General features: G+C 69.4%; 39 protein-coding genes (1 of these 39 cut by a window edge). 25 read left to right on the top strand and 14 right to left on the bottom strand.

Annotation, left to right across the window (positions count from 1 at the left end; genetic code table 11):
- The 7 genes from gltB to ACX9TP_RS22580 form a co-directional block, all read left to right on the top strand.
- Nucleotides 1-960, top strand: the 3' end of a protein-coding gene (gene gltB, locus ACX9TP_RS22610; protein ID WP_482981805.1) for a glutamate synthase large subunit. Its footprint begins 3,612 nt before the window's first position; only the last 960 of its 4,572 coding nucleotides appear in the window; its start codon lies off the left edge, out of view; the stop codon is at nucleotides 958-960.
- A 2-nt stretch (nucleotides 961-962) separates the two neighbouring features.
- Nucleotides 963-2,423: a glutamate synthase subunit beta gene (locus ACX9TP_RS22605; RefSeq protein ID WP_482981804.1), complete on the top strand. Its 1,461-nt coding sequence runs from the start codon at nucleotides 963-965 to the stop codon at nucleotides 2,421-2,423.
- Nucleotides 2,424-2,850: 427 nt separating this feature from the next.
- A complete protein-coding gene (locus ACX9TP_RS22600) occupies nucleotides 2,851-5,247 on the top strand; it encodes an NACHT domain-containing protein (RefSeq protein WP_482981803.1) in 2,397 nt (798 codons plus the stop codon).
- Nucleotides 5,248-5,343: 96 nt separating this feature from the next.
- Nucleotides 5,344-8,190, top strand: a complete 2,847-nt coding sequence (locus ACX9TP_RS22595) for an ELWxxDGT repeat protein (protein ID WP_482981802.1) — start codon at nucleotides 5,344-5,346, stop codon at nucleotides 8,188-8,190.
- Between the two features lie 81 nt (nucleotides 8,191-8,271).
- Nucleotides 8,272-8,688: a nucleoside diphosphate kinase regulator gene (gene rnk, locus ACX9TP_RS22590; RefSeq protein WP_482981801.1), complete on the top strand. Its 417-nt coding sequence runs from the start codon at nucleotides 8,272-8,274 to the stop codon at nucleotides 8,686-8,688.
- A 115-nt stretch (nucleotides 8,689-8,803) separates the two neighbouring features.
- The gene (locus tag ACX9TP_RS22585) at nucleotides 8,804-9,610 is read left to right on the top strand and encodes an aldo/keto reductase (RefSeq protein ID WP_482981800.1); all 807 of its coding nucleotides are present in this window, start codon (nucleotides 8,804-8,806) and stop codon (nucleotides 9,608-9,610) included.
- A 108-nt stretch (nucleotides 9,611-9,718) separates the two neighbouring features.
- On the top strand, nucleotides 9,719-10,594 hold the full coding sequence (locus tag ACX9TP_RS22580; RefSeq protein WP_482981799.1) for a hypothetical protein: 876 nt from the start codon (nucleotides 9,719-9,721) through the stop codon (nucleotides 10,592-10,594).
- A gap of 173 nt (nucleotides 10,595-10,767) precedes the next feature.
- Here the strand turns inward: ACX9TP_RS22580 and ACX9TP_RS22575 are convergent, their stop codons facing one another.
- Together ACX9TP_RS22575 and ACX9TP_RS22570 are read right to left on the bottom strand one after the other, a co-directional pair.
- On the bottom strand, nucleotides 10,768-12,570 hold the full coding sequence (locus tag ACX9TP_RS22575; protein WP_482981798.1) for a choice-of-anchor C family protein: 1,803 nt from the start codon (nucleotides 12,568-12,570) through the stop codon (nucleotides 10,768-10,770).
- A gap of 158 nt (nucleotides 12,571-12,728) precedes the next feature.
- Nucleotides 12,729-16,184 carry a protein kinase domain-containing protein gene (locus tag ACX9TP_RS22570; protein ID WP_482981797.1) on the bottom strand — a complete coding sequence of 1,152 codons (3,456 nt, stop codon included), beginning with the start codon at nucleotides 16,182-16,184 and terminating at the stop codon, nucleotides 12,729-12,731.
- Between the two features lie 198 nt (nucleotides 16,185-16,382).
- On the opposite strand from ACX9TP_RS22570, the gene ACX9TP_RS22565 reads away from it, so the two are divergent.
- The 5 genes from ACX9TP_RS22565 to ACX9TP_RS22545 all read left to right on the top strand — a co-directional run bounded on the left by ACX9TP_RS22565 (nucleotide 16,383) and on the right by ACX9TP_RS22545 (nucleotide 22,379).
- Nucleotides 16,383-18,143: a sigma-54-dependent transcriptional regulator gene (locus ACX9TP_RS22565; protein ID WP_482981796.1), complete on the top strand. Its 1,761-nt coding sequence runs from the start codon at nucleotides 16,383-16,385 to the stop codon at nucleotides 18,141-18,143.
- A 111-nt stretch (nucleotides 18,144-18,254) separates the two neighbouring features.
- Nucleotides 18,255-19,694, top strand: coding sequence for a serine/threonine protein kinase (locus ACX9TP_RS22560; protein WP_482981795.1), 1,440 nt, complete (start codon nucleotides 18,255-18,257; stop codon nucleotides 19,692-19,694).
- 200 nt (nucleotides 19,695-19,894) lie between these two features.
- The gene (locus ACX9TP_RS22555) at nucleotides 19,895-20,647 is read left to right on the top strand and encodes an SDR family NAD(P)-dependent oxidoreductase (protein WP_482981794.1); all 753 of its coding nucleotides are present in this window, start codon (nucleotides 19,895-19,897) and stop codon (nucleotides 20,645-20,647) included.
- Between the two features lie 156 nt (nucleotides 20,648-20,803).
- Nucleotides 20,804-21,223: a translation initiation factor gene (locus ACX9TP_RS22550; protein ID WP_482981793.1), complete on the top strand. Its 420-nt coding sequence runs from the start codon at nucleotides 20,804-20,806 to the stop codon at nucleotides 21,221-21,223.
- Between the two features lie 196 nt (nucleotides 21,224-21,419).
- On the top strand, nucleotides 21,420-22,379 hold the full coding sequence (locus ACX9TP_RS22545) for a DUF808 domain-containing protein (RefSeq protein WP_482981792.1): 960 nt from the start codon (nucleotides 21,420-21,422) through the stop codon (nucleotides 22,377-22,379).
- A 21-nt stretch (nucleotides 22,380-22,400) separates the two neighbouring features.
- On the opposite strand, the gene ACX9TP_RS22540 is transcribed toward ACX9TP_RS22545, so the two are convergent.
- Entirely contained in the window at nucleotides 22,401-23,198 is a 798-nt protein-coding gene (locus tag ACX9TP_RS22540; RefSeq protein ID WP_482981791.1) for a sulfotransferase domain-containing protein, read from the bottom strand.
- Between the two features lie 481 nt (nucleotides 23,199-23,679).
- Between ACX9TP_RS22540 and ACX9TP_RS22535 the strand changes: the two genes are divergently transcribed.
- Both ACX9TP_RS22535 and ACX9TP_RS22530 read left to right on the top strand, forming a co-directional pair.
- The gene (locus ACX9TP_RS22535; RefSeq protein WP_482981790.1) at nucleotides 23,680-24,771 is read left to right on the top strand and encodes a saccharopine dehydrogenase NADP-binding domain-containing protein; all 1,092 of its coding nucleotides are present in this window, start codon (nucleotides 23,680-23,682) and stop codon (nucleotides 24,769-24,771) included.
- Nucleotides 24,771-25,442, top strand: coding sequence for a TetR/AcrR family transcriptional regulator (locus ACX9TP_RS22530; RefSeq protein ID WP_482981789.1), 672 nt, complete (start codon nucleotides 24,771-24,773; stop codon nucleotides 25,440-25,442). The genes ACX9TP_RS22535 and ACX9TP_RS22530 overlap by 1 nt, the downstream gene beginning before the upstream one ends.
- Here ACX9TP_RS22530 and ACX9TP_RS22525 read toward each other — a convergent pair.
- Together ACX9TP_RS22525 and ACX9TP_RS22520 are read right to left on the bottom strand one after the other, a co-directional pair.
- Nucleotides 25,439-26,701, bottom strand: a complete 1,263-nt coding sequence (locus ACX9TP_RS22525) for a hypothetical protein (RefSeq protein ID WP_482981788.1) — start codon at nucleotides 26,699-26,701, stop codon at nucleotides 25,439-25,441. The two genes, ACX9TP_RS22530 and ACX9TP_RS22525, sit on opposite strands and share 4 nt — an antisense overlap.
- Before the next feature lie 18 nt (nucleotides 26,702-26,719).
- Nucleotides 26,720-27,367 carry a hypothetical protein gene (locus tag ACX9TP_RS22520; RefSeq protein WP_482981787.1) on the bottom strand — a complete coding sequence of 216 codons (648 nt, stop codon included), beginning with the start codon at nucleotides 27,365-27,367 and terminating at the stop codon, nucleotides 26,720-26,722.
- Between the two features lie 361 nt (nucleotides 27,368-27,728).
- Between ACX9TP_RS22520 and ACX9TP_RS22515 the strand changes: the two genes are divergently transcribed.
- Complete coding sequence (locus tag ACX9TP_RS22515) at nucleotides 27,729-28,838, top strand: WD40 repeat domain-containing protein (RefSeq protein ID WP_482981786.1); 1,110 nt, start codon at nucleotides 27,729-27,731, stop codon at nucleotides 28,836-28,838.
- A 33-nt stretch (nucleotides 28,839-28,871) separates the two neighbouring features.
- On the opposite strand, the gene ACX9TP_RS22510 is transcribed toward ACX9TP_RS22515, so the two are convergent.
- A complete protein-coding gene (locus ACX9TP_RS22510; protein ID WP_482981785.1) occupies nucleotides 28,872-29,525 on the bottom strand; it encodes a glutathione S-transferase family protein in 654 nt (217 codons plus the stop codon).
- A gap of 165 nt (nucleotides 29,526-29,690) precedes the next feature.
- Here ACX9TP_RS22510 and ACX9TP_RS22505 point away from each other — a divergent pair, with 165 nt between their 5' ends.
- The 4 genes from ACX9TP_RS22505 (at nucleotide 29,691) to ACX9TP_RS22490 (ending at nucleotide 36,367) form a co-directional block, all read left to right on the top strand.
- Nucleotides 29,691-30,353 carry an RNA polymerase sigma factor gene (locus ACX9TP_RS22505; protein ID WP_482981784.1) on the top strand — a complete coding sequence of 221 codons (663 nt, stop codon included), beginning with the start codon at nucleotides 29,691-29,693 and terminating at the stop codon, nucleotides 30,351-30,353.
- Complete coding sequence (locus tag ACX9TP_RS22500; RefSeq protein WP_482981783.1) at nucleotides 30,350-31,378, top strand: hypothetical protein; 1,029 nt, start codon at nucleotides 30,350-30,352, stop codon at nucleotides 31,376-31,378. The genes ACX9TP_RS22505 and ACX9TP_RS22500 overlap by 4 nt, the downstream gene beginning before the upstream one ends.
- A complete protein-coding gene (locus ACX9TP_RS22495; protein WP_482981782.1) occupies nucleotides 31,375-34,116 on the top strand; it encodes a CHAT domain-containing protein in 2,742 nt (913 codons plus the stop codon). The genes ACX9TP_RS22500 and ACX9TP_RS22495 overlap by 4 nt, the downstream gene beginning before the upstream one ends.
- A gap of 73 nt (nucleotides 34,117-34,189) precedes the next feature.
- Entirely contained in the window at nucleotides 34,190-36,367 is a 2,178-nt protein-coding gene (locus ACX9TP_RS22490) for a S8/S53 family peptidase (protein ID WP_482981781.1), read from the top strand.
- 126 nt (nucleotides 36,368-36,493) lie between these two features.
- Here ACX9TP_RS22490 and ACX9TP_RS22485 read toward each other — a convergent pair whose 3' ends face one another.
- Both ACX9TP_RS22485 and ACX9TP_RS22480 read right to left on the bottom strand, forming a co-directional pair.
- Nucleotides 36,494-37,612 carry a S1 family peptidase gene (locus ACX9TP_RS22485; RefSeq protein ID WP_482981780.1) on the bottom strand — a complete coding sequence of 373 codons (1,119 nt, stop codon included), beginning with the start codon at nucleotides 37,610-37,612 and terminating at the stop codon, nucleotides 36,494-36,496.
- Entirely contained in the window at nucleotides 37,602-41,684 is a 4,083-nt protein-coding gene (locus ACX9TP_RS22480) for a HEAT repeat domain-containing protein (protein WP_482981779.1), read from the bottom strand. Before ACX9TP_RS22480 ends, ACX9TP_RS22485 begins: the two co-directional genes overlap by 11 nt.
- A gap of 418 nt (nucleotides 41,685-42,102) precedes the next feature.
- Between ACX9TP_RS22480 and ACX9TP_RS22475 the strand changes: the two genes are divergently transcribed.
- Complete coding sequence (locus tag ACX9TP_RS22475) at nucleotides 42,103-42,564, top strand: hypothetical protein (protein WP_482981778.1); 462 nt, start codon at nucleotides 42,103-42,105, stop codon at nucleotides 42,562-42,564.
- Nucleotides 42,565-42,628: 64 nt separating this feature from the next.
- Here ACX9TP_RS22475 and ACX9TP_RS22470 read toward each other — a convergent pair whose 3' ends face one another.
- The 4 genes from ACX9TP_RS22470 to ACX9TP_RS22455 form a co-directional block, all read right to left on the bottom strand.
- Nucleotides 42,629-43,933: a dipeptidase gene (locus ACX9TP_RS22470; RefSeq protein ID WP_482981777.1), complete on the bottom strand. Its 1,305-nt coding sequence runs from the start codon at nucleotides 43,931-43,933 to the stop codon at nucleotides 42,629-42,631.
- A 118-nt stretch (nucleotides 43,934-44,051) separates the two neighbouring features.
- Complete coding sequence (locus ACX9TP_RS22465) at nucleotides 44,052-45,110, bottom strand: hypothetical protein (protein ID WP_482981776.1); 1,059 nt, start codon at nucleotides 45,108-45,110, stop codon at nucleotides 44,052-44,054.
- Between the two features lie 223 nt (nucleotides 45,111-45,333).
- The gene (locus tag ACX9TP_RS22460; protein ID WP_482981775.1) at nucleotides 45,334-45,918 is read right to left on the bottom strand and encodes a YdeI/OmpD-associated family protein; all 585 of its coding nucleotides are present in this window, start codon (nucleotides 45,916-45,918) and stop codon (nucleotides 45,334-45,336) included.
- Between the two features lie 31 nt (nucleotides 45,919-45,949).
- Nucleotides 45,950-47,626, bottom strand: coding sequence for a sensor histidine kinase (locus ACX9TP_RS22455; RefSeq protein WP_482981774.1), 1,677 nt, complete (start codon nucleotides 47,624-47,626; stop codon nucleotides 45,950-45,952).
- A gap of 335 nt (nucleotides 47,627-47,961) precedes the next feature.
- On the opposite strand from ACX9TP_RS22455, the gene ACX9TP_RS22450 reads away from it, so the two are divergent.
- From ACX9TP_RS22450 to ACX9TP_RS22435, 4 genes are all read left to right on the top strand, one after another.
- On the top strand, nucleotides 47,962-48,795 hold the full coding sequence (locus tag ACX9TP_RS22450; RefSeq protein ID WP_482981773.1) for an MBL fold metallo-hydrolase: 834 nt from the start codon (nucleotides 47,962-47,964) through the stop codon (nucleotides 48,793-48,795).
- 14 nt (nucleotides 48,796-48,809) lie between these two features.
- A complete protein-coding gene (locus tag ACX9TP_RS22445) occupies nucleotides 48,810-50,414 on the top strand; it encodes a sigma-54-dependent Fis family transcriptional regulator (protein ID WP_482981772.1) in 1,605 nt (534 codons plus the stop codon).
- 161 nt (nucleotides 50,415-50,575) lie between these two features.
- Nucleotides 50,576-52,936, top strand: a complete 2,361-nt coding sequence (locus ACX9TP_RS22440; RefSeq protein WP_482981771.1) for a hypothetical protein — start codon at nucleotides 50,576-50,578, stop codon at nucleotides 52,934-52,936.
- An 88-nt stretch (nucleotides 52,937-53,024) separates the two neighbouring features.
- Nucleotides 53,025-54,023 carry an Rpn family recombination-promoting nuclease/putative transposase gene (locus ACX9TP_RS22435; protein WP_482981770.1) on the top strand — a complete coding sequence of 333 codons (999 nt, stop codon included), beginning with the start codon at nucleotides 53,025-53,027 and terminating at the stop codon, nucleotides 54,021-54,023.
- A gap of 21 nt (nucleotides 54,024-54,044) precedes the next feature.
- Here the strand turns inward: ACX9TP_RS22435 and ACX9TP_RS22430 are convergent, their stop codons facing one another.
- Nucleotides 54,045-54,977: a hypothetical protein gene (locus ACX9TP_RS22430; protein WP_482981769.1), complete on the bottom strand. Its 933-nt coding sequence runs from the start codon at nucleotides 54,975-54,977 to the stop codon at nucleotides 54,045-54,047.
- Nucleotides 54,978-55,500: 523 nt separating this feature from the next.
- Between ACX9TP_RS22430 and ACX9TP_RS22425 the strand changes: the two genes are divergently transcribed.
- Nucleotides 55,501-56,160 carry an outer membrane beta-barrel protein gene (locus ACX9TP_RS22425; protein WP_482981768.1) on the top strand — a complete coding sequence of 220 codons (660 nt, stop codon included), beginning with the start codon at nucleotides 55,501-55,503 and terminating at the stop codon, nucleotides 56,158-56,160.
- A 12-nt stretch (nucleotides 56,161-56,172) separates the two neighbouring features.
- Here the strand turns inward: ACX9TP_RS22425 and ACX9TP_RS22420 are convergent, their stop codons facing one another.
- On the bottom strand, nucleotides 56,173-57,651 hold the full coding sequence (locus ACX9TP_RS22420) for an ELWxxDGT repeat protein (protein ID WP_482981767.1): 1,479 nt from the start codon (nucleotides 57,649-57,651) through the stop codon (nucleotides 56,173-56,175).
- Nucleotides 57,652-57,671 lie beyond the last annotated feature (20 nt).

The following is a 57,671-nucleotide window of genomic DNA, read 5'->3' as shown; positions in this document are numbered from 1 at the left end:
TGGAAGGCGAAGCGGGTGGACCTGTCCGCGCTGCTGGCGGCGCCCGCGGCTCCGGCCAGCGAGCCCCGGCACTGCAAGGTGCCTCGGGTGAAGGACGTGTCGGACCACCTGGACCACACGCTGCTCGCGGCCGCGAGCCACGTGCTGGATGGCGGGCCGCCGCTCCTCTTGACGCAGCCGGTGAGCAACACGCACCGCGCGGTGGGGGCCATGCTGTCGGGCGAGCTTGCCCGGCGGCACGGGGGTCGGGGCCTGCCAGACGGGCGCATCCACGTGAAGATGAAGGGCTCGGCGGGACAGAGCTTCGGCGCGTTCCTGGTGGCCGGGGTGACGCTGGAACTGGAGGGCGATGCCAACGACTACGTCGGCAAGGGCCTGTCCGGCGGGCGCATCATCGTCTACCCACCGCAGGCCAGCCGCTTCGTGGCGGAGGACAACGTGCTGGTGGGCAACACCGCGCTGTACGGCGCCACCGGCGGCGAGGTGTACCTGCGGGGGCTCGCGGGTGAGCGCTTCGCGGTGCGCAACAGCGGCGCGCAGGCGGTGGTGGAGGGCGTGGGCGACCACGGCTGCGAGTACATGACGGGCGGCGTGGTGGTGGTGCTCGGCGCCACCGGACGCAACTTCGCGGCGGGCATGAGCGGTGGCACGGCGTACGTGCTGGACACGGAGCTGTCCTTCCGCGAGCGGTGCAACCTGGAGATGGTGGAGCTGGAGTCGCTGGTGGACGAGTCGGAAATCTGGCTCGTGCACGGCATGGTGGAGCGGCACCTGCGCCACACGGGCAGCGCGCTGGCGAAGCGGGTGCTGGACAACTGGGAGCTGATGGTGCCGCGGTTCGTGAAGGTGATGCCCACGGACTACAAGCGCGTGCTCCAGGCACGGCGCGCGGCGCGGAAGCCCATCGAGGCCATCGCGGAGCAGCTTCAGCAGACGGCCGGCGCTGGCGGGAGGGCCTGACCATGGGAAAGCCGACGGGATTCATGGAGTGGCCCCGCGTCCATGCGCACAAGCGGGAGAAGCAGGAGCGGCTCGGGGACTGGAAGGAGTTCGCGCTGCCGCTGGCGCCCGAGGAGGCGAAGCGCCAGGCGGGCCGGTGCATGGACTGTGGAGTGCCCTTCTGCCACCAGGGCTGCCCGCTGGGGAACCTCATCCCCGACTTCAACGAGGCCGTGTACCGGGGGCGCTGGCGTGAGGCGTACGAGCTGCTCAGCCGCACCAACGGCTTTCCGGAGCTGACGGGGCGGCTGTGCCCCGCGCCGTGCGAGGCGGCGTGCGTGCTGGCAATTGACCGGGACGCGGTGACGATTGAGCAGCTGGAGAAGGAGATTTCGGAGCGGGCCTTCGCGGAGGGCTGGGTGAAGCCGAGGCCGCCGGCGCGGCGCACGGGGCGCAGCGTGGGCGTGGTGGGCTCGGGGCCCGCGGGCCTGGCGGCGGCGGCGCAGCTCAACGCGGCGGGACACACCGTCACAGTGTACGAGCGGGACTCGCGGCCCGGTGGGCTGCTGCGCTACGGCATCCCCGACTTCAAGCTGGAGAAGTGGGTGTTGGATCGGCGGCTGGCGGTGATGGAGGCGGAGGGCATCACCTTCGTCAACGGCGTGGATGTCGGTGGGGCGCCAGGCTTCCGCGAGCTGCGCTCGAAGCACGACGCGCTGGTGCTGGCGATGGGCGCGCGGCGGCCGAGGGAGCTGGAAGTGCCGGGGCGCGAGCTGTCCGGCGTGGTGCAGGCGATGGAGTTCCTGGAGCACCAGAACCGGCTCGTGGCGGGACACGGCGAGAAGGACGCGCGGCTGGACGCGGCGGGCCGGCGGGTGGTGATTCTGGGCGGCGGTGACACGGGCTCGGACTGCCTGGGCACCGCGCTGCGGCAGGGGGCGAAGAGCGTGGTGCAGGTGGAGCTGTTGCCGGCGCCGCCCCAGGTGCGCGCGGCGGGCAATCCGTGGCCGAAGTGGCCGGTGGTGTTCCGCACCTCGTCGAGCCAGGAGGAAGGTGGCGAGCGCGCCTTCGCGCTGCTGACGAAGCGGCTGAGCGGGACGGACGGACGTGTGCAGACGCTGCACGCGGTGCAGGTGGAGCTGCACCGGGAGCCCGGAGCACTGCCGCGCATGGTGGAGGTGGCCGGCTCGGAGACGACGCTCGACGTGGACCTGCTGGTGCTGGCCATGGGCTTCACGGGGCCGGAGCCGGGGCGGCTGTCGGAGGAGCTGGGCGTGAAGCTCACACCACGAGGCACCGTGCAGGTGGACGCGCGCTTCGCGACGACAGCCGACGGCGTGTTCTGCGCGGGAGATGCCAGCCGGGGCGCGAGCCTCATCGTCTGGGCGCTTTCCGATGGTCGCGAGGCGGCGAAGTCGGTGGATGCGTACCTCGCGGGTGGGCGCTCGGCATTGCCCACCAAGGGCGCGGACTGCGCGTTCTGATGGGCGGTTGTTGGGGACCGCGCTTCTTCGAGCTCCGGACGATAAAGGCCTCTAAGCCCTCGTGATTTCGCCCCCTTGCTGGGGGCCTGCATCTTTGGGCGCCGCTTGGGGAGACCTCCGTCCTGCGAGCGATGTCGTCCTCCGGCGGCTGGAGCCGCTGAGGTGTCAGCCGCTTCGCTCCCCTGGTCAATGAGCACTTCCGGGCCCATTCCTCTGCCGAAGGGCGGCCGACGGCCCACGAGCGAAGCCTCCCTGGGCGCCTCCCGCGTGTGTCTACTGGAGCAAAGGACAGTGCCCCAAGGTCTCACAGCTTGTCCGCCGGATTCCGCATATTCAACCACGAGCCCCTCATGAGGGGAGTGGACTGCGATCAGCCAATATCGAGGCTGCGCATGGAACCAACCCAAGCGCCAATCCCAACGTTCCAATGAACCCAGACCCCTCCTTCCCGCTTTACTACACACAAATAGCCAATCTACGCAAAGAATCCAACGCACAAAAACGAGGATACCAGTTCGAGCAACTCATCAGGGAAATACTCCCCTGGACGAATCGTCCCCCCATACCAATCAGTGGCGAGTCCGAACAGCTTGACGCCTTCTTCGAATGGAGTGGCTGGCACTTCATCGTCGAGTCAAAAGCGAAGCGGGACCCGATCAAGAGAGGCTCTCACGACTGGGAAGACTTTGCGCTCAAAATCAGGAAGCGGCACGGGCAATGTTTCGGACTCTTCTGCTCCTTGAATGAAGTAGATCAGAGCATCTACGAAGACGCCAGGGAGCTCATCCGGGGGGCCATGATCACCATCGTAATCGCCGGTAACGACTGGGACGATCTGAGCCGACTGAAGATTCCCCTGCCGGACTATTTGAGATACATGGTCTTCCACGCAAAGGCCAAACGCATCTCTCATCCAAAATCTTTCAAAGACGTCCGGGACTGGTGTTACGACAGGGCCCTTAGCGAAAAGCAACTGGACTCCGCTTGTCGCAAGGCATCGGCAACCTTCCTGCGAAGGCATCGCCTGACTGAGCATCAAAAGATATATATCGACCGAGGAATCGACGAAAACATCACCCAAATCGCCAACACACTGCGCCCATCGAAGCTTGCAAACATACAGAAAGAGCATCTTCGCGGCACCCACGCATATACGACCAGCCGTGAACCACCCAAGCAACTGCTCGTAATCAGGGATCTTTCCGGCTCAGGCAAGACGACGCTGTCCGTCCAGATAGCGCTGACTCGAGACAAGTTTTTTGGAGTAGCACGCGCCGCCGCCGAACAAGGCGTGGAGTGCCTGGAAGAAACCCTCTCTGAACTGGGAAGCAGCTTCGGACTGCCGCATTTCTGTGCCACAGACAGACCGTTTATCTACACGATAGATTCACTAGACGAAGCGGCGTTTATTCCGAACAAGAGACAAGACATCAGGGCCGTCATCAAGTCTCTCGACCGCCTCAACTCAGTCGCCAGGGCCCAGGACCTGATAAGCTTCCCTATCGCAATCATCTTCACGGTCCGAGAGGATTACTGGCGAGACTGGGAGTACCTGTTCGAGGGCAACAGCACAGCCACCTTCAAGAAAACATTTTCATACTTCAGTATTGAAGAAACACTCCTGGCAATAAGAAAATACGAAGAGGCCTACGAGTACACACTGACAGACAGTCTCGATCCAGACACAATCCAACTGCTCTCCCACCCATTCAATCTTTTCATACTATCCGAATCGAACAAGTATAGGGGCGCCGTCAGCAGTGGAGACATCCTGCATGAGAACATGCTGGGACTCTATTTCGAACGGAAGAAGGAAGACCTGCTCAAGCGTCCCATTCCCGGATTCGACCCGCGCCTGCTCATGAAGGTGCTCTCGGAATTGGCACTGGCCGCCTCCATCAAAGGTACCAACTCGCTCTCCCGACAAGAGGCCGAGTCCATCATCAAGAAGAAGTTCAGAAGCCTTTCTGACCACGCCGATGCAGTCATCCACTTCATCACCGCAGAGCAGTTACTCACCAGGGACAGCGAATTCTCAGGCACTCTTCATTTCAGGCACATCCGGTTCATGGAGTACCTGCTGGCCTACTATGCGGCAGAGAAACTGGACCACACTGGTGACGCAAAGGAGTTCAACAAGCTCACAAGCAGGCTTGCGGCAGGGGGATTCATCTCCATCTACAGAATCCACGACTTCGTGCGCCACATTTGTCAGACGCAATTTCCCCAAACCCACAAGCTCCTCCAGTCAATATACTCCACCTCCAGAACCTACGTAAGGAAGCTCATAGTCACACAAAGAAGCAAGCTCTCCTTCGGGGACTCAACCTCGGAACTGGACATTGAAGTAATCACAAAAGGCATCGACAAATCGGATCCGCACCTTTGCTGGGACGGGTTCTTCGTCATCGCCGCCAAGCCTAACTCCCAAGCCCCTGCGAGGATCAAGCAACTGTTCGAGATCGCCTGGGATGCCAATTACGGAAAAGCGGATCGCTTCAAGCTAATAGACAAAATGGCTCATCGAGGACTGCTCTTCGAAGAGTGTGTCATCAGTCGCTTGCTTCGGAGCAACGAGCCGCGTGACTGGTACTCCTACATTGACGGTATTGTAACTGGGTCCCTGTACCGAGAATTCAGGGACACGGTCGACGCTTTGGGGCTCCCCCGTCTCTTGAACCAAATTCAAGGAAAATCTGGAGAGGAGTGGAGGAGAATCGCATCGACAGTTCAAGGAATCATGGAGGGGAAGACATACGAAGCGGGCAGCCTGTGCCCCCTGGGCACGCCCACGCCGCCAACAGACTCCACTTCTGGATGTTAGGCCCTCCCCGGAGGACGGCTTAGCTGTGCATAGGGGGAAGACCAGCTTTGGCGCCCCACCCGCGTGCGTTCCCCGGCGCGAAGGACGGTGCCCCCAATGGCCTCGCAGCCTGTCCGGCCGACTCTCCTCCTGCTGTGCATGGCGGGAGCCATCGCCTGTGATGGCTCCCTCCCCACCCCGCTCTCGAACGACGACCTGGCGCATGAGGTCTCCGCGCTCCTGTCCGGACGTGCTTTCGCCGTGGACGACATCGCCGGAGGCCGGCTCAGCGGCGCGCCCTACGCGCTGACGGACGCCGCCGGCACGCTCCTCTTCGGCGCCACGGACCTGTCCCGGGGCACGGAGCTCTGGAAGAGCGACGGCACGGACTCCGGCACCTTCCTGGTCAAGGACATCCGTCCCGGTCCCCTCGGCTCGGACCCTCACGACCTGACCCCCGTCAACAGCACCCTCTTCTTCATCGCCAACGACGGCGAGCACGGCGATGAGCTGTGGCGCAGCAATGGCAAGCCGTCCGGGACGTCGCTCGTCGTGGACCTGCGCCCGGGCTCCGCCAGCGCCGGCCTTCGGGACCTCACCGTCCTGGGCAACTCCCTCTACTTCGTCGCCAATGACGGCGTCTCGGGCGTCGAGCTGTGGCGCACCGACGGCACGGCCGCGGGCACCCGGCTCGTGAAGGACCTCTCGCCCGGTGGCTCGGGCTCGTACCCGGCCCACCTCACCGCGTCGGCGGGACGGCTCTACTTCTTCGTCGACCGCACCCTCTGGAAGAGCGACGGCACCCCCGAGGGCACCCTCCCCGTCCGCCAGCTGGAGGCCCCTCCCGGGGTCATCGTCCGGCCTCGGGGACTCACGAGTGTGACGGGACAGCTCTTCTTCTTCGTCCAGCTCGACGGCAATGACGACGATGGTGCCCCGCTCATCGCGCCCCCTCTGACGCTGTGGAAGAGCGACGGCACCGCGAGCGGCACAGTCCAGCTCGCGAACATCGGGCGCCCCAGGCTCGACAGCGACCCGCGCCCCACCTGCGCCCGGGGACTCCTCTTCTTCGTCACCAGCACCCCGGAGGGCGGTGACGAGCTGTGGCGCAGCGACGGCACCGCCGACGGCACGTCCCGCGTCGCGGACATCGCTCCCGGCCCGGTCAGCTCCAACCCCAGGGAGCTGACCGCGCTGGGCAACCTCCTCTTCTTCTCCGCCTGGTCTCCAGCGCACGGCGACGAGCTGTGGCGCAGCGACGGCACGCCCGGCGGCACCGTGCTCGTGAAGGACATCACCCCCGGGCCGGAGGGCTCGGCGCTCGCGTCCCTCCGTGCACAGCAGGGCCGGCTCTACTTCTCCGCGCGCGAGCCCGGAAAGGGGCACGAGCCGTGGACGAGCCTCGGCACCCTCGCCAGCACCTCGCGCATCCGCGACATCGCGGGCGGGGCCCTCTCCTCGTCGGCGCGCGACTTCACGGCCAGCGGCTCGCGGCTGTTCTTCACGGCGCACCACCGCGACTCCGGTGCCGAGCTGTGGGCCATCGGCCTCTCGGATGACATCGGCCAGGTCCCCACCGGCCTGCGCCTCGCGGGCGGCTCCGGTACGACACGCGAGAGTGACGACACCTCGCCGGCCCCGCTGTTGGACCCGGACGCCGCCCGCCTGGTGCAGGACCTCCGCCCGGGCGCATTGCCGCCGTCCACCTCGTCGTGGACCGCCATGGGCGGAGCCCTCTTCTTCGACTCGGACGACGGCAGCCTCGGCGCCGAGCCGTGGCGGACCGATGGCACCCCGGAAGGAACGTTCCTTCTCCTGGACCTCCGCCCGGGCCCCCAGGGCTCGGCACCTTCCCATTTCTTCGTGCTCGGCACCCACGCCTTCTTCTTCGCGGACGACGGCATCGTGGGCCGCGAGCTGTGGCGCACCGACGGGACTCGCGAGGGCACCGTCCTCGTGAAGGACATCCACCCGGGCCCCGCGGGCAGCGCGGCCTTCGGCTTCCCGGTGGTGCTGGGCGGCGTCGCGTACTTCACCGCCACCGACGGCCTCCACGGCGAGGAGCTCTGGCGCACGGACGGCACCGCCGGGGGCACCGTCCTCGTGAAGGACCTCCGCCCGGGCCCACAAGGCAGCTCGAGCGGCACCCTGCTGGCCGCGGGAGACCGCCTGTACTTCACCGGCTTCTTCGCGGACGAGGGCTGGGAGCTGGGCGTCAGCGACGGCACCGCCGAGGGCACCCGGCTCGTGAAGGACCTGGTGCCAGGACCTGACGGCTCCTTCCCCCGAAGCCTCACCGCCCTGGGGACGCGCGTCGTCTTCGCGGCCGGGGACCTGGAGCACGGCAGCGAGCCCTGGGTCAGCGATGGCACCGAGGCCGGCACCGTGCTGCTGCGCGACATCCACCCCGGCCAGGGCGGCTCCGTCCCGGATGGCTTCACCGTGGCAGGGGGCCGCGTCTTCTTCGCGGCCACGGACCCGGTGAGTGGCCGCGAGCCCTGGCTCAGTGACGGCACCTGCGACGGCACCGCGCTCGTGGCGGACGTGTGGCCCGGCCCGGAAGGCTCGTACCCCGGCTGGTTCGGAGCCCTGGGGAGCATCGCCCTCTTCAGCGCCGATGACGGCGTGCACGGTCAGGAGCCCTGGCGCTCGGATGGGACGGCGGACGGCACGGCCCTGGTGCGGGACATCCGCCCCGGCCCGGGGCACTCGGAGCCCCGGTGGATGACGGACTCCGGCGGCGTCGCCCTCCTGCACGCGGACGACGGGGAGCACGGCGCGGAGCTGTGGCGGACCGATGGCACGTGGCCCGGAACGCAGCTGCGGCAGGAGCTGGCACCGGGACGGCTGGGCTCGCTGCCCTACTTCTTCACGCGCGCCGGCCCCCACGTCTTCTTCCTCGCCGATGACGGCGCGCACGGCATCGAGTGGTGGGTTCTCGACGAACCCGAGGGCGGCGGATGACGGCGAGTCCGCGGGAATAGACCCGGGCCCCAACCGTTATGCGGGGTTCAACCCCACTTCCACCCAAGGGAGCCTGGAGCCATGAACCCCGAGCAGTCCCTCATCGTGACCGAGACCGACCTGGAGCGCCTGCGCCACGTCATCGACCACCATGGAGGTGGCCGGATGGCCGAGCTCGCGGAGATGCTCGACCTGGAGCTGTCCCGGGCCCGGGTGGTGGCCTCTGAGGCCGTGCCGGCGGACGTGGTGACGATGAACAGCACCGTCGTCTTCGAGGACGAGCAGACGGGAGAGCGCCGCGAGGTGACGCTCGTCTACCCGCGTGACGCCCGCAGTGACGACGGCCGCATCTCCGTCCTCGCGCCCGTCGGCAGTGCGCTCATCGGCCTCTCGGTGGGGCAGTCCATCTCGTGGCCCATGCCGGGCGGCCGCACGAAGCGCCTGCGCGTCGTCGCGGTGCCCTACCAGCCCGAGGCCGCGGGGCACTACCACCTCTGACGGGACTGCCCGTCGCCAGGCCCGGACCCGACATGTGGGCCGGGCCATGTCGCGGCCATCGACGCACAGGTCACCACGAAACAGGCATACGATGGCCCTCGCCCGGGGGGGCCTCATGACGACCGCCGCCGCAGTCACCTCGCAGGACTTCACGCACCGCCACGTTCCCGTCTTCGACAGGCCCGTGCATCGGCTGGGACTGGCCGCCAACTACGGCATCGACGAGGCCGGCATGCGCGCCGCCTTCGAGCGGGGCCTCAACTACGTCTACTGGACGCCCACCGCGCGGAAGATGACGCGCGTGCTCCGCGAGTCCCTCAAGCCCCACCGCGAGCGCTTCGTCGTCGCCGCCTGCACCACCCTGGCCTGGTTCCCGGGACAGGTGCGCCGGAGCTGCGAGCGCGCCCTCAAGGTGCTCGGCACCGACTACCTGGACCTCTTCCAGCTCTCCTGGCTCGGCACCACCAGCGCGTGGACTCCGGGCACGGTGGACGTGCTGATGAAGCTCAAGGAGGAAGGCAAGGTCCGCGCCCTGGGCGTCTCCATCCATGACCGCGTTCGCGCCGGACGGCTGGCGGAGGACTCGCCGCTCGACCTGCTGATGATTCGCTACAACGCCGCCCACCCCGGCGCCGAGCGCGACATCTTCCCGCACCTCGCCCGCCGCAGGCCCGCCCTCATCGCGTACACCGCCACCAGCTGGCGCCGCCTCCTCAAGCGCCCGCGCGACTGGGACGGACCCGTCCCCACCGCCGGAGACTGCTACCGCTTCTGCCTGTCCAACGAGCACGTGGACGTGGTCCTCACCGGGCCCGCCAACACCGCCCAGCTCGACGACAACCTCGCCGCCCTGGAGCGCGGTCCCATGTCCGCGCAGGAGCTCCAGTGGATGCGCGACTTCGGCCGCGTCGTCCACGGCTGATACGCAATCCGGGCGCGACGTCCGACCGGAATCAACTTTTACCGCCTCCCGGACGATAATGACTGGGAGTCCAGGCCACTGCACGCCGTGCACAGGGGGAGTTGCCACATGTCGAAGATCTCCAGGAACCCATCGCCGCAGTCCCCTCCCACTCCGAGCGAGCCGAAGACCGCGGCCCCCGAGAAGAACGCCGTCGCGGCGGCCGTGAGCACTCCGCGCTCCGCGGCCCCGAAGACCTTCGACGGGTTCGACGCTCCGAAGGCGTCGTCGCGGCAGACGGTGGCCCTGGACGTGCCCTCGCGCCAGCAGGTGGGGGGTGTCCCCGGCGTTGCCACGGTGACGGGCCCCGGTGAGGACGGGAAGATGACCGTGCGCGTGGAGACGAACCTGCACACCATCTATCCCCTGGGACTGCCGGCGCGCGGCTACATCGAGATTCGCGTGACGCCGCTGGACCTCGACATTCCGCCGGACCAACTGCAGGCGGAGATGGACCGCGCGATGGGCGAGAAGCAGGCCGACGACGCGAATACCTACGGCGCGGACCTCGCGGCCCATGGCCATGCGTCGCTCGAGGAGTGGTCTCGCGACGCGGGCTACTACGGCTCGCCGTCGCACATCGCCTGGGCCGAGGCCGCCAGCGCCCGCTCCGGCGGGCAGATTCCGGCCGAGTACTGGATGCGCTTCGACCCGTTCGGCGGCACCGCCGGCAACGGCCCGCACATCCTCCCGTCGGGTGAGTACCCCGGAGCCCTGAGCCGCATCGCCATGGCGCACGACACGGACTGGGACCTGGGCCGCTACTTCGGCGCGGGCCCGCTGGCGTCGCTGCAGGGCCAGCCCAATCCGGAGAAGCTGGGCACCGTCGGGCTCGTCCCGGGCCAGGGCGTGGACCTCTACTCCCTGGGCCACGCGGACTGGCAGGTGACCTACGGCAGCGAGGTCATCCTCCCCGGCGGCCCGCCTCCGTCGCAGATTGCCTGAGCCGCGCGTAGAAGAAGCGCGGCCATGCACCCGCGCCGGCGTGACATCGACGAAGCCCTCCTCGACCTGCGCACCCGCGTCCCCGGTGGGAAGACTGAACGCCCGGGGCCAGCTCCGAAGACAGGGGGGCCTCGGGGCCGTGAGCGTCAGCCCCGGGCCGTTCTCCAGTCCTCCTACTGGTACCAGACCGAGACGTGGTCGATCGCGGGCCCCGAGCTGCCCTCCGTCAGGCTCTCGAAGGTCAGGTCGGTCGCGCTCGTGGTCGCGGTGAAGTTGAACGTCATGGACACCCAGCCCATGCTGGATGGGTTCCTGCCGCTGGTATTGAAGGTGTAGTCCTGCGGCGGGAGACTCCCGGCCGTCACCCTCAGGTTCATGACGCCTGAGGTGTTCGGATTGCCGGCCAGGGCGAAGCTCACCTTGTACTTCCCGCCCGGAATCGTCTTGAGCACCTGGCGGATCGCCCCCTTCTCGCCTCCACACAGGTCGAGCGCATAATTGCCATTGGGCATGTTCCAGATGTTCCGATGGTAGATGTCCACCGATTTGAGCACCGTCCAACCGGGGAGGGTGGTCGAATCCATCCCACTCACGGTCTGGAACTGGTTCGTGGAGGGGCCCGTCTCGAACGAGCCGTTCGTGAGCTGGGGCACGGGGCAGCTCATCGAGAACACCTTGGTGGTCCGCGCGCCCAGGGCGTCCTTCACCGTCGCGGTGACGGTCGCCGGGGCACAGGGGTGGGTGTCGGAGGCCTTGGGCGGTGCCGTCCACACCACCTCGCTGCCAGAGCCGAGGGGACTGGGGACCCCCAGGGTGCCAGAGCTGGCGCTCCACTCAAACGTCAGCTGCTCGCTCGCGGAGTTCGGGTCCGACGCATGGACGCGGAAGACCACCTGCACCTCGGGGGCGAACTCGCCCGAGCCCTGGAAGGCGCTGGTCACCACCGGCGCGAGGTTCGGCGCGACGCCCCTGGACAGCTGGAGGGAGAGCTTGCCCTCTCCACTGCCACCCCGGCCATCGCTGACCGTCACGCGCAGGAGGCACTGCGTGCCGTCCGGCGCGCTCGCGGGCGCGGTCCACACCGGATTCCTGGCGGTGGCGCTGGGGCTGAAGGAGCCGGTGCACACCCCGCCCCCGTCGCTCCACTGGTAGCTCTGCGTGTCCCCATCGTCGTCCGTGGAGGTGACATCCAGCGCCGTGGACAGCCCGCTGGGATTGGCCGTCACCCGGGTGACCACCGGCGCGTTGTTGAAGCCCAGGTCGAGGCTCGCGGCCCCCCTCGCGAAGGACGCAGCCACCTGGATGAGGAGGGAGACGGTGCGCGAGCCACCCCGGTTGTCGTTGACCGTCACCGACACGGGGTAATCCCCTTCGGCGAGCGGCGCCGTCCACTCGGTGCTGGTGGCGTTTGCCTGGCTGAACGTCCCCGCGCTGGCGCTCCAGGCGTAGGTCAGGGGGTCCCCGTCCACGTCGGCGGCGCTGACCGACAGGGAGACCTTCGTGCCTGGCGTCACCTCGGTCGCCGAGGCCGACAGCGCCGTCACGGAGGGCGCGGTGTTCTCGAACGGGTCCGGCGCCTGGGCCTGCTGCAGCAGGATGACCGCCGCCGCAATCCCATCCGCGGTGATGGTGGCGGGGCTGGAGGTTCCCGTGTAGAGCACCGTGCCGGTGCCGTCGAAGGCGTCGGCCTTGAAGAGCCGGCCGTCTCCCACGGGGATGTTGCTGATGATGCCGGTCCACTTCCCGCCCGACTTCACCAGGTCATGCTGGATGTCTGAGGTGATATCGGGGCCGGTGACCGTCACCCGCATCCGGGCCACGTCATTGGCCGACAGCGCTTGCGTCGACACGCTGAGCGCCGCCTCGCCCATGTCGCTCGGGGCATCGGCGGGGGCTGGGCCGCAATGGAAGGAGACCATCGCGGCCGACAGCAGGGAAAGACATACGGTGATGGGAAGGGCTCGGGTGTGACTCATGCCGGTGTACCTCGTCTGCCAGGGGTTGCGGGCAGGGGCATGAGCAATCAACAGGCCAGCACGGGCCACGCAGGTGCTTCGAGGGGCGTCCTCCCGGAGGGGCCCGCGGGCTGCGTCAGCAGGTGACGAACCCGCGTCAGGGAGTGAAGCAGACGTCCCTACGGGGACAGCGCGGCTTCGGCGCGGGACAGCTCCACGGGCGTCTCGAGCCGCTGGAAGAGCTCGCGGGCGCGCACGAGGTGGGCCTCGCGCTCGGGTGCCGCCGTGGGTAGATGCCGCCCCAGCTCGAGCCGGGCCCTGCCTTCTTCGTAAGGCATTGCCAGTTCCACGGCGCGCGCCACGCAGCGCCGCCAGCCCCGCAGCGCCGCCTCCTCGCGCCCCGAGAGCCAGGCCTCCTGCCCGTCGCAGAGCAGGGAGAATGGCTCCGCGAAGGGGAAGGCCCGGGCGAAGGCCCGCAGGAGCGCGCAGGCCTGCCTCGCGGCCGGCTCCACCGCCCGGGCGCCCGGCCCCCGCTCCCACTCCGTCAGGTACGTCTCGGCGACCAGGGCGACTCCGCCAACGATGAGGGCATTCACGGGCCGCATGCCCTTCATCAGCGCCGAGCCCCTGGCGGCCACGTCGAGCGCCCGCTCCCGCTGCCCGCTTTGCAGCAGCGCCAGGGCCAACGCGCCGTAGAGCAGGAGCTTCTCCGTGGCGCTCGCATGGGACTCGAACCAGGGCAGCACCTGCTCCACCTCGCTCAGCGCCTGCTGCGTATGGCCCAGCCGCACGAGGCAGCGCGCCCGCAGCATCGGTCCCCAGTAGGCGCTCTGCACCGCGTTGCGCTTGCGCGCGGAGTGCTCGAGCTCATGCGAGATTTCGACCCCCCGGCGGAAGCTGCCCTGGTAGTAGAGGGAGTTCGCCAGCATGCTGCAGCCCTGCTCGAACTGGCGGAAATCCCGGGCGGCCCGGGCCAGCTCCCGGGCCTGTTCCACCCAGCCCGCCACCTCCCGCCACCGGGCCTGGGTGATGCCACAAATCACGCGACGCACCAGCACGTAGACCCGACTGTCCGTGCTCCGCACCTGCTCGGCCGTGCGCATGGCCCGCTCGCACCAGCGGTCCACCAGCGGCCGCAGGACGGGGCGCGTGTTCAGGACCGTCGCCATCAAGGCATAGGCACGCGACAGGTCATGCGAGGCTCCCGCGGGCTCCAGCACGTTGACCTGCCGGAGCGTCGACCAGATGGCGCGCAGGCCATCCTGCTGGAAGAAGTAGGCCTCGTTGAGCCGCGCCGTCAGGTGCCCGGCCTCGAGGCGCACCTCGCGCCGCTCGGCGGAGTGCTCCTCGAAGACCTCGGGAACGACGGATTGAGACAGCCGCACGAGCAGCTCCCGCGCGAGCCCCAGGCGCCAACCCGCGGGGCTCCCGGGGAGCGGCCACCCCAGGTTCTCCAGGGCCTGCCCGGCATGCGCGACGCATGAGGCAATGTCCCCGATGAGGTAGAAGGTCTCCGCCAGCCGCCCCTCCAGATGGCCCACCTGGAGCGGCGGTGCGGCCCGGGCCCGGGCAATCTCCAGCGCCCGCTGGAAGTACGGGAGGGCCGCATGGCAGGCATAGACAGACATGGCCTGCTCCGCTGCCCTTTGCGCGAAGTGTGCCTCCCGTTCCGTGTCACCCGCCTGGCCCCAGTGCCAGGTGAGCGCCGCCAGCCACTCGGGCGCCTGGGGGTGCGCCGCTTCAATGGCCAGCGCGGCCTGGCGGTGCAGCTCCCGCGCCTTCTCCGGTGACAGGCTGGCCAGGGTGCCCTCACGCAGCTTGTCGTGGGCGAACCGCCACCGCCTGTCCGCGAAGTCCAGCACCGCGGCGCCCGCACAGTCCTCCAGCCACTGCTCCACGTCCAACCCGGGTGCGCTGGCCCGCAGCACCTCCAGGTCCAGGTGGCGGCCCACCACCGCGGCCAGTTGCAAGAGCCCGCGCGCCGACTCCGGCACCTTGTCCAGCCGCCGCTGGATGAGCTGCCGCACCCCTCCTGCGAAGACGCGCTCCGGCAGGGGCGCGGCCCCAATCCGGTCCAGTTGCCCCGCCTCCTCCGCCAGCGTGCGCACCACCTCCACCAGGAAGAAGGGGTTGCCCTCCGTCTCACGCTGGAGCAGCTCCAGCACCCGCGGCGCCCGGCCCGCCTCCCCAATCATCGACTCGCTCAGCCGCGCCATCTCCTCCGCGCCGAGCCTCGGCACTTCCATCACCCGCATGGCGGGCAGCTCCTGGGGCAGTCCGGGCCGCTCGTCATTGCGGTACGTGGCCACCACCAGCAGCGGCAGCGCTCGCGCTCGCGCGGACAGCCGCGCCAGCAACCGCGTGCCCTCCGCCTGTCCCCAGTGCTGGTCCTCCAGCATCAACACCGTGGGCTGGCCAATGCGCTCGAAGAGCGCCTCCACCACGCCCAGCAGGCGCTCCTCGGCCATGTCACCGGCGAGCGGCGGCGCTTCCGGCACGTGCCGCAGCAGCAGTGACTCCAGGTGGGGCACCAGGGACTTGAGCACACTGGCCTCGAAGTCACTCGGCGCGGCCAGCAGCGCCAGCCAGCGCAGCACCGGCCGGAAGTCCTCATACGGGCTGCCTCCGCTGTCGATGGCCTGGCCCCGCAGCACCACCGCCCCCCTCACCAGCGCCAGCGTGCGCAGCTCCTCCACCAGCCGCGACTTGCCCACCCCACTCTCGCCCCCCACCAGCCACCCCTCGCCCTGCCCCGCCAACGCCCGCTCCAGCGCCTGCTCCAGCTCCTCGCGCTCGCGCCTCCTGCCCACGAAGCGGGCCGCCCGCAGGTAGCTCTCACGCGTGGCCCGGGTCTCGAGCTGCCCCGGGAGGCCGGCGCTCTCGCGCAAGTCCCCGAGCACGTCCTCGGCGCGCTGATAGCGCTCACGCCGGTCCGCCGCCAGCAGCCGTTGGAGGATGGCCCCCACGCGCGGCTCCAGCCGGGCCCCGGCCATCATGCGCTGCGCCATCACTCCCACGCCGTACAGGTCCGAGGCCTCCGAGGCCGGCTCCCCCTGGTAGAGCTCGGGCGCGATGTAGCCCGGAGTGCCCGCGGCTCCGCGCAGATCGCCCTGCACGCGAGCCATGGCCAGGCCGAAGTCCAGCACCTTCACCTGCCCGTCCACCACCAGCACGTTGCCCGGCTTCAGGTCCCGGTGGATGAGGCCCCGGCGGTGCATGTACGCGAGGGCCCGCAGCAGCTGCACCAGCAGCTCCAGCTGCACGCGGGCCGGTTGGCCGCGTCCTGCCTCCACCAGCGTCTTCGCCCCCGCCAGCAGCTCCATGGTGAGGTAGGGACGCAGCTCCTCGTCGAACCCGTAGTCCAACACGTGGATGACGTGCGGGTGGCGCAGTGAGGTGAGCGCCTCGAACTCATTGGCCAGGTCCCGCGCCAGCTCACGCGAGAGGGTCTGCGTGGTGGACTCGGGCGAGAGCTCCTGGCGCGAGCTCCCCAGCGAGCGGTGCAGTCGCTTGAGGGCAATGGTCCCACCCAGCCTGTCCAGGGCGCTGTACACGGTGCCCATGCCCCCGCGGCCGACGACGTCCAGGAGCTGGTAGCGACGGCCCACCACGACGTCGTGCGCACTGCCGCCCATGGCCTCTACCCTTCCGGTTGCGTGCCGCATACGTCTCCCACGTCAGGCGCCCTGCTTCGGGCCTGGGGTCTTCTCATCCCGGGATGCACCGTTAAGATGGGGGGCGCCAATCTACTGGGACGCTCACCCGCGCGCATCCGCGCGCCGCCCCCTCCCAGGTCCCTTCCCGTGGCAGGCCCACCCCCCAGGAGCAAGCTCATGCAGGAACCGGCCAGCCGGCTCATGGCCATTCTGATGGAGGCGGGGAGCTTCGACGAGGCGGCCAGCGCCACGCTGCGCCTCATGCTCGAGCAGGCAGAGCAGGCGCTCACCGCCAGCCGCTACGCGGGGCAGGGCCGCATCATCCGGGGGATGATCCACCTGCGGCCGGAGGAGGGCTACCGGAGCCTGGCGGTGCTGGAAGCGGGCCCGGCGGAGCCGCCCGCCACGACGGAGGTAAAGGCAGACACCACGGCGGGCATGGCCCAGCCCCTGCTGGCCTCGGCGACGGCGTGGCAACTGGTGGTGGAGCATCGCTGTGCCATCTCCATCGACGTGACGCTGGGCCTGCTCACGCCGCACCTCGCTGGCGCGGCGCCGCTCAGTGAGTCCGAGCTGGGCCGGACCTTCAACAGCGCGGAGAGCCAGCAACGCCTCCTCGGCCGGCAGGTCACACACGTGGGCGTGCTGCCACTGCTGGGGCCGGGCCGGATGCTGCATGGAATGATTTCACTGGAGGCGGAGTGCCCGGCGGCCACGGGCCAGGAGTTCATCTGGCGGGCGTGCGGCGAGCGACTCCAACTGCTGGCCAACCAGGCCACTCCCTACGTCACCGCGCTGCCGCCGCGCCCGAGCCGGCAGGAGGGGGATGGGTACCTGCCCGTGGTGGGCGCCGCGCTGGCGAGCCTGCTGCCCGCGCTCAAGGTCTTTGCCCGGCAGGAGGAGACGCTGCTGCTCTCGGGGCCCACGGGCGTGGGCAAGTCCCGGCTGGCGCGCTGGTGCCATGAGCAGTCCGCTCGCCAGCGCGAGCCTTTCGAGGTGTTGGACCTGATGACGGTGCCCGAAGACCTGCAGATGGCCGAGCTGTTCGGCTGGAAGAAGGGCGCCTTCACGGGAGCGGTGCGTGACAACGCGGGGGCGGTGGCACGCGCCAGGGGCGGCACGCTCTTCATCGACGAGATAGACAAGCTCTCGCTCAAGGCGCAGGCGGGGCTGCTGCACGTGCTGGAGGAGCGCACCTACCGCGTGCTGGGAGAGGACGGCGGGGAGCGGCGGGCGGATGTGCGCTTCATCATCGGCACCAATGCCAACCTCCAGGCCTCCGTGAGCGCGGGGCGCTTCCGGGAGGACCTCTACTACCGCATCAAGGTCCTGCCCATCTCGCTGCCTCCGCTCAAGGACCGGCGGGACGAGATTGCCCGCTGGGCGCAGTACATGGCCGACCGCCGCCATCGCGAGCGCTACCCGGAGGGCCAGGTCCGCCTGACGGGCGCCGCGGAGCAGCTCCTCACCGCCCAGCCCTGGCCGGGCAACCTGAGGCAGTTGGACAACATCGTCCGCCGCGCCTACGCGTTCTCCCTGGTGGAGTATGGAGAGGCGACCCGGACGCTCACCCTGGAGGTCCAGCACTTCGAGCAGTCCCTGCGCTACGAGTCGGACCCGGCGGCCCAGCCACTCACGGAGGTGCTGAGCACGGCGGCCGGAGCCTTCGTCAGCGCGGCGCAGGCCCGCGGGCCCGGTGCGCTCGACCTGGAGCTCGCCGACGGCTTCCGGGGGCTCGTCCTCGCGGTGGCCACGCGGCGGCTCGGCCGGGACGAGGCCTTCCGCCTCTTCGGGCGTGGGAGCCTCATCAAGAGCCGCAACCACTACCGCATGCTCCGCCGGGAGCTGGAGCGGCTCGAGACCCTCTACAAGGCCCTGGGCCATGCGGGCTCTCCCTTCTCGGACCTGCTGGAGGGCGGCGCCGACCCGGAGGCATGAGCACTGAAGCACGCAGCGGGGCCGCCCCCCGGGCTCCATTGCACTGACACGTGCCAACGCAGGGAGTAGGCTCGTGGCGAGCACACCCCTTACCTCCTCGCGGGGCATTCCATGGAGCCTGGCCACCTCAATCCGGCATGCCTGCCCCCGGGCACGAGAGTGGGGCCGTGGCGCGTACTGGAGCGGCGGGGCTGGGGAGCCTACGGCGCCGTCTACCGCGCCTTCGGGGTGGCGGCAGGCGTCTCCGGGCCCGTGGCGCTCAAGCTGGCCCTGTACCCCGGAGATGAGCGCTTCGCGCGAGAGGCGGAGCTGCTCTCCCGCATCCACCACCCGAGCGTCCCGCGCCATGTGGGCCGGGGGAGCTGGCTGCAGCCGGGGGGCTTCCTCCCCCACCCCTACCTCGCAATGGAATGGGTGGAGGGCGTGTCCCTGTACGAATGGGCGCTCGTGAATCGCCCCAGCTCCCGGCAGGTGCTCCACGTCCTCGCCAGTCTCGCGCGGGCGCTGGCGGCCACACACGCCGCGGCGGGCGTCCACCGGGACGTGAAGGGAGACAACGTGCTCGTGCGCGCCGCGGACGGACAGGTCTTCCTGACCGACTTCGGCTCCGGACACTTCGTGGGCGCCGCCACCCTGACGTCGCCACCGTTTCCTCCCGGCACGTCGCACTACCGTTCGCCGGAGGCCTGGCGCTCCGTGCGGCTCCCCTTCGACGCGTCGACCACACCCTATGCGCCCGGGCCGGCGGATGACGTCTTCGCACTGGGGATGACGGCCTACCGGCTGGTGATGGACGACTACCCTCCCACGCCGGCCCCGATGGACGAGCAATCCCATATCTGGAGCCTGGAGGGGCCAGGCCCGCGACCTCCACGCGAGGTCAACGTCCGCTGCTGTGAGGAGCTGAGTGGGCTCGTGTCCCGGATGCTCTCCGTGCGCCCCGAAGCGCGTGGCAGTGCGCGCGAGCTGGCCGAGGCGCTGGAACAGGCCGCGCGGAAGGCGGGACCGGCGGCGGACGTGCCCCTCTTCGCCCGGGAGCAATCCCGACCCGTGAAATCAGGGGGTGCCTCCCGACACGTCATGCCTCACGCGGATGGGCGCTCCCGGTGGTCCTCGCTGATGGCCGCCAGCGTGGGAGGAGCCGTGGCGCTTGGCGCCGTGTGGCTGCTGAGCGCGCATCCTGGAAACGAGGCCGCGCATGAAGACGCGTCAGTGAGCGAGGCTGAGAAGGATGGTGGCACCGTGGCCGTCGGAGACACCGCGCTGACGGCTCCGGTGACTCCTCGGGCTCCGTCCGCGTGGTCGGCCATCAGTGTGGATATCCCTCCCAAGCCGCTTCCAGGACAGACGCGGCCCGATGCTGCTGGCCGCTGTCCTCGCAGGCCGCAGATTCACATCAATGGTGGGTGCTGGGTGAAGGTGGCCTTGAGCGCGAAGGACTGTGACGAGGACTATTACGTGTACAAAGGCGCGTGTTACGGCCCCGTCTTCCCACCGAAGCGCCCGTCCACCTCAAGGCCCGCGGAGCAATCCGAGCATGACGCCCCATAGGCCCGGGGTAGCATCACGGCGCTTCGTTGACGAAGAAGCCCGGCAATCCCTCACGGACACCTGGCTTCCCACATCGAAGGTGACCTGAACCGAGGCCATGAAGGGCCTGACAGCTCTTCTGCCAGGGGAGCCAGCGAGGACATCGGTCCCTCTCCGATGTTCATGACCAGGCCCTCACGTGGGCTCAGGTACAATGAGACATGCCCCAGTTCACCCATCGAACCGCGCTCGTGACGGGTGCTGCTTCCGGCATCGGGTTGGCAGTGGCGCAGCATCTTGCCGCCGAGGGCGCCGCGCGGCTGATCCTGGTCGACCTCGCTCCCAGGGCATTGGAGGCGGTGGCGCTTCCGTGTGTGGTCGACCGGGCGGTGGGGGACGTGCGGGACGAGGCGTTCTGGGAGGGGCTGGCGCCGAAGCTGGCAGGGCTCGACCACGCTGTCGTCAATGCCGGTGTCGCGGGAGCGGCGTCCATCGTCGACCATGGCTTCGACGAGTGGCGGCGCATCCTGTCCGTCAATCTGGATGGCGCGTTCCTGACGCTGCGCGCGGCGATGCGCGCGATGCGGGGGCGCGGTGGCTCCATCGTCGCGACGGCCTCCGCAGCGGGTGTGAAGCCCGAGCCCGGTGTCGCCGCGTATGGCGCGTCGAAGGCCGCGCTGATCCACCTGGTGAAGGTGGCCGCGAAGGAGGGCGCGGCCGACCGCATCCGCGTCAATGCGATTGCACCCGCGGGTGTCGAGACGCCGGTATGGGATGCGGTCCCCATGTTCGCCGAGCGGGCGGCACAGGTCGGGCGCGACGCGGCCTTCGCCGAGCTGGCGGCCATGGCGACGCCGCTGGGTCGCTATGCCAGGCCCGAGGAGATCGCGCGGCAGATTGGCTTCCTGCTGTCAGACGACTGCGCGCTGATGACGGGCGCGACGTTGCTGAGCGACGGCGGCTACACGCTGTGAGCGCGAACAGGCTCGGGAGCACTCGCGCGCCGCCGCGGTGGCCAGGCTCCAGGCGCAGCGCCACGGGCGCGGCCAGCTCGAACTGCGTCGTGGAAGACGCGGCCATGAGCCCTCGGGTCGAGCAGGGAGCGAATCTCTGGCACACTCACGCAAAGGATGGCACGCAACACACGCAAGGGTCCTCCGGAGCCGAAGCCCACGGACACTCCACCTGGGAAGTCCTCCACGGGCAGCTTCAACTCCCCGTTCGCCGCGCTCGCGAAGCTTCGCGAGGCGCTCCCGAGCAAGACACCCCAGGTTCGCGCGGAGGACTTCCCCGCGCAGCCTCCTCCTGACGGCCCCGAACGAGCGAGGGTGCGGCTTGCGCGGCGCGAGCGCGACGGCGCCGAGGTGACCCGGGTGGAGGAGCTGGGGCTGCCCCCCGAGGCGCTCGAGGCCTGGTGCCAGGCGCTGCAACGCGGCCTTGCCTGCCGCGGCGTCGTGGAGGGCGAGGCCCTGGTGCTGGAGGGAGACCAGCGCCGCTCCGTGCCGGACCTCCTCCTGCGCCGGGGCGTGCGGCGAGTCTCCCAGGGCTGAGGGCCCGGCCCACGGGGGCCTGTGCTGGCGTCCAGCTCCAGCCATTCCGCTCAACAGGCTTTCCATTCGCCCCAGGCGTCCTTATCAGGGGAGCGGGGGCGTGCCCTGGTCGCCGAGCCGAGGTATACCCACCCACCTGCCGGGACCGGGTGCACCCGGGTTCGGCGGAGACGACCCATTTCAGAGGAAGACGCTCGTGGCCGGAAGTAGCCTGTTTGCCCTGATTGATGACATCGCCAGCCTTCTGGACGACGTCGCGGCCATGACCAAGGTCGCGACCAAGAAGACCGCTGGCGTCCTGGGTGACGACCTCGCGCTGAACGCGCAGCAGGTCACCGGCATCTCGGCCGATCGCGAGCTGCCCGTGGTCTGGGCGGTCGCCAAGGGCTCACTGGTCAACAAGGCCATCCTGGTCCCCGCCGCGCTGGCCATCAGCGCGCTGATTCCCTGGGCCATCATCCCCCTGCTGATGCTGGGCGGCGCCTTCCTCTGCTACGAGGGCGTCGAGAAGCTGGCCCACAAGCTGCTGCACAGCAAGGACGAGGACGAGGCCCACCATGGTGAGCTCGTCAAGGCTGTCGCCGACCCCGCGGTGGACATCGTCGCCTTCGAGAAGGAGAAGATCAAAGGCGCGGTCCGGACCGACTTCGTGCTGTCCGCGGAGATCATCGTCATCTCGCTCGGCACCGTCGCCGCCGCGTCCTTCGGGCAGCGGGTCGCCGTCCTGGTCGGCATCTCCCTCATCATGACGGTCGGCGTCTACGGCCTGGTCGGCGGCATCGTCAAACTCGACGACGCGGGGCTCCTCCTCACTTCGAAGACGGGCACGGGGGGCTTCCGCGGCTTCCAGCGTGCGCTGGGCCGGGGGCTCCTGGTCGGCGCTCCGTATCTGATGAAGACGCTCTCGGTGGCCGGCACGGTCGCCATGTTCATGGTCGGCGGCGGCATCCTCACCCACGGCATCCCCCCCGTGCACCACTTCAGCGAGAGCGTCGCGCACAGCGCGGGCACCGTGTCGGGCATCGGTGGCGTGCTGGCGGCCATCATCCCCACGCTGATCGACACGGTGTTCGGCATCCTCGCCGGCATCGTCATCCTGCTGATCGTGACGGGCGTGACGCGCGTTGTCCGCTCGGCGCGCCCGAAGGCCCGGTAGTCCTCCGCGACAGCTCGGGCCTCACATCTCCGTCTCACCCAGGCCGAGCTTCTTGCGCAGAGGGCCCATGCGCTCGCCCAGCGCGGCCTGGACCTCGGGCGTCAGCACCGCGCGGCCGTCGCCCACCACGCCCTTGCGGATGAAGCCTGGCCTGGAGGCGCTCGGGTCGAACAGGGGCACTCGCACGTCAAAACGGCCATCGTGCTGCTTCATGTAGGCGAAGCTGCACTTCTCCAGGATGGCGCCCATGCGGTCCTCTTCGAGGGTGACGCCCAGAAAGCGCGCCACCTTCCGGATGCTGCCCTCCAGGTCCGCGGCCAGGTCCTCGTAACGCAGGTGGAGGACGTTCGGGTCCGCGCGGTGCGGCCACCAGGACTCCAGGTGCCAGAACCACCGCTTCAGCATGAAGTCCCGGCGGATGAAGGGGACGTCGAGCTTGTGCCGGTAGCCCGTCTCCAGGCAGACGTGGTTGTGGACCGAGACCAGCGAGTCCGCCGCGTTGCGGGTGACGTAGATGATGCGGCTGTCCGGGGGCGGAGCCACCAGCCAGTAGGGCATGTGCGTCTTCAGGATGCGGGGTGAAGGCAGCGCGTCCAGCACGCGCTCCGCGAAGCCCCGGAACATCAGTTGCTCCAGGTAGGGGGACACCTGGGAGATGTGCTCGAACTCGCCCCTGCCGCCAGTGAGGACCTGGTGGACGATCTGCTGCATCCACGTCGTGCCCGTCTTCGGCGCGGTGGCCACGTAGATGTCTCCGGGCCGCGGCTTGAGCAGCGCGTAGCGCAGCTGGAACCACCGCAGCACAACGGTCGCCAGCATCGTGGGAATGCTGAGGAGGTTCACGAGGCCGAGCAGGCCGCCCAGCACCCCGCGGATGGCGCGCTGCCGAAAGGACGCGTCAGGCCCATGCCGTGCCCTCCCCTGCGGGCCTGCGGGAGGCTGCGCTTCCGGCGCCCCCTGTGGCGCGCGCAGGGCGTTGACTTCCTTGTCTGTCATGTGGCGCAACCCCAGTCGTTTCGCGGGCCGCGCCCGCCAACCACTCAAATGGCTTTCAGGAGACCCTCGACGCGCGGCGCATAGTAGAGGCTGAAGAGTGCCGCGACCAGCAGTCACGGGCCTCTCCCGCAAAGGCATTCGCCGGATGCGCGGCGCTTCGGGCGCCCTCCCCCTTGACCACGGCCGTGCCAGCGCCGGGGCGTTCCAGGGGGCTTTGGTCGATTGTCGTGAAAATATAGGTCAGATGACCTAAATAGTCCGCAATGCGGCGCGGATGGACCGTGCGCGGGCAGCGGAGCGAGCCATGGAGTCCGAGGGCAGTGTCGTGCTGGTGGGCGGTTACGGCGTGGTGGGCATGCGGCTCGCGGAGTTGCTGCGGGAGCGGCATCCGGGCCTTCCGTTGGTCATCGCCGGACGCCGGCGGGAGCCCGCGGAGGCGCTGGCCCGGCGGCTGGGGAATGCGGAAGCGGCGGTGGTGGACGTGGCGGCCCCTGCCCCACTGGCGGCCCTGCCCGGCCGGCCCCGGGCGGTGGTGTCGCTGGTCAATGACCCGGACGACGCGGTGCTGCGCGCGGCGGTGCGACAGGGGCTGGCGGTGCTGGACATCACCCGCTGGACGTCTCGGGTGAAGACGGCGGTGCTGCGGCTGTCGGGGACACCCATGCGGGCGCCCGTCCTGCTCAGCTCCGCGTGGATGGCGGGACTGGTGCCCAGGCTGGTCGCGGGCGTGGCGGAGCGCGTGGGCGGAATCGAGCGGGTCGACGTGGGCATCCGCTTCGCCATGGCGGACCAGGCCGGCCCGGACTCGCTGGAGTACATGGACCGGCTGGGATTGACCTTCGAAGTCACCGAGGAGGGCAAGGAGCGGCGGGTGCTGCCGCTGACGGACGGCCGGCGGGTGACGCTCTCGGATGGGCGTGCCACGCGCGTCTTCCGGCTCGACACGCCCGAGCAGGCCACCCTGCCGCTGGTGCTGGGGGCGCGCACGGTGTCGACGCGGCTGGGGTTCGACTCGGGCACCGTCACCTGGCTGCTCGCGGCGCTCCAGCGACTCGGGCTGCTCCGGTTGCTCCAGCATCCCCGGCTGACGCCCATGCGGCGCGCGCTGATGGCCAGCAGCGGCACGGGGGGCGAGGCAGCGTGGGTGGCGGACGTGGAGGGCGCGCGGGGCGCGCTGCGCATCGAGGTGGTGGACCCGAAGGGACAGGCACACCTCACGGCCGCGGGCGCGCTGGTGGGGGTGGAGCGGCTGCTCGGGCTGGATGGCGCGCCGCCCCCCGCCGCGGGCGTGTGGTTCCCCGAGCACGACGCGCGCCCCGAGCAGGCGCTGGCGGCCCTGCGCGCGTGCGGCGTGCAGGTGCGGTTCGAGGAGCACCTGCGGCAGGAGGCGGCCTGATGGCACGCGCCCCCCGGCGGAAGCTCCCCTCCGCGAAGCCCCGTGAGGGCACGGCGGTGCATGCCAAGGGAACCGGGCGCGTGGAGTCCATCCTCGATGCGGCCACCGACACGCTGGTCGAGGACGGACACGCGGGCCTCACACTGCGCAGGGTGGCCCAGCGGGCGGGGCTCAGCGTGGGCAACCTCCAGTACTACTTCCCCGCGAAGCAGGACGTGGTGCGGGCCCTGCTCGCGCGCTACCTGGAGGTGGCCAGCCAGCGCGTGCGCTCGCGGGTGGACGAAGGAGGCAGTGCGCCCGTGGAGCGGCTCCGCCGCGCGCTGGAGGCGCTGCTGGAGGACCAGGAGTCGCCGCGTCACTGCCAGCTCTTCGCGGAGCTGTGGGCGCTCGCCGCGCGGGACGCGATGGTCTCCGACGCGCTCGCCGTCTTCTACGCGGGCTTCCGGGCGGGAATCGTGGAGTTGCTGCGGGAGCTCACGCCCGGGCTCGCCCCCTCGCGCCTGGAGCGCCGCGCGGCGCTGGTGGTCGCCTTCCTGGAGGGACTGTCCCTCTTCAGGGGAGGAGGAGCGCTCCGCGCGGCCTCGGTGCCGGGGCTGGAGCAGGAGCTGCGCGCCGTGCTGGAGGAAGCCCTGGAAGGCGTCCCCCACGCCGGCGCGCGGCCCAGGGACTAGTTCGTGTCCTGCGTCCCCATGCAGTTGTGGCCCAGGATGGTCTGGCGGGTCTCGTCGAGGTTCGACCACCAGGCCTGGCTGTTGATGTGGTAGTCCCACAGGTTCACGCCATCCGCGTCGCTCTCCCGGTCCTCGCGGTTGGCCGTGCCGTTCGGGAAGACGCCCCACCGCAGCGCGATGTCGAGGGTGCTCGAGTTCTTCTGGTCGTCCTGTCCCGCGGGTGCCACGGCCAGCTCGTTGTCGGAGTCGTCCAGGTCCCAGAAGGACTTCACCACCTGGGCCTCGAGGCCCTTGTTGTCGGTGCACACCGGCGCGATGGGCTCCGCCTCCACGAAGTCGCTTCCGAAGCGGCTGGGCGCGGAGGCCGGGTTCTCCGGGTCCCAGAGCGAGGCGATGGCCACGTACCCCGCCCAGCCCTCGGAAGTGGCACACGACTCGTGCTCCGTGAGCTCCAGGGAGTGGCCGGAGCCATTGAGGGAGCAGTCGTTCGTCAGGTTGTCCTCGTCGAACTGCTGCATCTGCAGCACGTGTCCGAGCTCATGCGCCGCCGACTGGGCCTGGTCGCCGCGCGTCCCCCCCACCTGGTACTTGTTCTGGTTGTGGGCCGCGCTGCCCGACTCCGGCCAGACCATGTCGATGTCCTCGGCCTCGAGGATGCTGGAGTAGACCTGGAGCATGTGCTGGGAGCTGTCGAGCGACATCGCCCGCCCGCCCCGCTCCGTGGTGCTGTCGGTCGTCACCAGCAGATACCCGGGCTGGTTGCACGCCGCGCCACTCTGGCAGTTGGAGACCGCGTTCGGACGCCACGTCACACCGCCGTAGCGGTTGTTGGCCAGGTCCCGCGCCACGACCTTGGGACCGCCGGCCGTGCCACGGACCTCCGACTTCCAGACGACGTACGGGTCCGGATGCGTCTCTCCCTTGAAGTAGCTCTCGCCCTCCCACTCGAAGGTGGCGCAGCCCCCCGTCGGATTCACCAGGATCCACGTGCCGATGTACTCGTCGTCGCTCGTGTCGTCCTTGTCCCAGATTTCCACCAGCGCGCCCACCGGATGGGTGTAGTCGCCGTCCGGCTGCGTCGTGAAGTTGTGGAACTCCTGGTGGCAGGCGCGCTTCGCGCCCGGGTCGGACGGCGTCGGGCAATCGATGCGCTCGTCCTTGAGAAGCAGCTCGAAGCAATAGGTCCGCGTCGCGGCGGAGGCGGCAGGGGCCAGCAGGCTCACGGCCAGCGCGGCGGTCAGGCACAGGGGCGTCTTCATGATGGGATTCTCCGGGGCCTACTGGCCCTGCTCGCTGTTGTCGGGGGTGCTGTAGGCCGTGCCACTCTCCACGAGCGGCAGCAGGTTCGTCGGGATGACGGACTGCCTCGCCGCGAGGACGCCGGGATGGGCAGGCTCGACAGTCCCCAGCTTGTTCTTCCGCTGCGACGCGGGGTCGACCAGCGCGGAGTACGAAGCGAGCGTCAGGCGCTGGGCCACGCCATTGATGACGCGGAAGTAGACGGTGCGCCGCTCGCGGAACGGCGCCCGGCTTCGCGCCCCCGTCGCCGGGACGTGGCTCACTTCGAGCCAGCGGCTGTACACCCCGTCCGGCAACGCCGGCGCCCCTTCCGGACGCGGGGGAGCGTCGACAAAGAAGCGTCCTTGCGCGTCCGTCTGGAGCGCGAGCTGCGCCACCACCGGGACGCCCTGCACCGCCGAAGCGCCGGCATCGACGAGCGTTCCCGCGATGCGGTTGTAGACGGTGGTGACCGTCACGGTGCTGGGGGCCACGCGGAGCGCGAGCCCGAAGCGAAAGCTGCTCCCGTCGTCGACGATTTCTGCGAGCGAGGAGGGGTCCGTGGCAAGCGCCAGCTTCGGAACGAGGAACGCGAGTGTGACAGCCCACAGCAACGCGCCGGGCACGCGCTTTCGATGCAATGACATGTGAAGGCTCCGTGGTCGCCTCACCGGGACGGTGAGCGCGAACACAGGGCTATTCGCGACGCCGGAATTGAATCTGACAGCGGTCGTGAAGATGCGTCGGCGTCAGGGCGCGAACCCGTGTCCTGAAAGTCCGCGCCATGGCAGGCTTGCATCGGAAAAGGGGGACGGGTCCATGGACACGCTTGCCTGCGGCCACACCGCGCCCATCGCAGGGCATTTCTGTACACATCTCCTGGCGGACGAGGACGCGGATTATCACGTCCGCTTCACGGGTCGGGGGACCGACCACGAACTGCTTTGTGCCGCCTGTGCCAGGGCCCCGACGCCGAACGAGGCACTCCGCGCTGTCTGTGGCGACTGCATGCGGGGGCGACTGGACCAGGTTCTCAGTTCGCTCGGCGTCATGGGCCGGCCGGAGGTGCGCTCCCGTCAGACGGCGCTCCGGTTCGAGCACCGGGAACACACCTTCCCCGGGCTGGCTGGCACCGCGCTCCGTGCGCTCACCCCCTTTGGAGATCAGCCCCGCTCGAGCTGGCTCGCGGTGGACGCGAGGGGCGGGCTCCTTCGCATCGACCTCGACGATGGCGCGCTCACCCACCTCGGCTCGGTGGGCGCGGAGGACCTCCAGCTCTCGAAGCCACTCGCGCTGCACGCCTCACCCTGTGGGCGCTTCGCCGCCGTGGTGAACGTATCCGGCCAGAAGGGCGTCGTCGTGGACCTGGAGTCTGGCGCGCTGACGATGAAGCTCGACCGTGGCACCTACCGCGTAGAGCACTGCGTGTTCTCCGTGGCTTTCTTCAGGAGCGGGGCGAGGACACTCCTCGTGCACGCGACGGGCTGGAACCGGCTCGACGTGTCGGACCCCGCCACGGGCGAGCTGCTGACACCCCGAGACCTCCCAACACGGTGGGGCCAGGGCGAGCCGAGACCCGCGCACTACCTCGACTACTTCCACTGCGGTCTGACGCTTTCTCCGGATGGGGCGTGGCTGGTGGACGACGGGTGGGTGTGGCACCCGATGGGCATGCTGAAGAGCTTCTCGCTGCGCCGGTGGCTGCAAGAGAACGTGTGGGAGTCCGAGGACGGGCCCTCCGTGAAGGAGCTCCGCACCTGTGATGCCCACTGGGACGGCCCGAGGTGCTTCGTGGGAGAGCGCACCCTGGCGGTCTGGGGCTTCGGCGGCGACGCGTCCTATCTGCTCGACGCGGTGATGCTTTACGACGTGGAGAGCAGAGCGCTGCTCCGCTGGTTCCCGGGCCCCCCGCGCGGCGAGCTCAACAGGGATGGTGACTTCCTGCTCGTGAGCGCGAAGGACCACGGCACGTCCGTGTGGGACCTGGAGACGGGCGAGCGGCTCCACCAGGACTCGGACCTGCTACCCGCTGCCTGGCACCCGGCGGCGAGGCGCTTCCTGACGGTCCTCGGCGATGGCGTGCTGCGTGAGAGTGAGCTGGGTGGCGCGCCGGAGTAGGTCCGGCGCTTTCGAAGCCGGGGCAGACCGCAATCAGCCGGTCGTTGGCTTGCCGGTGTAGACCGCCAGTTGAGCGGCGAAGGCCCGCTTGTAGGCGGGCCGCGCTTCGCCGCGGGCGACATAAGCAGCCAGGTTCGGGTATTCGTCCAGCAAGCCCGATGCTCTCAACCTGAGCAGCACCGACACCATCAGAAGGTCGCCCGCGATGAACGCTCCATCGAGCCAGTCAGCATCACCCAGGCGAATGGAAAGTGGGCTCAGCCTGCTGCGAACGCGATCCTTCACCAGAGGAAGGCGCTCCGCGCTCCAGGGCTTGTCGCTTTCGAGCAGCTTCGCGTTCGCAAGCTCGAGGATGGGCGGTTCCACGGAGTTGAGCGCGGCGAACATCCAGGTGATCGCGCGCGCCCGGGCATTGACCTCATCTGGCAGCAAGCCTGCATGTCGCTCGGCGATGTGAAAGACGATTGCCCCTGTCTCGAACAGCGTGAGGTCGCCTTCCTCATAGGTCGGAATCTGGCCGAAAGGATGAAGCGCCAGATGCGCGGGCTCCTTCATCGCACCAAACGAAACAAGGCGAACCTGGTAGGGCTGGCCCACTTCCTCGAGCGCCCAGCGAACGCGCGTATCACGCGCCAGTCCCTTGCCGCCATCGGGTGAGTGTTCAAAGGCGGTAATGGTGATGGTCATCGAGACGCTCCTCCTTGGCGAACATCCTCGGCTGATGGCGGAAGCCATCCGTTCCAGGCTTCTTCGCGCGCCGACGCCTCCTCCACAAGCTCGAACCCAGGGAGGACGCCCCCGGCACGGCGGGTGGACACCCGCGCGGCGGCACCTCTAGAGTCCTCCGCCTTCATGACGCGCAGCGTGACGGAGGGAACCGCGGAGCTGGTGGAGCGAGCGCTCGCCCGGGATGGCGAGGCGCTGCGCGCATTGGTGGATGCGCTCACCCCGGTCATCCAGGCCCGCGTGGCGCGAGCCCTGCTGCGCCGGGCCGCGTCCGCGAGCGGCCGGAACATCCGCCAGGAGGTGGCGGACCTGACGCAGGACGTGTTCGCCGTCCTCTTCGCCGAGCAGGGCAAGGCGCTGCGGACGTGGAAGCCCGAGCGAGGCCTGTCACTGACCAACTTCGTCGGCTTCGTCGCCGAGCGGCAGGTGGCCTCCATCCTCCGGACGACGCGCCGCAGCCCCTGGACGGAGGACCCCACGTTGATGGAGGAGCTCGACACCCCCGAGGACTCCCCGAGCGTGGAGCTGCGACTGGAATCCCAGCAGATGCTGGAGGCCCTCCTGGACCGCCTGCGCGAGGAGCTCAGCCCGCTGGGCCTCTCCCTCTTCGAGCTCATCTTCATCCAACAGCGCACGGTGCCCGAGGTCTGCGAGCAGATGGGGATGAGCCGGGAGGCCGTCTACGCCTGGCAGAGCCGGCTGGGAAAGCTGAGCCGCAGGCTCGGCGCGGAACTCTTGTCAGATTCACAAGCCGCGCCGCGAATACGCAAAGCGAGTGACACTCCATGAGCGACAAACTTCTCCTCGAGCTGGGCCGCGTGGCGCGGGAGCGCCAGCGTGCCGAGTCGCGCGACGAGCGCTGGGAGTCACTCACGGAAGGGACGCTCTCGGAGGACGAGCTGCGGGAATTGGAGCGGCTTGCCGCGGAGGACCCCTCCGCCGCGGAGGCCTTCGAGGCCTTCCGTCCGCTGCATGCTGCCGCGCGGGAGCACATCGCGGCGCGCCTGGAGCGGGAGCTCGCGGAGGAGCCCGCCCGGGAAGCATTGCCTCCCGCCCAGGAAGCACCACCTTCCGTCCGGGCGGCACCGGCTCCTGCCCCAGAAGCACCTCCTTCCGTCCGGGCAGCACCGGCTCCCGCCCCGGAAGCACCTCCTTTCATCCGGGCAGCACCGGCTCCTGCCCCAGAAGCGCCGCCATCCGTCCGGGCAGCACCAGCTCCTGCCCCGGAAGCGTCGCCTTCCGTCCGGGTGGCACCGGCTCCTGCCCCGGAAGCGCCGCCTTCCGTCCGGGAAGCACCTCCCGCCCGCAAGCACCGCTGGAGGAGGCTCGCGCCGGCGCTGGGGGCCGTGGCCGCCGCCGCCGCAGTCCTTCTGCTCGTCCTCCCCAGGGAGGCGCCACCGCTGCCGGGCTACACCCTGTCCATCTCCAGCGAGCAGGCGGTGCGCGCGGGAGCACCGGAGCCGGAGGTGCCGCGCCTGGGTCCCGGCTCGCGGCTCGACGTCCTCGTGCGCCCGGAGCAGGCGGTGGAGGGGCCCGTCGAGGTGCGCGCCTTCCTCCTGCGACCGGGCGAGGCACGGGCCTGGACACCGCCCCTGGAGCGCTCCGCGGACGGCGCGGTGCGCATCCAGGGTCCAGTGGAAGCGCTGCTCTCCCTCCCACCGGGCGAGTGGACCCTGGCCATCGCCGTGGGGCGCCCCGGGACGCTCCCGGACGCACCGGGCGAGGTGCTCGCCCGGGTCGAGGAGGGCCGCGCGCCAGAGGCGGGCACCTGGCGGCTGCTCACCCGGAAGTTCCTGCTCGTGGACCGCCCGTGAGACGTGCCTCGCTGCTGCTGGCCCTGGCGCTCGTGCTCACCAGCGGGGCCTGCCAGTGCCAGCGCCAGGCGCCCGCCGCGACTCCCCCACCCTCGCCATCGCTGCGCGTCGGATTCGCCGGCTGCGCCGCCGTCCTGGGGGGACCGGTGTGTGAGCTCCCCGGGGACCGCCGCCTGCGGCTCTGGGTGGAGCTCCCCGCGCGGGTGGCAATGACTGTCTCGGCGGGTGGGGCCCGGCTTCCCGTGGAGGAGCGGGAGGCAGCGGGCGGGCGCGCCTGCACCTTCGTGGTTCCAGCTGGAGCCACGGAGGTGGTGCTGGAGGCGGCGCTGCCCGGCGGCCCGGCGATGTGGCGACTGCCCGTGCGGGAGACGGAGCCCGTGCCCCTGCTCCAGCGCGCGACGGCGCTGCGCTCGGAGGGGAAGCCCGAAGACGCGGCGCGCCTGCTGCGCGAGGAGGCCCCGGCGCTTCCGGACGTCGCTCGCGCGCGGGCGAAGAGCATCCTGGCCCGTGTCGAGCTGTCACTGGGCCACTCCGATGAGGCGGTGGCACTGCTCAGGGAAACGCTGACGCTGCACCGCCACGCGCGGCGCATCTCGGACGAGACCAGCGACGCGATGGTCCTCACCTATACGCTCATCCACCACGGGCGCCGCTTCACCGAGGCGCGTGAGGTGCTCGGAGCGCTGGGCCCCCTGGAGGCAAGTCATCCCGAGGGGAGCGCCCACTTCGCCTATCACGAGGGGCTGCTGGCCCTCGAGTCGGGGGACCCCGGCACCGGGCTCCGGCACTTCACCGAGGCGGCGCTGCTCGCGGAGCGGCTGGGCATCGTTCGCCTGCAGCGGGCGGTGCGGCAGGTGCTGGCGACGACGCTCCAGTCCCTGGGCCGCGACGCCGAGTCCCTCGCGCTGCTGGAAGTGCTGCGGGCGGAGACAGGGGCCTCCGACTGTGAGCGGGCGGATCTGCTCACCAACATCGGCTGGGGGCTGCTGCTCGCGCGGGAGTCCGGTGGCCCGCCCCGGGGTGAGCCGGTGCCCCCGCTGGAGGAGGCACTCGCGCTCTACCGCGGGGTGTGTGCCAGTCCCGATGACGAGGCCAATGTCCTGGTGAACCTGGCGCTGGCGGAGCTGCATGCGGGGCGCGCCGGGGCCGCGGCGGCCCGGCTGCGGGAGGCCCGCCGCGCGCGCCCCGAGCCGGGAGCTCGCCTCGCCCTGTGGTGGCTGGACCTGGAGGGGCGCATCCTCCTGGAGGCCGGGCACGCGCGCCAGGCGCGGCACCTCTTCGCGCGACTGGCCGAGCTGGCCGAGGCGTCGGCCTCACCCGAAGCCCGCTGGCGCGCGGCGTTCGGCCGGGCCCGGGCCGCGGAGCAGCTCGGTGACGTGCGCGCGGCGCTCGAGACGTATGCCCAGGCCGAGGACCTGCTGGACGGCGAGGCCCTGCGGGTGCCGCTCATGGAGGGCCGGCACGTGTTCCTGCGCGAGCGCGAGCGCGGCAGCCGCGCGTACGTGGCGCTTGCGGTGAAGGCGGGACAGACGGCGGAGGCCCTGGAGGTGGCCCGGCGCGCGCGGGCCCGGGTGCTCGAGGCCGTGCGGCTGACCGACAGGGTGACGCACCTGCCGGCGGCAGCGCGCGCCCGATGGGACGCGGCCCTCTCCGCCTACCGCCAGGAGCGCGAGGCGCTGGATGAAGAGGCCGCGCGGGACTGGCGGCTGGCCGCGGCCCGGCTCGCGGAGGTCCGCCAGGCCCGACGGCTGCGCGAGGAGCGGCTGCGGGCGCTGCTGGAGGAGGCGTTCTCCCTCCTGGCGCCGGCCTCCGCGGGCAGCCCCACCCGCAACGTGCGCGCCCGCCCCGGCCCCGGTGAGCTCTGGCTCGTCTACGCCCCGGCACCGCGTGGCTGGGTCGGCTTCGCGGCCGACGAGCGCCACGTAACGGCCCGCTTCCTCGAGCCCCTCGCTCCCGGCGCTACTCCCGCGACGCTGGCCGCCACCCTGCTGGAGCCCTTTCACGAGGAGCTTGCCTCCGCCAGGCGCGTCACCCTGGTCCCCTACGGCATGCTTCGCACCGTGGACTTCCACGCCCTGCCCTTCCAGGGCGACGCCCTGGTCGCGGGGCGTCCCGTGGCCTACGCGCTGGACGTGGCGAGCCCGGCGCCGGACGGGGCCGAAGCCCGGGAGCGCACCGCGCTCATCGTCGCGGACCCCGAGGGCAACCTCCCCCAGGCGCGGGAGGAGGCACGGCGCGTCCACGAGGCGCTGAGCGAGGACTGGCGGGTCCAGGTGCTGTCGGGCTCCGCCGCGACGGGCTCCGGGGTTCGCGCCGCACTCGAGGGCGCGGAGCTCTTCCACTACGCGGGACATGGGCGCTTCGCGGGGCTCGGCGGGTGGGAGAGCACGCTGCCCCTCCACGAGGGGCGGCTGATGGTGGGGGACGTGCTGGCCCTGCGCCGCGTGCCCGCCTGGGTGGTGCTCTCCGGCTGCGAGACGGTGCGCGCGGCCCAGGACTCCCCGGTGGAGGGCCTGGGGCTGGCGCAGGCCTTCCTCGCCGCTGGCGCCCGGGGGGCCGTGGCCGCATGGCGCGAGGTGGACGACACACACGCCATGGAGCTGATGCGGGCGCTCTACCGCCATGGCGGCCCCCGCACCTCCACCGAGCTGCCGGACGCGCTCCGCCGCGCCCAGCTCGAGCTTCGCGCCAGCCGGCCGGAGGCGGACTGGGCCGCCTTCCGCGCACTCGTTCCATAGCCGCACCCCATCGGGAGACACTCACATGAAGCCCGTCCGCTTTCTGGTTGCCGGCATCCTGGCGTTCGCAGTCATGGCCTGTTCACCCTCGGGAGCAGCGCTCGAAGAAGGAGGGAGCCCGGCCCTGGCGCGGCGGGAGCTCGGTCTGGACGCCGGCGCGCCGCCGTGCCCCATCGATGGAGGCACCTGCGTCCCCGTGTCGCCGCCCATCACCCAGGAGGCGGCCTGCCCGAGCAACCGCTGGATTGCCGTCCTGGCGGATGGCGTCGACAGCTGTCCGCAGGGTCCTTCCGGCCTGGGAGGCCAGTGGGTCGGGGCACGGCTGTTCGAGGCCACGCGGGGCACGTGGTACCTGCCCCCCGGGCTCGCGCCCTTCTGTTCGTACGACTGGGCGACGTCGGGGGGAGGCCTCCCCTCGCAGCAGGCGGTGGCGATGCTGAGCTCGGGCCTGGGCGCGCGGGCTGTCCGGCTCGACCGCGACTGTCAGGTGGTGGCCCCCCTGGGCTCGAGTGCCACCGTGAAGGCCGCGTGGCAGACGCTGCACAAGGACTTCCATGCGCAGACGGGACAGGTCGCGCTCCTCCCTCCGGGCGGAGCGCTTCCGCCCGCCGAGGTGCGTGTCGCGATGGTGGACTCCGCGCCGCACGGCTACAGCGACGGCGAGGCGGTGGAGGACCGGCTCGGTCATGGTCATGCGATGGGCCGCGTCGTGCGTGAGCTGGGCTGTCCGGACGGAAGCCCGGTGTGCATTGCCCAGGTGGCCAACCACCTGGCGCTCCCCCAGGTGACGCCGAACGTGAGGGACCTGGCGCATGGGGGCTACTTCGGGGAGCAGACGCAGCTGGCGCGGTCCATCCACGCCGCGGTGACGGAGTGGCGTGGCCACAACGCGGGGCAGGTCCCCCCGGGGGAGACGGCGACGCCCCAGCCGCGCCTGGTCGTCAACCTCAGCCTCGCGTGGGACGGGCGCTATGGCGGCGCGTACAGCGGCAACCTGGTGGAGCAGCTGCCGGCGCCGGTGCGCGCGGTCCACGCCGCCATCACCCATGCCGTCTGCCGCGGGGCCGTGGTCATCGCGGCGGCGGGGAATGACCCTGGCGGACCGGACGCCGTCCAAGGCGCCATGTTCCCCGCGTACTGGGAACAGAAGCCGGCACCCGGGTTCGCGCAATGCGAGCCCCTCGAGGGCCAGGGCTACTCGTGGCCGGGAGCGTACCCTCCGTTTCCGCCCGCCGGAGTGACTGTCTACCGGCCCCTGGTCTACGCGGTGGGCGGAGTGCGGGCGGACGACGCACCGCTGGCGAGCACCCGCCCCGGGGGACGCCCTCGCCTGGCGGCACCCGGCGCGCACGCGCTGGCGACCGACATCGACGCGTCCGGCAAGCTCGTACCCACGGACATCCTCACGGGAACGTCCGTGTCCACGGCGGTGGTGTCCGGACTGGTCGCCACCGTCTGGGGCTACCGGCCCGAGCTGTCCGGGCCCGAGCTGATGGAGGGGGTCCGTCAGGCCTCGGTCGACCTGGGCACGCCCGCGGACTTCTGCCTGGGCGGGGCCCCCTGCCCGTGGGCCGCCACGGACGCGCGCCGCCGCATCCGCCGCGTCTCGCTCTGCCAGGCACTGACGAGCGCCTGTGCGGGAGGGCTGGGGCGCTGTCCGCCTTCCTCGCAGCTCCCCGTGTGCACCCCGCGTCCGGCATATGGCTCGCCGCTGCCGTCACTGGACGCGAGCGCCTGGAGCTCCATCGAGTCCAAGCTCACCCGCACCATCAACGGCTCGACGCTGAACGTGGCGTTGCCGCCGCTGCCCGTGTGCCGCCAGAGCGCGCTGCGCTCCAGCGCCTGGTACTACGACGAGACGGTCTGCCCCTTCCGCCAGTACCCAGGCATCCCGCTCCGGCCCTGGACGAACCCGCAGCCGAGCAAGAATCCCTGCACCTGCTGCCTGCTCGAGGTCGACCCCGAGGAGTTCCCCGCCCCCACCGCGACGCTCCACATCAGCATCGACAGCGAGTATTCGTCACGCAGCCTGGACTCGCCCACCCTGCTGCTGAACGGCAGGTTCGAGGTGGACCTCTCCGGCCTGCTGGAGCTCGAGGGGCAGAGCACCCTCACCGCGGGTGACGAGGTCAAGGTGTTCGACATTCCCATCGACCCGGCCTGGCTGCCCATCGAAAGCGCGGTGCTCACGCTGCACGGTGAGGAGCTGGGCATCTCGTACTCCACGTCCAGCGAGCTGCTCCTGCAATAGCGCGCGGAGGGCCGGGAGGAGAGAGGCTCTCCCTATGGACGAAACCCGATGACCCGCTTGCGGATGGCGCCGGTAAGCAGAGGTACCGGCAGTCGCGCCGGAGGCGAGGACTTGGCCCCATGCGCTTCACTCCACGAACGCGACGCCCGCGAGGACAGGATCGTGGCGGAGTTGCCACAGCGGCACGCCACCATTGGCCTCGAAAAGCGTGCCCATGACGGTCTGCCCTCCCACGGACAGCTGCTGCTCAGGCAGCGGCCACCCACCGAAGTGCAGCGCCAGGACCACACCGGACTCAAGATCAAAGATACAGGAGCCAGAGCTTCCCGAGAGTGTCGACGCATCATGAAGTACGACACTAACGTCGGAACTCGTCCACGGCCTTCGCTCGACGGCGCGAATATAGCCAGGGGAAAATCGCTTGATGCCGAACTCACTGCCAAAGCCAAACAGCCTTGGCAACGGATCCCGCCGCGAGTCAAAGCTCGGGTATCCAAGGACACCAATCGCACGCCCGGTCATTGGCTCTGGGCCTACTTGACTGACACTTAGTGCTGGAGGGACCTCATCGCCGTTTGCCAGGCGCTCACTCTTGAGCCCGAGGATTGCCAAGTCATGACTCGGATGAAGCTCGTAGGTCTCCACGGCGACCCAGGCATTGTCCCGCCCCGCCACCATCCTGCCGAAGTCGCTGCACAACTCCAATCCGTGGATGCTGCGCCAGCCTTGCGCAAGGGCCTCTCGCACGACATGCGCGTTGGTCATGACGAACCGCCGCCCATTACCATCCTGCCCTGCGACGAAACCAGTCCCCACCTGGAACGAAACACTCCTCGTGATGCCTAGATCGATCCGACACACAGAGCGTGCCAGCGTCCGCGCCACGTCCCTGGAGAGCGCTGTCCACGGACCCTGGGCGGGGGGCCTGAACTCGTCGTCATTCAGGATGAACGCGGGACGGAGCAACCACTCCAGGGTGCCCAGAGCGATGATGCCCTCGGGCATTCCAGCGACTCTTGCCGGATTGTCGAGGGCCTCGACGGCCAGTTGGGCTCGGCCAAGCCTTCGCTGGAATTCCTCCTGTAACGACACGATGCCTTGCACCTGCCCATCGGCCCCTAGCTCGTATGTGCGGCACCGCTCGACCAACTCAAGAAGATACTCCTGCGGGTCACCAGCGTCTGCGGGGACCAGGGCCTTGAGATACTCTAAAGCCTGTGACACGTGCTGATCATCACGCCACATATGATTCCTTCTCCAGGCGGCTTGCTGCGCGCACGGCCGCAGCGCGAACGCGCTCTTGAGGGTCGCTGATGGAAAGTTTGCGAAGCCACTCAAGGGCTTTCTCGGAATGGAGCATTCCAAGAGAATGCGCCACAGCTTCGCGGACCATCGGGTCCTGGTCTTCGAGCACACGGCCTATTGCAGGCAATGCATTGGGACTGCCCGAGACACCTAGAATGACTGTCGCGGCCCTTCGGCTGCTCGGGCCGCCGGTCTCCAACAACTTGCTGGCGGCCTCCACCGGGAATGAAACTCCCCTTTTCGCGGCCAAGCTGATCGACCAGGTAAGCAGGCCGTCACCTGCGGTTTGTTGATCCAGGCGCAAGAGGTTGCGCAACATCTCGTCATCAACATGGGGAGCGACATGCTCCTCGAGGAACTCGTGCTGGTGGGACGGTTTCTTGTTCGAAAGGGTCAACACGAGTACGAGGGCCAACTTCCATGGCCCCATGTCATCTTCGCCAAGAAGCTTGACGACCGGGCAGTCCGCTCCACATTCGTGATCTGCCGCCAGAGCCAGATACGCTGCGGCCCGTCGCACGGCCGCCTCGGCGTCTCCGAATGCGACCTCGACCAACTTCCCGCTCAGGTCAGGGATACCGTTACCCAAACAGGTGCGAATTGCGGTGGCCACCGCAATCTCACGCATAGACGGCTCTTTCTTGGCGAGCAAGAGCAGAGCCCTGAGCGCCGACGGAGTGGCGATTCGCGCCAGCGTCCTCGCAGCCGAACGGCGAACGTCATAGTGCGAATCCTGAAGCGCACGCCGGAGCTTGTCGATCGCACCGTCTGCATGAAGAACGTCCAGTACCTTCGCGATGCTCGCGCGAGTTCGCCAGTTTCCATCCTTTAGCCAACCTGCCACCTGCCTTTTCGACACCGCGACAGGAAGCCCCAGCGCCGCATTGGTTGCTGCGGCGCTCAGCCCGGGGGCTTCGATGTATTGGGCCACACTGATCAGGTCCTGAGTCACCGGGTCCGGTTCCTTGCCTGGCTGCCTCAGTGCATGCACAGCCAGAAGGCTCTGCTTTCTGAGCTCAGAATATTTACCCGTGCGCGCAGTGGTGACGAGCATCTCCTCCACGCCTGGGGTACCGAGCTTTCCAAGGGTGTGAGCCGCCGCTGCCGCAATCCCAGGCTGCGAGTGGCCGAGAAGACGAAGCAGCGTTGGTGTGAAAGGGGCCAGCTTGGGCGCCATGGCTGCTGGCATCCGCCCCAGTGCCTCGATCGCCAGTTGCTTTACTTCACTCTCGCGGGCCTCGAGTAGCGCGCTCAGTTGTTCGAGGTCTGGCAGGAACTCGTAGTCGATCGCAGCTCGAAGTGCGAGCACGCCAAGTCGCCACTCCGAGCGGGCAATGGCACGGGCGAGCAGCCGCGTGAGGTACTGGTTGGCACCCGCTGGGAAGCCCTGATCCCACTGCTCTTTTGCCACCGAGAGCACGAGCTCTGGAGAGGGATCGCCGATAAGTGAATCGAACAAGGCCTCCACATCGCTGTGACGGAACCTAGCCAGGGTATGGATGGCCTCCTGGCGCAGCGGCCCCTCCTTGGCGGCGGCGACGAGGATGGAGATGATCCTTGGCTCAGCTCCCTCGACCTGGGCTTCCGCAAGGGCGATTGCCGCTTCCACTCTCACCGAGAGATCAGGGTCGGACAGCACTCCCCGTAATGATTCGTGAGCCTCGGCTCCCATCCGCCTCAGAGCCTTGACTACAACCAGGCGTACCGAAGTACGCGGGTCGCTCAACGCCATACGCAGGATACCAACCGCATCCGCGCCGCCATACTCGGCAAGCGTATTGGCCGCAAGTTCACGGGTGCGGCCTTCAGGGTGTGTAAGTGAGGACGAGAGTCCCTTGAGTACCTCCGGTGTAAGCCCTACTGTCTTGAGGAGTTGGAGGGACTGGTTCCGGACGTCATCGTTCACATCACTCAGTCCCTCGAGGATGAGCGACAGGGCCCTGGGATCATTCAGCTCGCCTCGAATGAACCCGATGATGTCGCGCGACTCCAGAGCTCCGAACGAAACCGAATGGCGGTAAAGAAGCTCCCGGTCGAGTCGCCGAGCCCCGCGTCCCGCGAGCTTGAACTCACCGACGAAGCGGGCCGTGTCTAGGATGGTCGCTACGAAGTGCGGAATCTCAGGACCTAGCGGCAGATCGGGATTTTGGAGCCAATCCGAGATGGAAAGCCCGTGCATCAGCACTTCGCCCGTCTGAAGGCGCGCCCGGCCGAAATCCCTCACCAGCCGATGCATTGCCCAACGCTCGCCATTGGACTTCTCCACACGTCCGAGCACATGGACGGCTCGCAATTCCGCATAGGCCGCAGAAAACTCTTCTTCTGAATGCCTCAGATAGGAAGCACCCTCATTGATGTTGATATCTTCGTACTGCGCTTCCAACAACTCGCGGATTTCAAGACGGCTGCGCTTGGTCCCAGAAAAGCTGATCCGGAGCAGCTCTCTGTGCGCCGGCACGGGAGCAAACAGCGACGCTCGCCGCCACAAGGTACGAGACGCATCATTTCGCAACGCATCCCATGTCAATTGCAGGCAAGAATCGACCGTCTGGTGAGCGCGAACGGCCCGGTCTGGACTGAGAGTATTGACTTGGTACCTGTCGAGGCGCTCCATATAGGCTCGCGCGGACAACTCCCGGTGCTGGATGTTCCAAGCAGCAACTTCGAGCGCGAGCGCATGGCCTTCGAGACGCGCCACGAGACGGGGCAGTTCTGGATCGGCCTTCAGCCAGGGAACTGTCTTCAGCAGCAGGTCCGTCGCGGACGATGGCGGCAGCACCATCAACTCCTGATGGAGAAACGACGCATCGCCAAACATCCGGGTACGGGTTGTGACGACCAAAGGAATGCTAGGCGGAATCAGGTGCGCAACCGGAGCCCACTCCTGTGCATTGTCGAGCACGATCAGCGCCCGGTACCGAAGGCGCAGCTCGGCGGAAATGCGCGCGACACTCTCGGCGCCATCGACCTTGGACACCTTGATGCCCAGCGTCCCCGCGACGCGCTCCCACTGGGACAACAATGGCCCTGTCGCGTCGAGCCAGATGAACAGGTCGAAAGCCGCCCGCATCTGGGGATGATGGAGCAACTGGAGGATGAGCTCCGTCTTGCCAATTCCCCCCAAGCCTTCCACCGCTGCCGTGACGGCAATGGGGCGCTTGCGGTCCAAGAGCGTGGTGAGGAGCCAGTCGATCTCCGCCTCGCGGCCAACGAAGTGCACTGAGGGCCGGAACGGAATGTTGACGTACTGTGGCTCGAGTGTCCTGGCAAAGGCTTCCGTGAGAGCCTGCTCTGCGGCAGGGAACTCGGTGATGGTGCAGAGATAGTCCCCTCCATCGACGATGATGGAAAGCGGGGTCTGCCTCCACGAGGAAAAGACGTCCGTCACATACGATGCAAGGGCGCCGGCGCGCACCCGGTTCGTGTGGCCACGGGCCTTTCCCTCAATGCCCTTGAGCACGTGGTGCGAAAACACACCGAGCGCCTTCTGCTCGGAGCCCGCTTCGTCGCTCCTCTTGGTCTCCCAGCCTAACTGGTGCGCCGCACAGCCCATTAGGATCGCGCGGCCCCACTTGCCCGCGAGGCTCTGGATGACAGGCTGGGCTGCGGCCGGAGTCACCGGAACTGCGGACATGGCCGCACCGGCGTGACAGCAGTCGAAGATCGCCACGACCTCCCTGGCGGGACTGCTGGCAATTCGCTGGAGCACGGCAGCCATTTCGACGCCCTCGTCGAATGGCTCGGCGTCGGTCGTCGCGAAGAACCCGATGGTGCCATTGAGACACCCGTGCCCGTAGAAGTAGAGCAACAGCTCGCCATGGCTGTCGAACAACTCGCTCAGCTTTCGGTTGAAGGCCGCCTTCTTCACCTCGCCCGTAAGAACCTGTACGTCATAGCGCCCCGATGTCTTGAGGCACTCCGTCAGTCTCTTGACGAGTACCCGGCTACCAACGAGCGGCTCGAGAAACCCGCCCATGTAGTTTGGCGCGACGATGAGGGCCCTTCGGCTCATGGCGGCATATGCTACCGTCTTGACTTGTCCTCCTACAACGCGGGTACCTCTCCACCTCCCAGACGATGAACGGCGACAGAGCGTGGGATTAGCGAGTGCGGTGTCACCCTTCTGGCCGTCTTTCGCGGCCGCGTAGCGCGGGTAGCGGCGGCGGTTGGCTCACCCCTCATACACGGGCCCCTTCACGCGCATCCATTGCCCTACGGGAGGAGGATGTCATCCATCTCGGCGATGCGAGATCGGGTACCAGCGCCCCTCCTGGGAGGGTACCGTCTTGGAGAGCATCTCCAGGAGCCTATCTCGGTAGAGAAGAAGCCTACCCACCTGCTGCGTTCTGCGAGGAGGAGGGTAGGCGTATGGGCTGGTGAATAGGGACGACGGGGGAAGGATGCTGGACCAGCTGTGAGCGAAGCTGGAGGTGCCACTGCCGCCGCTGCCCGTGTGCCGCCAGAGCGCGCTGCGCTCCAGCGCCTGGTACTACGACGAGACGGTCTGCCCCTTCCGCCAGTACCCAGGCATCCCGCTCCGGCCCTGGACGAACCCGCAGCCGAGCAAGAATCCCTGCACCTGCTGCCTGCTCGAGGTCGACCCCGAGGAGTTCCCCGCCCCCACCGCGACGCTCCACATCAGCATCGACAGCGAGTATTCGTCACGCAGCCTGGACTCGCCCACCCTGCTGCTGAACGGCAGGTTCGAGGTGGACCTCTCCGGCCTGCTGGAGCTCGAGGGGCAGAGCACCCTCACCGCGGGTGACGAGGTCAAGGTGTTCGACATTCCCATCGACCCGGCCTGGCTGCCCATCGAAAGCGCGGTGCTCACGCTGCGCGGTGAGGAGCTGGGCATCTCGTACTCCACGTCCAGCGAGCTGCTCCTGCAATAGCGCGCGGAGGGGCCACTTCGCGCGCCTCGTCAAAGGCGGGCTCCGCCGGCCGGTAGGCTCACTCCTACTTGCCGGCTCCGGCCACGGGCTTCTCCGCCTCGGCGGGCGGATCCTCCGCGAGCCGCTCCTTCTGCAGGCGCTTTGACGTGGCCTCCGCCTGGCGCATCACCCGCAGCAGGTTCTTCCCGGCCACCTTGCGCACGTCCTCATCCGAGTAGCCGCGGCGCAGCAACTCCGCGAGCAGCGCGGGGTAGGTCTCCACGCCCTCGAGTCCCTGGATGGTCGTGGAGATGCCGTCGAAGTCCGAGCCCAGCCCCACCGCGTCGATGCCGGCGAGCTTGCGCACGTGGTCGATGTGGTCCGCCACCTGGGCCAGCGTCGCGCGGGGCGCGGGGTTCGCCGCCCGCCACGCCTCGAAGGCGGCCTTCCCTGCCTCGGGGTTGCCGGGATGCAGCGCCTTGAAGCGCTCGCCGGCGGCGCTCTCCTCGGCGTAGTGCTTGCGCACCTCATCGGAGATGAAGCCGGGGACGAACGTCACCATCACCAGACCGCCATTCTTCGGCAGCCGCCGCAACACCTCGTCCGGGACGTTGCGCGGGTGCGGGTCGAGTGCGAATGCCGAGGAGTGGGAGAAGATGACGGGCGCCTGCGAGAGGTCCAGCACCGCATTCATCGTGCGCGCCGACACGTGCGAGAGGTCCACCAGCATCCCCATCCGGTTCATCTCCCGCACCACCGCGCGGCCCTGCTCGGTGAGGGGGGTGGCCATGGGCGCGTCGGTGGCGGACTCCGCCCAGGGCACGTTCTTGGAGTGCGTGAGGGTGAGGTAGCGCGCGCCAGCGCGGTGCATCTGGCGCAGCACCGCCAGCGAGCCGCCGATGGAGTGCCCTCCCTCCATGCCGATGAGCGAGGCGACGCGGCCCGCACGGTGCGCGCGCTCCACGTCGTCCGCCGTCAACGCGAGCGAGAGCTGCTGCGGGTAGCGCTCCACGAGCCGGTGCACCACGTCGATCTGCTCGAGCGTGGCCTGGATGGCCGCACCGCTCTCCAGGTCCGCCGGGACGTAGACACTCCAGAACACGCCCCCCACCCCACCCTCGCGCAGGCGGCGCAGGTCGGTGTGCAGCGGCGGTTCGAGCTTGCGGCCATCCTGAGCGAGGTCGAGCGCGGCGAGCCGATTGCCCACGCGCTCGCGAAACTGCCACGGCAGGTCGTTGTGCCCATCGATGAGGGGCACCTGGCGCAGCAGCCCGCGGGCACGCTCCAGGCGCGCGGCGTCCTCACGCGCGGGCTGGGCGTGGGCCAGCGCGGAGACGAGGCCGAGCGCGGTGCACAGCGAGAGGGACAGGGCGGAGCGCAGGGGAGACATGAGGGCCGTCCGGGAAGCGAGGGGGCCCCGAGTGTAGGCCACCTCGCCGGGGCAGGCGCACCTTCATGTCGTGCGAAGCCGAACGGGCCTCCCGGAGAGGGGCCTGGCGGGCGTGTCGCTACTCGAAGAGGGAGAGCTGCCCCAGCGAGCGCAACTCTCCCGCCGTATCCCGCGGGGTTGCCCGCACACGGACCTGCGACACCGGTGTCGTGCCCGTGAGGTCCACTTCCATGAAGGGCTGCACGCCGGCGCCGCCGAGCAGGTTGGCCAGGGGCACCCACTGGGTGCCGTCGGCGCTCCCCTCCAGCACCAGCTCGTTCAGGGTGCCCGACACCCCGAAGTTGCGCAGCACGGCCTTGCGCGGCACCACGGACCGCGCGAGCTGCACTGCGACCTCCCGGACTCCCGACTGGAAGAGCACGAGCCCACCGAGGTCACCGCTGGTGATGCGGCAGGGCGCCTCGGCATTCAGGTAGGTGCACGGCGCGCCACGGCTCGCCGGGACGAGGGCGCGGCGAGGCAGGGCCACGTCATCGCTGGAGTAGGCGAGGCCCACCGTCACGTCCCCCACCTTCACATTGCGCTCGGCGTTGACGGAGGCCTCGAGCCCCTCCGCGTCCTCGAGGACGTAGTCGCTCAGGCGGACCGGCGCGGAGGCCTCGAGCACCTGCCAGGCCTCCCTGGCGCTCGACGCGCGGATGTAGAGCACGTGCTCGTCGTTCCCGGCGCTGTGGGTGGCGGACAGGGGCCGGAAGCCCACGCTCACCCCCTGCGCCTCCGCGGTGGCCGTCAGCGAGCCGGTCCACTCCTGCAAGGCGGGCAGCGCCACCTCCGACTCCTGGATGAGGAAGTACGCCGAGACGCTCCTTCCCTGCGAATGCGCGGGCGAGCGGGCGACGAAGCAGCGCGCGATGCTCCCGTTGCGGGTGTCCGCCCCCAGCAGGTCGAGCTCGAAGGTGCCATCGGCTCGGGTCTTCACCGACTTCCAGCTCGACGAGAAGGCCGCGAAGGCGCAAGAGGAGTTCTCGCTGCGGTAGAGCTTCAGCAGCGCATCCGAGAGCGGCGCGCCGGCCTCGTCAACGAGTCGCCCACTCAGGACGATGTCCTGGTCCGCCTCCACCTTGCTCCCGGTGCAGCCGCCCAGCATCACCAGCCCACCCAGTGTCAACGTGCGCATCCGTCGCATGAAAACCTCCTTCGTTCGTGAGCCCCGCTGCCAGTGCAAGACTGGTGCAGAGCCCTGCTTCCCTCGGAGGACGTGAGCCCGGGCCCGTCCGTTCCTGACAGGGTCGTCATGGCGCGTCCCCTACGCGGGTGCCACCGCCACTTCGCAGCGCCGCCGGGGAACGACCGCCCACGACCGGGCCCCGGGCCTGCCCACCCGGACGAGCACCTTCAATTCACGAGGCGCCGCGTGCTTCGAGCAGGGTCATGGCCTTGCGGAGCTGGGCGGTGCGGGCCTTCGCGGTGCGGGCGGTGACGAGTTTAAAGATGACCGCGTACTGCTGCGTCTTGCCAAGCGCGTCGAACGCCCGCGCCGCGCGCGGGCTCGCCGCCAGGGCGTGGGCGAGGTCGGGTGGGATGGTGGCGTTGCGTTGCGACTCGTAGGCGGCGGCCCACCGCCCGTCGGCCTTGGCGGCCTCGACCTCGGCCTGGCCGGACGGTCGCATCCGCCCTGCCGCGGTCAGCTCCTCGACCTTGGCCACATTGACTTGCGACCAGAGGCTGCGGGGCCGGCGGGGCACGTACTTCTGCAGGTAGTAGACCTTGTCGTAGGCCTTGCGCTGGCCGGAGATCCAGCCGTAGCAGAGGCCGACGTCGACCGCCTCGTCGTCGGTCAGCGACGGGACGCCCGACCCCTTCTTCGCGAGCTTCAGCCACACCCCGGCTCGCAGGTCGACATGCGCATCCAGCCAGGCCTCGAACTCCGCGGCGTCACGGAAGGCGATGACCGCGGCCTCATCGACGGCAGGCTTCTTCGACACCCGTGACTCCTCCGGTGGCATGTCGAGGACTCTATATCCCGCCTGGGGCTTCCAATTCCGGCTGGAGCGCCACCTCCGGCTGGGCCTCGCGGAGCTCGGGGAGTCTGACGGTGAAGGTGGTGCCCTTGTCGACCTCGCTCCGCACCTCGATGTGCCCTCCGTGCTGTTCCACCAGGTTGCGGCAGATGTAGAGCCCCAGCCCCAGTCCTCCAAAGCGCGTCGCCGCGGCGGTGCGGGCGCGGAAGAAACGCTCGAAGAGCTGGGGGAGTTGCTCGGCGGGAATGCCTATCCCCTCGTCCGAGACGGACACGTGGGCTTCTCCCCTGCTGCTCGTGAGCTTCATCCTCACCTCCCCGCCCTCGGGGCTGTACTTGACGGCGTTGTCCAGGAGGTTGGTGAAGACCTGCGCCAGCCGGGCCACGTCTCCCTGCACGTGCACCTCATCCCGCGGAAGCTCCAGGGTGAAGCGGTGCCGTGGGGAGAGAGAGCGGAAGTCCCCCATGGCTTCGGCCAGGAGCGAACCCAGGGAGACGGGGGCCTGCTGGAGCGCCAGGTTGTCGCGCTGGATTCGGGCGACATCCAACAGGTCGTCCACCAGGCCGGCGAGGTTGGAGACCTGGCGCCGGGCGCGCAGGAGATACTCTTTCGACACCGCCTGGTCCGATTGAACCCTGCGCTCCAACGCCTCCAAGGTCAGGGAGAGGGACGTCAGAGGAGTCTTGAGCTCGTGGGAAGCCACCGTGAGGAATTCCTCCCGGAGCCGCAGGGCATCCGCTGCCTGGTGGTAGAGCCTGTCCAGCTCCACCATCTGCTCGTCGCGGGTCCTGGCACTCGCGTTGAGCTGGTCCACCATGGAGTTGATGCCCTCGGCAAGGTGGCCGAGCGTGTCGGGCTGTTGCACCGGGATGTGCCCCATGTCCCGGGTGGTCGAGCGCTCGACAACCCCGTCCACGGCTTTGCGGATGGCGCTGATCTGCCCGGACACGGCCTTGGTGACGAGGAACGCGCTCACGGGAGCCCATACCAGCGCGGTGAAGGCGAAGAGGAACATCGTGCCGGGCGTTGGCGAGGGCGCGAGGAACGCGCAGGTCATCCAGCTCGTCGGCGCCAGCGTGAGGCAGCAGGTGAAGACCATCAGCCTCTTCCGGAATGAGATGAGCCGAGGAAGGGTGAGCAGGTTCCGCTGACGGGCGCCGAGGGAGAGCTCCCGGGTGATGGGCGCGAGCCGCCAGATGAGGAGCGGCGTCGCCACTGCGACCTTGGCCGAAACCGTCGCCAGGACCATCAGTCCGGTGAGCAGCAGCTCTCTCTGCCCCAGCTTCACCCGCTCTGGCAGAAGCAGCGCCAGCATGACTGGCAGGCTCCACAGCAGGACGGCCCAGGTGCCCGACCACGCCACGGTGAACCATCTGGGGATGTGGTAGGCGCGAGTCAGGGCCTGGAGGATGACCGGGTCCGTCTCCTCGTGAGTCCCCCGAACACTCCGCCAGCGCTCCAGCGGCTGCAGCATCCACCGGAGCAGCAAGGCCAGGATGAGCTCCTTGCCGAGGAAGACGGCCAGGGCGATCCCCACGAAGGCGTCGGAGGCTTGCCAGGCCGTGAGGGGAAGGAGCTTGGAGTAGCAGACGGGGCACAGGACGTCGAACGGGACGCCGACGACAAGGCAGGCAATGAACGTGCGTGTCCATAGCTTCTGCATGCGGGCCATGAAACAAGACTGCGGCTGGAAGCGAGCCTCGGGGAGTGTCGCAGTGCCCTGGTGGAAGAGCCGCCGATCCACCCCTTGAGCCTTGCGTAGCCGCTGCCTTCGCAGCCGCCTTGAACGGACCCACCCCCGCGTTCCAGAGCCGGAACCCCCGTCAGCCTGGATGCTCCGGAATGGCGCGCACGCACCATCCGGTGGCGATCCACAATGGTGCACCGCTCGACATCGGGCAAGACGCACCCAGTAATTCCGGCCACTTGGACTTGGCACTCCACGTGCTCATGCCTCCTGGCGTCAGGGCGTCCGAGGAGGATGTCCCCCACTTTAGGAGGTTCATCATGGAAGTCCGATTCTACGGGGTTCGGGGGAGCATCGCGGTGTCGGGCTCGCGCATCGGCGGCAACACGGCATGCGTTGAGGTGACGAGCCAGGGCCACCGGCTGATCCTCGACGCGGGCACGGGCATCCGGGCGCTGGGCGAGGTGATGATGCGCGAGGGCGCCCCCCAGAAGGCCACCATGTTCTTCTCGCACCTGCACTGGGACCACGTGCAGGGCTTCCCCTTCTTCACGCCGGCGTACCTGCCCACGTCGGAGTTCGTGATGTACGGCCCCGGCGCCAACGGCGCGCAGGCGCTGCTGTCGGAGCTGGCCGCGCAGATGCAGCCGCCGCACTTCCCGGTGCCGCTGTCCACGATGCGCTCGCACATGGACTTCCGCTCCGCGCTGCACGCGCAGCCCATTGAGGTGGGCCCGTTCAAGGTGACGCCCATCGACGTGCCGCACCCGCAGGGCTGCCTCTCGTACCGGGTGGAGGCGGACGGCCACTCGTTCATCTACGCGACGGACGTGGAGGTGCGCATGGAGGATTTGTCGCCGGAAGTCGCACGCCTCTTCGAGGGCACGGACGTGCTGTGCCTGGATGCCCAGTACACGCCCGACGAGTACGAGGGCCGCAAGGGCATGTCCAAGAAGGGCTGGGGCCACTCGACGATGATGGACGCGGCGGGCGTGGCGAAGCTCGTCAACGCGCGCCGGCTGTGCCTGTTCCACCACGACCCGGCGCACGGGGACGACGTGCTGGAGGACATGGCCGAGCAGGCCCGCTCGGTGTTCCCGGTGGTCGAGCCGGCGCGCGAGGGCCAGCGGCTCGTGCTGGGCCACGCGGCCTGAGAGGGGGCGGCCCGATGCCCTCCCGATGCTATGGTGAGGCCGCGGCCTTCGTCCTACCGCCGCTGCCCCCCATGCCCCACCCGCCCACGGACGTCACCCAGGTCCTCCTCCCCTTCGGGGGTCTCGTCGGGAGGGAGGTGGACCTCGACGCGTTCCTCCAGACGCTGATGGACCGCATCGCCATCACGATGCAGGCGGACCGGGGCACGCTGTGGCTGTTGGATCCGGCGCGCCGCGAGCTGTTCAGCCGCGCGGCCCACCTGCCGGAGGTGTCCCAGATTCGCGTGAAGCTGGGCCAGGGGGTCGCCGGCACGGTGGCGGAGGTCGGCCAGGCCATCAACGTCCCGGACCCGCGCGGCGAGCGCCGCTTCTTCGCGGACATCGACCGGATGACGGGCTACCGCACCACCAGCCTGCTGGCGGTGCCCCTGCGCGACGCGGACGGCGCGCTCTACGGCGTGCTCCAGGTGCTGAACCGCCGCGGCGGCGACACCTTCACCCCGGACGACACGGAGCGGCTCACCGCGATTGCCTCGCAGGTGAGCACCGCGCTGCAGAGCACCAGCCTCTACCAGGAGCTGCAGCGCGCCAAGGACCAGCCCCAGGCCCCCGTCGGCTACTTCTTCAACCGCATCATCGGCGAGTCCCCGCAGCTGCAGACCATCTACCGCCTGGTGCGCAAGGCCGCGCCCACGGATGCGACGGTGCTGCTGCGCGGAGAGAGCGGCAGCGGCAAGGAGCTCTTCGCCCGCGCCGTGCACGTCAACGGGCCGCGCAGGGACCAGCCCTTCATCAAGGTGGACTGCGCCGCGCTGCCGGCGACGCTGATCGAGAACGAGCTGTTCGGCCACGAGCGGGGCGCCTTCACCGGCGCGGACCACCGCGTGCCCGGCAAGTTCGAGGCGGCCAACGGCGGCACGGTGTTCATCGACGAGATTGGCGAATTGCCGCTGCCGGTGCAGGGCAAGCTGTTGCGCGTGCTGCAGGACCGCGAGTTCGAGCGCGTGGGCGGCACCCAGGCGGTGAAGGTGGACGTGCGCATCGTCGCCGCCACACACCGGGACCTCGCGCGCATGGTGGCGGAGGGCCGCTTCCGCGAGGACCTCTACTACCGCATCAAGGTGGTGGAGGTGGTGCTTCCGCCCCTGCGCGAGCGCGGCGCGGAGGACATCGAGCGGCTCGCACGGCACTTCATCGCGGCCGTGGCGAAGCGCCACCGGTTGCAGCCGCCGCGCCTCGGCGCCGCCGCGCTGGAGCGCCTCAAGCGCTACCGCTGGCCCGGCAACGTGCGCGAGCTGGAGAACTGCATCGAGAGCGCGGTGGTGCTGTGCGAGGGGGAAATCCTCGAGGAGCACCTGCCGCTGCCCACCCTGGACCGCGCACCTTCCGCCCCGGCCGCCCACTCCGTTTCCACCGAGAGCCAGGCCCCGAGCGAGCTCGCGCCCACCAGCAGCGGTGAGGCGGGGCTGATGCCGCTGGCGGAGGTGGAGCGGCGCCACATCCTGCGCGTGCTGGAGGCGGTGAAGGGCAACCGCACCGCGGCGGCGAAGGTGCTGGAGATTGGCCGCAACACGCTGTCCCGGAAGCTCAAGGAGTACGGCCTGGGCGACGAGGGCTGACGCACCGCGCCCGGGTATGGGCGCACCTGTCCTCCGGGGCAGGCTTCCGCTGACTGTCGGGCGTTTCGGGAGGGCGGCTTGTCCCGCGCCCACGGTCGGCGTACGACCAGGGGGCTCCGAACGAACTCCATGGCCGAGCGGCCATACCCAGGGGGAACCGCATGAAGGTGGTCAACAAGCTGCTGGCGAAGCTTCCGGACGAGATTGCCCGGCAGGTTCCCGACGTGAAGCTCCTGGACCAGGACATCAAGGTTCCTCTCGCCCAGGGCACCTTCACGCAGGAGAACCTCCTGCCGCCCAAGCTGAACCTCACCGACTTCACCCTCTCGTTCGAGGCCGGCGGCGAGGCGTCCATCCGCAACTTCAACTCGCCCGGCGACGTGGACGAGAACCGCGTGGTGGGCGAGGCCACCGAGGAGGAGCCGGCCCCGGGCGCGCCCCGGCCGCAGTTGCTGCTCGGCGGGGACATGGGGTGGATGCGCTACCAGGTCACCGCCCGCGTGAAGTCCGCGGCGGGTGTGAACCTGTCCTTCCTCTCCTCCGATGCGCAGGGGGAGCTGTCCGTCACCCTCAGCGACTACCGCGCCCACCCGCTCGCGCGGAACATGCGCGAGGCGGCGAAGCTGGACCTGGCCGAGCTGCGCCTGATGCAGTCCACGGACATCGCGAAGCTCAGCACCGGGGACGCGCTGTCGTGGCAGGCGCGTGGAAACCTCGCGACGCGCCTGGAGCTGAACTGGGCGGACCTCTTCACCGCCAACCTGGGCCGGCTGGCCTTCGTGCGCGGCAACGAGCTTCTGGCGCTGAAGACGGACGTGAAGGCGGGCGTGTCCGCGAAGGTCGGGCTCACGGACGACTACCAGCTCACCTTCTCGAGGCCGCGCGCCGGGCGCATCCAGATTGCCGTGCGCAAGGCGAAGTCGCGCGAGGCGACGCTCGGCGCGGGGCTCGGCGTCACGGTGGAGTTCGTCGACGCGGGCGCGGTGAAGGCGCAGCTGGGCCGGGTGCTCGAAGCGCTCCTGGGCCCGGCGCTGCGTGAGCTGGCCGGCAAGCTGGGGACGCCCATGGACGCCACCGCGCTGCAGGTGATGGACGCGCTGGTGGACAAGGCGAGCAAGCTGAAGCTGGACGACACGCAGAAGAAGGTGCTGCGCCTGGCGCTGGAGCGGATGGGCCTGGACCCGAACCTGGCGGACCTGGCCAACGTCAAGGCGGCGTGGGACGACTTCAAGAAGAAGGTGGAGGTCAAGCTGGACGAGGTGGCGAAGACGCAGATTGCCGCCGGCTTCCAGTACGACTACCTGCGCCTGTCCGAGTCCTCCACGCTGCTGGAGGTGGTGGTGGACGACGCCACGGCGATGCGCTTCCACGGCTCGCTCATCAAGGGCAACCTGGTGGACCTGCTGAAGTGGATGAAGGAGCTGCCGGAGAACCAGAAGTCCTTCGAGCTGCGCAACTACCTGCACTCGGCGTCGCTCGCGCGGCAGCAGGCGTATGGCTTCTCGCTGGGCCTTGGCGCGTTCGAGGTGCTCAAGGTGAGCGGCTCTCGGAAGGAGAGCTGGGTGGTGCAGGAGAACGGCCAGGGCGCGCGGCGGCAGGCGTTCCTCGGACGGCGTGGGTACGAGGACAAGCTGCTCGGCAACCGCGGGCAGTGGGTGGTGGACCTGAAGGCGGACATGGAGCGGTTCTCCCCTGCTCCGGTGGCCTCGGACTTCCGCTACGGCCTGCACCTGATGCTGTGGGGCCGGCAGAAGAAGATGAGCCGCAAGGAGCTCCAGGCGGCGGTGGATGACGCCGTGGTGTGGGGCGTGCTGGACGCGGCGGACGCGGCCGCCGTCATGGGCACGCTGCAGGGCGACACGGGCAAGGAGCCGATCGAGACGCGGCTCGAGCTGAAGATGGCGGACGATACGTTCCGGGCCCTGGTGTCGCAGGTGCAGGCGTTCGACGTGGCGGTGTTCTCACGGGCGCTGGCCCGGGCCATGCCGTGGAGCGAGCAGACGCCGCGCGTCTCGGCGGAGTTCCGGCGCTCGGTGTACGCGCCCATCTGGGAGGCGTACCTGCGCGAGGTGCAGCAGAAGGGCAGCATGATGACGGCCGACCTGGCGCCCTCGCGCGCGGCGCAGATCGCCGAGTCCTTCCTGAAGCGGGATCCGATTGGGAAGGAGCTGCTGCTCATCGAGAGCACGTGGCGGCCGGACGGAGGCAACTTCACCTTCGCCGAGGTGACGGACAGGAACCGGGGCACGCTGGGCAAGTGCCAGGCCTTCGTCGCGGGCATGGTGCGACTGAACCGGGCCATCAACGAGCGCAAGGCGCCGGATGAGCTGCGCACCGTGTTCAGCGAGCTGGAGGGCATGTGGAACACGGGCTTCCACCTGCGCGCCGTGGGCTCGCTGCTGTCGGAGCTGGCAAAGGCGACGCCGCTGGGACTGGCCAGCGTGGAGCGGACCTTCACGGTGACGATGGCGGACCGGGGGGAACAGTTGACGTTCTCCACCGCGAAGGGCACCGGGGCCTGAGTCACCGGAGCTGAAGGCCGCGAGCCCGGAACGTCGGTTCCGGGCTCCGCCCCGCTTGGCCCATGTCGTGCTTGTGGACCGGCCAACAATGTCCGGACCACACGACACCTTCGTTCGCCACACGTTCGACCATCCCGAGAACGCCGCTGCGGAGCTGCGCGCCGTGCTGCCCGAGCACGTCGTCTCGCAAGTGGACTGGGCGTCTCTGCGCGTGGAATCCACCAGCGTCGTGGACTCGGACCTCCGGGAAACCGAGAGCGACCTGCTGTTCTCCGCGCGTCTTCGCGGCGGCCACCCGCTGCTGCTGTACGTCCTCCTGGAGCACCAGTCTTCAGTGGACCCGTGGATGGAGCTGCGGATGCTGCGCTACGTGGTGCGCCTGCTGGAACGCTGGCGCCAGCATCACCTCGCCAGCACCACGCTGCCACTCATCATCCCGCTCGTCATGTATCACGGGCCCGGCGGAGGCTGGACCGCTCCGCGCCGGGTGGAGGACTTGTTCGAGTTCCCTGGATTGGCGCCCGAACAATGGCGGGCATTGGTGCCGCGCTTCGAATACCTGCTCGATGACTTGACGGCCGAGCGTGAGGAGGCGCTGAAGGCACGTCCGGGACCGCCGATGGCGCGGCTGGCGTGGCTGGTCCTGCGATACGGGCGCAGCGAGGAACTCGCGCGAAGATTGCCGGAGTGGGTGGCGCTCTTCGCACAGGTGCAGACGGGCCCCGAGGGCGACAGTCACCTGGCGGTGCTCATTCACTACCTGCTGTTGATGGGAGATCAGGCGGCGCATACAGCGGCCGGGCAGGTGTTAAACTTGGTGGTAGGTAGGCAGCGAACGGAGGAGTTGATGCGGAGCTACGGCGAGGAACTCATCGAAAAGGGACGCCAGGAGGGGCTGGCACGGGGAGTAATCCGAGGGCGTGCTGAGTACATTCTGCGGATCCTCACCGCGCGGGGCATGCACCTGGACGAGCAGGCCCGGCAGCGAATCCTCTCCTGCACCGACATCGCCACGCTGGACCGCTGGTTCGACAAGTCCCTGAACGCCACCAGCCTCTCCGACGTGCTCGACGCCCTGGCGCATTAGCTGGCCCATTCACGGGCGCGCTCACATCGTCCGTGACAGCACCAACACGGCGGCCATGGACAGCGCCCCGGCCGCCGCGAAGTGCGTCCAGGCCCGGCGAGCCAGCAGGCCGCCGGTGACAGGCGCCTCGGGGCCAAGCACCACCAGTGCCGGCCCGCCGTCACGCCCGCATAGGACGTAGGAACCCTCCTCGGCGCCGCGTCGCAATTCGCCCACCACGAGGCACGTCTCTCCAGCGGTGCCCGCCCGCTCCCAGGAGAGGGCCTCCGGGGGCGCGGCCTGCACGGGACTCCCGCCTTCCGTCACGGGCGCATCCTCGTACCATGACGCGGGCACCGTGCCCGGCAGCGCCTGGCAGCGGCGAACCTCCACCGGCGCCATCAACGACGACGGGGCGAAGCGCACCGACGCCCTCACCCGCTCGCCTCGCAGCACCAGCACCGGTGCATAGGCGCGCTCGCGCGACAGCAGCGGGCCCTTCCGCCCGTCCTCCGCCACCTCGCGCACCTCCGCCTCGTAGAAGGCACAGGGCACACCTCCCGGGGACGTCAGCGCGTCGGCGGCGTCCAGGCGTCCCCGGTACACGCCCCACCCCGGTGAATGGCCTGCCCGGAGGGCCGCGACAGCCTCATCCAGCGACTTCGGCACCGAGGCCCGCAGCAGGTCCGCCCGGAAGCGCGCCCGCGAGCCCCGCACCGCCAGCCCCGCGGCCACGACGAGCAGCGCCGAGCCCCCGGCCTTCGTCGCCACATCGAAGGACAGCCCCTGCCCGGTTCCGCCGTGGAACCGCGACGCGAGGCAGAAGGCGCCCACCACCAACAGGCCGAACCAGACGAGCGGCAGGCGCCACGGCCTCGCCGCCGCGTCCTTGCGTCCGAAAGCGAACGCCGCCACCACCAGCGCTGTCAGGCACGTCGCGTACAGAGGTGCCAGCAGGATGCGCCACAGGTCCATCCCGTTCCCCGCCAGGCCAGGCGCGGCCTCCCCATGGCAGGCCACGACCGGAGCAAGGTGCGGATGCCGGCCCGCGCATGCAACCTCGCTCCCGAGGGCGCACGGGTATCCGCCCACCGACAGGCCCCATCCGCGAGGTCTGGGAGCCAACACCTGCTCGCGGGCACGGAGGCTGTCCACCCGTCGACAGGCCCTGCCCTTGGAGCCGGACACTGACGCCTGCCCGACTCCGCTCCCGACGTCCGGCCCCTGGTGCCCGGACGCTCGCCAGCACTACATGCCTCCCCGAGTCGTCGAACACAGCCCGCGCGAGCCCAGCTGTCCTCCCCGACATGACGGCGTCCTGGCGCGCCCTTCCCTGGCGCCGAACGCTTCACCCACCACCCGCGCGGCGCTGCTCACGGAGGGGAGTCCCATGCCTGGAAGGCATTGCTGGAGCTGGATGGTCGTCGTCACCCTCGGGTTCGCGTCGCAAGCGGCGGCACAGGAACCGGGTGCCCCAAGCGAGGAAGGACCGACAGGTTTGCAGGTCGCGCTGAGCGTCGGCGCCGGGGCGGGCGCGGGCTACGTCTACAAGAATGGAGTGTCCCCGACGACCGGTGAGCCACAGGACCTGAAGGTCACCGACGCTTCCAGCATCACCCTCCCCATCCTCCTCGAGGTCGGCTACCGCGCGAGCCCGCACTGGTACCTCGGCCTTTGGGGCTCGTACGAGAAGGTGTTCGAGAAGGACAACGAGCTCTCCTGTCCCGAGGGCTTCGACTGCAACTTCCGACAGTGGCGCCTCGGCCCCGAGGTCCGCTACCACTTCCGGCCCGGGGCTGGCTTCGACCCGTGGGTAGGACTCGGCGTGGGCCTGGAGGTCGCCGAAAGCGACCTGGAAGGCGAGGCGGAGATTCCCGTGTCCGACGAGGGCCCGGTGCCCGCCCGCGTCGAGTTCTCCGTCACCGACCGGGGGCCTACGTATGCCCGGTTGGCCCTCGGCGGTGACGTGAAGCTCACGCGCTCGCTGTCCCTCGGCCCCATCATCACCGCGTCCATCGGCAGCTACACCATCCGGACGGGCGAACAGACCGTCACCTTCCCCGGCCTGCCCCCCCAGGAGATCCCGCTCCCCCTGGTGGACGACGGCTTCCACGCGCTGTTCACCGTCTCCCTGCGCGTCGCCTGGCTTCGGCTCTGACCGACGGGCGCGTCACCTTGACGGCGCGGGAAGGTTGGAGAGCGCCGAGCGCGGCAGGCCCCACGGCTCGTCGCCGTGCGTGCCATCGTCCGCGACGAAGACGATGCGACCTCCGCTCTGGATGAAGGCGCGCGGCTGGGAGCCCTCCGGCCCGGGGCGGAGGTCCTGCAGCAGCACCGTGCCCTGCTCCGTGCCGTCGCTCCGCCACAGCTCCACGCCCGTGCTCCCATCCTCCGCGCCGAACAGGAGTCGCGAGCCCGTGGCGAAGAGCTCCGGGGCGAAGGGAAAGCCACTCGCGGCCCCCGGGTTCATGTCCCGCACCAGCTCCGTGCCCCGCGCCGTCCCGTCGCTGCGCCACAGCTCGGCGCCATGCTCGCCGTCGTCGGCGGCGAAGAACACCGTGCGTCCGAAGGCGGCGAGGTTGCCTCCGAAGATGCCGTGTCCCGCTCCCGGCAGGATGTCACGCACGAGCCGCGTTCCGCCTTCCGTTCCATCCGTCACCCACAGCTCCCGGCCGTGCTCGTCATCCTCCGCGGAGAAGAAGACCCGGCTGCCAGCGGCGACGAAGCCCCCGGGGAATGAGCCGAAGGCCCCCGGGCGGATGTCCCTGAGGAGCCGCGTCCCTCCTTCCGTCCCGTCCGTCACCCACAGCTCGGTGCCGTGCGTTCCATCGTCCGCCTGGAAGACGACGCGCCCCCGCACGGGGGTGAAGAAGATGGACGTCGAGCCCTCCTCGCCCGGATTCACGTCCGCCAGCATCCGCGTGCCCCGGCGCGTCCCGTCCGTCACCCACGGCTCGCTTCCGTGGGCGCCGTCGTTCGCGAGGAACCAGGCCCGCCCCCCGATGCGCACGGGCAGGAAGGGCCCACCCGACCCCGGGAGGCCAGGGAGGATGTCCTTCAGCAGCTCGGTGTCCTCCTCCGTCCCGTCGCTCGTCCACGGCTCCCAGCCGAGCACGCCGTCATCCGCGCGGAACAGGAGCCTTCCGCTCCCCAGGTTGAGGAGGAACGAAGGCCTGGAGCTGGAAGGCCCGGGGTGGATGTCCTCGACGAGGCGGGTGCCCTCCTCCGTCCCGTCGCTCGTCCACAGCTCGACACCGGACGCGCCATCCGTGACGGGGAAGTAGAAGTCGCCGCCCGCCACCGCCGCGTTGAAGTCCGCGTCCTCGCCGGAGAAGGCGCTCGCCGGCCCGGGATTGACGTCCTTCAGCAATTCCGTCCCCGCGGGCGTCCCGTCACTCACCCAGGGCTCGTAGCCGAGCGAATCATTGAAGGCCATGAAGAGGAACGTGCCCCCCGTCTCCGCGAAGAGCGTCGGGCCCGAGCCCTCCAGGCCGGGGCGGATGTCGCGCAGCAGGAAGGCCGGCGGCGCACCCGGCCTCGGAAAGGTCCTGCTCGACGCCTCGGCAGCGGCGCCAGGGCCACCCTCCGCCGCCGACGCGGCGATGGGCGCGAGTGAGACGACGAGCGACAGACTCCAGGACCATTTCATGGCGTTCCCCTCCAGACGCG

The sequence above is a fragment of the Pyxidicoccus sp. M15 genome (assembly GCF_056858435.1).
Note: the sequence above shows the minus strand (reverse complement) of the source record. Positions and strands in the feature narration are given on the sequence as shown.

What these genes read in the sequence shown, in the direction of transcription:
- ACX9TP_RS22485 (WP_482981780.1), bottom strand. Translation starts at nt 37,612, where the DNA reads ATGTGGCGTGATGATCAGCACGTGTCACAGGCTTTAGAGTATCTCAAG.
- ACX9TP_RS22450 (WP_482981773.1), top strand. Translation starts at nt 47,962, where the DNA reads ATGGAAGTCCGATTCTACGGGGTTCGGGGGAGCATCGCGGTGTCGGGC.
- ACX9TP_RS22575 (WP_482981798.1), bottom strand. Translation starts at nt 12,570, where the DNA reads ATGAGTCACACCCGAGCCCTTCCCATCACCGTATGTCTTTCCCTGCTG.
- ACX9TP_RS22480 (WP_482981779.1), bottom strand. Translation starts at nt 41,684, where the DNA reads ATGAGCCGAAGGGCCCTCATCGTCGCGCCAAACTACATGGGCGGGTTT.
- ACX9TP_RS22580 (WP_482981799.1), top strand. Translation starts at nt 9,719, where the DNA reads ATGTCGAAGATCTCCAGGAACCCATCGCCGCAGTCCCCTCCCACTCCG.
- ACX9TP_RS22520 (WP_482981787.1), bottom strand. Translation starts at nt 27,367, where the DNA reads ATGTCATTGCATCGAAAGCGCGTGCCCGGCGCGTTGCTGTGGGCTGTC.
- ACX9TP_RS22470 (WP_482981777.1), bottom strand. Translation starts at nt 43,933, where the DNA reads ATGTCTCCCCTGCGCTCCGCCCTGTCCCTCTCGCTGTGCACCGCGCTC.
- ACX9TP_RS22440 (WP_482981771.1), top strand. Translation starts at nt 50,576, where the DNA reads ATGAAGGTGGTCAACAAGCTGCTGGCGAAGCTTCCGGACGAGATTGCC.
- ACX9TP_RS22515 (WP_482981786.1), top strand. Translation starts at nt 27,729, where the DNA reads ATGCGGGGGCGACTGGACCAGGTTCTCAGTTCGCTCGGCGTCATGGGC.
- ACX9TP_RS22540 (WP_482981791.1), bottom strand. Translation starts at nt 23,198, where the DNA reads ATGCTGGCGACCGTTGTGCTGCGGTGGTTCCAGCTGCGCTACGCGCTG.
- ACX9TP_RS22525 (WP_482981788.1), bottom strand. Translation starts at nt 26,701, where the DNA reads ATGAAGACGCCCCTGTGCCTGACCGCCGCGCTGGCCGTGAGCCTGCTG.
- ACX9TP_RS22600 (WP_482981803.1), top strand. Translation starts at nt 2,851, where the DNA reads ATGAACCCAGACCCCTCCTTCCCGCTTTACTACACACAAATAGCCAAT.
- ACX9TP_RS22445 (WP_482981772.1), top strand. Translation starts at nt 48,810, where the DNA reads ATGCCCTCCCGATGCTATGGTGAGGCCGCGGCCTTCGTCCTACCGCCG.
- ACX9TP_RS22430 (WP_482981769.1), bottom strand. Translation starts at nt 54,977, where the DNA reads ATGGACCTGTGGCGCATCCTGCTGGCACCTCTGTACGCGACGTGCCTG.
- ACX9TP_RS22535 (WP_482981790.1), top strand. Translation starts at nt 23,680, where the DNA reads ATGGAGTCCGAGGGCAGTGTCGTGCTGGTGGGCGGTTACGGCGTGGTG.
- ACX9TP_RS22500 (WP_482981783.1), top strand. Translation starts at nt 30,350, where the DNA reads ATGAGCGACAAACTTCTCCTCGAGCTGGGCCGCGTGGCGCGGGAGCGC.
- ACX9TP_RS22565 (WP_482981796.1), top strand. Translation starts at nt 16,383, where the DNA reads ATGCAGGAACCGGCCAGCCGGCTCATGGCCATTCTGATGGAGGCGGGG.
- ACX9TP_RS22570 (WP_482981797.1), bottom strand. Translation starts at nt 16,184, where the DNA reads ATGGGCGGCAGTGCGCACGACGTCGTGGTGGGCCGTCGCTACCAGCTC.
- rnk (WP_482981801.1), top strand. Translation starts at nt 8,272, where the DNA reads ATGAACCCCGAGCAGTCCCTCATCGTGACCGAGACCGACCTGGAGCGC.
- ACX9TP_RS22550 (WP_482981793.1), top strand. Translation starts at nt 20,804, where the DNA reads ATGGCACGCAACACACGCAAGGGTCCTCCGGAGCCGAAGCCCACGGAC.
- ACX9TP_RS22490 (WP_482981781.1), top strand. Translation starts at nt 34,190, where the DNA reads ATGGCCTGTTCACCCTCGGGAGCAGCGCTCGAAGAAGGAGGGAGCCCG.
- ACX9TP_RS22595 (WP_482981802.1), top strand. Translation starts at nt 5,344, where the DNA reads ATGGCCTCGCAGCCTGTCCGGCCGACTCTCCTCCTGCTGTGCATGGCG.
- ACX9TP_RS22455 (WP_482981774.1), bottom strand. Translation starts at nt 47,626, where the DNA reads ATGGCCCGCATGCAGAAGCTATGGACACGCACGTTCATTGCCTGCCTT.
- ACX9TP_RS22555 (WP_482981794.1), top strand. Translation starts at nt 19,895, where the DNA reads ATGCCCCAGTTCACCCATCGAACCGCGCTCGTGACGGGTGCTGCTTCC.
- ACX9TP_RS22605 (WP_482981804.1), top strand. Translation starts at nt 963, where the DNA reads ATGGGAAAGCCGACGGGATTCATGGAGTGGCCCCGCGTCCATGCGCAC.
- ACX9TP_RS22420 (WP_482981767.1), bottom strand. Translation starts at nt 57,651, where the DNA reads ATGAAATGGTCCTGGAGTCTGTCGCTCGTCGTCTCACTCGCGCCCATC.
- ACX9TP_RS22510 (WP_482981785.1), bottom strand. Translation starts at nt 29,525, where the DNA reads ATGACCATCACCATTACCGCCTTTGAACACTCACCCGATGGCGGCAAG.
- ACX9TP_RS22435 (WP_482981770.1), top strand. Translation starts at nt 53,025, where the DNA reads ATGTCCGGACCACACGACACCTTCGTTCGCCACACGTTCGACCATCCC.
- ACX9TP_RS22530 (WP_482981789.1), top strand. Translation starts at nt 24,771, where the DNA reads ATGGCACGCGCCCCCCGGCGGAAGCTCCCCTCCGCGAAGCCCCGTGAG.
- ACX9TP_RS22505 (WP_482981784.1), top strand. Translation starts at nt 29,691, where the DNA reads ATGACGCGCAGCGTGACGGAGGGAACCGCGGAGCTGGTGGAGCGAGCG.
- ACX9TP_RS22560 (WP_482981795.1), top strand. Translation starts at nt 18,255, where the DNA reads ATGGAGCCTGGCCACCTCAATCCGGCATGCCTGCCCCCGGGCACGAGA.
- ACX9TP_RS22465 (WP_482981776.1), bottom strand. Translation starts at nt 45,110, where the DNA reads ATGCGCACGTTGACACTGGGTGGGCTGGTGATGCTGGGCGGCTGCACC.
- ACX9TP_RS22585 (WP_482981800.1), top strand. Translation starts at nt 8,804, where the DNA reads ATGACGACCGCCGCCGCAGTCACCTCGCAGGACTTCACGCACCGCCAC.